Origin of the sequence: Nostoc sp., assembly GCF_036917535.1 — a bacterium.
Lineage (GTDB): Bacteria > Cyanobacteriota > Cyanobacteriia > Cyanobacteriales > Nostocaceae > Nostoc.
Window position 1 is genome coordinate 1 of record NZ_JBALDA010000091.1, and the last position, 57671, is coordinate 57671.

The 57671-nt window shown below is 42.3% G+C and carries 56 protein-coding genes and 4 pseudogenes (1 of these 60 running past the window's edge); 30 read left to right on the forward strand and 30 right to left on the reverse strand.

From position 1 onward, the window contains the following. The 3 genes from V7K56_RS29790 to V7K56_RS29800 form a co-directional block, all read right to left on the reverse strand. Window positions 1-276, reverse strand: a 276-nt coding sequence (locus V7K56_RS29790) for a transposase (protein ID WP_334916526.1), incomplete at its 3' end; no start/stop codon positions are given. Between the two features lie 103 nt (window positions 277-379). Continuing rightward, a complete protein-coding gene (gene dcd, locus V7K56_RS29795; RefSeq protein ID WP_334916838.1) occupies window positions 380-949 on the reverse strand; it encodes a dCTP deaminase in 570 nt (189 codons plus the stop codon). Between the two features lie 86 nt (window positions 950-1035). After that, entirely contained in the window at window positions 1036-1572 is a 537-nt protein-coding gene (locus V7K56_RS29800) for a P-loop NTPase family protein (RefSeq protein WP_334916528.1), read from the reverse strand. Between the two features lie 344 nt (window positions 1573-1916). On the opposite strand from V7K56_RS29800, the gene V7K56_RS29805 reads away from it, so the two are divergent. The 7 genes from V7K56_RS29805 to V7K56_RS29835 all read left to right on the forward strand — a co-directional run bounded on the left by V7K56_RS29805 (window position 1917) and on the right by V7K56_RS29835 (window position 8611). After that, entirely contained in the window at window positions 1917-2540 is a 624-nt protein-coding gene (locus V7K56_RS29805; protein WP_334916530.1) for an adenylate kinase family protein, read from the forward strand. Window positions 2541-2719: 179 nt separating this feature from the next. Continuing rightward, window positions 2720-3463 (forward strand): ribonuclease PH, encoded by a 744-nt coding sequence (gene rph / locus V7K56_RS29810; protein ID WP_334916532.1) that lies wholly within the window; start codon window positions 2720-2722, stop codon window positions 3461-3463. A gap of 273 nt (window positions 3464-3736) precedes the next feature. After that, the gene (gene pgl / locus V7K56_RS29815; RefSeq protein WP_334916534.1) at window positions 3737-4459 is read left to right on the forward strand and encodes a 6-phosphogluconolactonase; all 723 of its coding nucleotides are present in this window, start codon (window positions 3737-3739) and stop codon (window positions 4457-4459) included. A gap of 201 nt (window positions 4460-4660) precedes the next feature. Beyond that, window positions 4661-5500 (forward strand): FHA domain-containing protein, encoded by an 840-nt coding sequence (locus V7K56_RS29820; RefSeq protein ID WP_334916536.1) that lies wholly within the window; start codon window positions 4661-4663, stop codon window positions 5498-5500. A gap of 293 nt (window positions 5501-5793) precedes the next feature. Then, window positions 5794-6666, forward strand: a complete 873-nt coding sequence (locus tag V7K56_RS29825) for a GNAT family N-acetyltransferase (protein ID WP_334916538.1) — start codon at window positions 5794-5796, stop codon at window positions 6664-6666. Window positions 6667-6905: 239 nt separating this feature from the next. Beyond that, a complete protein-coding gene (locus V7K56_RS29830) occupies window positions 6906-7781 on the forward strand; it encodes a GNAT family N-acetyltransferase (RefSeq protein ID WP_334916540.1) in 876 nt (291 codons plus the stop codon). 62 nt (window positions 7782-7843) lie between these two features. After that, window positions 7844-8611: a Uma2 family endonuclease gene (locus tag V7K56_RS29835; protein ID WP_334916841.1), complete on the forward strand. Its 768-nt coding sequence runs from the start codon at window positions 7844-7846 to the stop codon at window positions 8609-8611. Window positions 8612-8624: 13 nt separating this feature from the next. Here the strand turns inward: V7K56_RS29835 and V7K56_RS29840 are convergent. Continuing rightward, window positions 8625-8735, reverse strand: a pseudogene (locus tag V7K56_RS29840) (oxidoreductase); the annotation flags it as partial. Between the two features lie 272 nt (window positions 8736-9007). On the opposite strand from V7K56_RS29840, the gene zwf reads away from it, so the two are divergent. From zwf to V7K56_RS29860, 3 genes are all read left to right on the forward strand, one after another. Next, a complete protein-coding gene (gene zwf / locus V7K56_RS29850; RefSeq protein ID WP_334916542.1) occupies window positions 9008-10546 on the forward strand; it encodes a glucose-6-phosphate dehydrogenase in 1539 nt (512 codons plus the stop codon). Window positions 10547-10612: 66 nt separating this feature from the next. Then, window positions 10613-11014 (forward strand): fasciclin domain-containing protein, encoded by a 402-nt coding sequence (locus V7K56_RS29855; protein ID WP_334916544.1) that lies wholly within the window; start codon window positions 10613-10615, stop codon window positions 11012-11014. An 830-nt stretch (window positions 11015-11844) separates the two neighbouring features. After that, window positions 11845-12489, forward strand: a complete 645-nt coding sequence (locus V7K56_RS29860) for a hypothetical protein (RefSeq protein ID WP_334916546.1) — start codon at window positions 11845-11847, stop codon at window positions 12487-12489. 287 nt (window positions 12490-12776) lie between these two features. Here the strand turns inward: V7K56_RS29860 and V7K56_RS29865 are convergent, their stop codons facing one another. The 5 genes from V7K56_RS29865 to V7K56_RS29885 form a co-directional block, all read right to left on the reverse strand. After that, window positions 12777-13493, reverse strand: a complete 717-nt coding sequence (locus V7K56_RS29865) for a molybdopterin-dependent oxidoreductase (RefSeq protein ID WP_334916548.1) — start codon at window positions 13491-13493, stop codon at window positions 12777-12779. Between the two features lie 7 nt (window positions 13494-13500). Next, on the reverse strand, window positions 13501-14097 hold the full coding sequence (locus V7K56_RS29870; protein ID WP_334916550.1) for a cytochrome b/b6 domain-containing protein: 597 nt from the start codon (window positions 14095-14097) through the stop codon (window positions 13501-13503). Between the two features lie 153 nt (window positions 14098-14250). Beyond that, window positions 14251-14946, reverse strand: a complete 696-nt coding sequence (locus V7K56_RS29875; protein WP_334916552.1) for a cytochrome c biogenesis CcdA family protein — start codon at window positions 14944-14946, stop codon at window positions 14251-14253. 5 nt (window positions 14947-14951) lie between these two features. Further along, the gene (locus tag V7K56_RS29880; RefSeq protein WP_334916555.1) at window positions 14952-15560 is read right to left on the reverse strand and encodes a thioredoxin family protein; all 609 of its coding nucleotides are present in this window, start codon (window positions 15558-15560) and stop codon (window positions 14952-14954) included. A gap of 118 nt (window positions 15561-15678) precedes the next feature. Continuing rightward, on the reverse strand, window positions 15679-16032 hold the full coding sequence (locus V7K56_RS29885) for a hypothetical protein (RefSeq protein WP_334916557.1): 354 nt from the start codon (window positions 16030-16032) through the stop codon (window positions 15679-15681). A 462-nt stretch (window positions 16033-16494) separates the two neighbouring features. Here V7K56_RS29885 and V7K56_RS29890 point away from each other — a divergent pair, with 462 nt between their 5' ends. Together V7K56_RS29890 and V7K56_RS29895 are read left to right on the forward strand one after the other, a co-directional pair. Continuing rightward, window positions 16495-17541, forward strand: a complete 1047-nt coding sequence (locus V7K56_RS29890; RefSeq protein ID WP_334916559.1) for an SGNH/GDSL hydrolase family protein — start codon at window positions 16495-16497, stop codon at window positions 17539-17541. Window positions 17542-18055: 514 nt separating this feature from the next. Beyond that, window positions 18056-19048, forward strand: coding sequence for an NAD-dependent epimerase/dehydratase family protein (locus tag V7K56_RS29895; RefSeq protein WP_334916561.1), 993 nt, complete (start codon window positions 18056-18058; stop codon window positions 19046-19048). A gap of 106 nt (window positions 19049-19154) precedes the next feature. Here V7K56_RS29895 and rpmA read toward each other — a convergent pair whose 3' ends face one another. Both rpmA and rplU read right to left on the reverse strand, forming a co-directional pair. Continuing rightward, window positions 19155-19451, reverse strand: a complete 297-nt coding sequence (gene rpmA / locus V7K56_RS29900) for a 50S ribosomal protein L27 (RefSeq protein ID WP_104906219.1) — start codon at window positions 19449-19451, stop codon at window positions 19155-19157. A 29-nt stretch (window positions 19452-19480) separates the two neighbouring features. Further along, entirely contained in the window at window positions 19481-19888 is a 408-nt protein-coding gene (rplU, locus tag V7K56_RS29905; RefSeq protein ID WP_334916564.1) for a 50S ribosomal protein L21, read from the reverse strand. Between the two features lie 169 nt (window positions 19889-20057). On the opposite strand from rplU, the gene V7K56_RS29910 reads away from it, so the two are divergent. The 3 genes from V7K56_RS29910 to V7K56_RS29920 all read left to right on the forward strand — a co-directional run bounded on the left by V7K56_RS29910 (window position 20058) and on the right by V7K56_RS29920 (window position 22028). Continuing rightward, on the forward strand, window positions 20058-20183 hold the full coding sequence (locus tag V7K56_RS29910) for a hypothetical protein (RefSeq protein WP_334916565.1): 126 nt from the start codon (window positions 20058-20060) through the stop codon (window positions 20181-20183). 286 nt (window positions 20184-20469) lie between these two features. Beyond that, window positions 20470-20703 (forward strand): Nif11-like leader peptide family natural product precursor, encoded by a 234-nt coding sequence (locus V7K56_RS29915; protein WP_334916567.1) that lies wholly within the window; start codon window positions 20470-20472, stop codon window positions 20701-20703. 236 nt (window positions 20704-20939) lie between these two features. Next, a complete protein-coding gene (locus V7K56_RS29920) occupies window positions 20940-22028 on the forward strand; it encodes a nucleotidyltransferase domain-containing protein (protein WP_334916569.1) in 1089 nt (362 codons plus the stop codon). Between the two features lie 66 nt (window positions 22029-22094). On the opposite strand, the gene V7K56_RS29925 is transcribed toward V7K56_RS29920, so the two are convergent. Together V7K56_RS29925 and bchI are read right to left on the reverse strand one after the other, a co-directional pair. Then, window positions 22095-22394, reverse strand: coding sequence for a hypothetical protein (locus V7K56_RS29925; RefSeq protein WP_334916571.1), 300 nt, complete (start codon window positions 22392-22394; stop codon window positions 22095-22097). 168 nt (window positions 22395-22562) lie between these two features. Further along, window positions 22563-23687, reverse strand: coding sequence for a magnesium chelatase ATPase subunit I (gene bchI, locus V7K56_RS29930; RefSeq protein ID WP_334916573.1), 1125 nt, complete (start codon window positions 23685-23687; stop codon window positions 22563-22565). Window positions 23688-24079: 392 nt separating this feature from the next. Between bchI and V7K56_RS29935 the strand changes: the two genes are divergently transcribed. Beyond that, the gene (locus V7K56_RS29935) at window positions 24080-25276 is read left to right on the forward strand and encodes a glycoside hydrolase family 10 protein (RefSeq protein WP_442940251.1); all 1197 of its coding nucleotides are present in this window, start codon (window positions 24080-24082) and stop codon (window positions 25274-25276) included. 208 nt (window positions 25277-25484) lie between these two features. Here V7K56_RS29935 and V7K56_RS29940 read toward each other — a convergent pair whose 3' ends face one another. Both V7K56_RS29940 and V7K56_RS29945 read right to left on the reverse strand, forming a co-directional pair. Further along, window positions 25485-26168: an ATP-dependent Zn protease gene (locus V7K56_RS29940; RefSeq protein WP_334916578.1), complete on the reverse strand. Its 684-nt coding sequence runs from the start codon at window positions 26166-26168 to the stop codon at window positions 25485-25487. Window positions 26169-26369: 201 nt separating this feature from the next. After that, on the reverse strand, window positions 26370-27998 hold the full coding sequence (locus V7K56_RS29945) for a Na/Pi cotransporter family protein (protein ID WP_334916580.1): 1629 nt from the start codon (window positions 27996-27998) through the stop codon (window positions 26370-26372). A gap of 940 nt (window positions 27999-28938) precedes the next feature. Here V7K56_RS29945 and V7K56_RS29950 point away from each other — a divergent pair. The 4 genes from V7K56_RS29950 to V7K56_RS29965 all read left to right on the forward strand — a co-directional run bounded on the left by V7K56_RS29950 (window position 28939) and on the right by V7K56_RS29965 (window position 30675). Continuing rightward, the gene (locus V7K56_RS29950; protein WP_334916582.1) at window positions 28939-29649 is read left to right on the forward strand and encodes a TonB family protein; all 711 of its coding nucleotides are present in this window, start codon (window positions 28939-28941) and stop codon (window positions 29647-29649) included. A 181-nt stretch (window positions 29650-29830) separates the two neighbouring features. Continuing rightward, on the forward strand, window positions 29831-30049 hold the full coding sequence (locus tag V7K56_RS29955; RefSeq protein ID WP_334916584.1) for a hypothetical protein: 219 nt from the start codon (window positions 29831-29833) through the stop codon (window positions 30047-30049). 74 nt (window positions 30050-30123) lie between these two features. Next, window positions 30124-30339 (forward strand): DUF2945 domain-containing protein, encoded by a 216-nt coding sequence (locus V7K56_RS29960; protein WP_334916586.1) that lies wholly within the window; start codon window positions 30124-30126, stop codon window positions 30337-30339. Between the two features lie 9 nt (window positions 30340-30348). Beyond that, window positions 30349-30675 carry a DUF3140 domain-containing protein gene (locus tag V7K56_RS29965; protein ID WP_334916588.1) on the forward strand — a complete coding sequence of 109 codons (327 nt, stop codon included), beginning with the start codon at window positions 30349-30351 and terminating at the stop codon, window positions 30673-30675. Between the two features lie 45 nt (window positions 30676-30720). Here the strand turns inward: V7K56_RS29965 and V7K56_RS29970 are convergent, their stop codons facing one another. The 4 genes from V7K56_RS29970 to V7K56_RS29985 all read right to left on the reverse strand — a co-directional run bounded on the left by V7K56_RS29970 (window position 30721) and on the right by V7K56_RS29985 (window position 35352). Further along, complete coding sequence (locus V7K56_RS29970; protein ID WP_334916590.1) at window positions 30721-30909, reverse strand: hypothetical protein; 189 nt, start codon at window positions 30907-30909, stop codon at window positions 30721-30723. Window positions 30910-31065: 156 nt separating this feature from the next. Beyond that, on the reverse strand, window positions 31066-33354 hold the full coding sequence (locus V7K56_RS29975; RefSeq protein ID WP_334916592.1) for an FUSC family protein: 2289 nt from the start codon (window positions 33352-33354) through the stop codon (window positions 31066-31068). A gap of 108 nt (window positions 33355-33462) precedes the next feature. After that, window positions 33463-33714, reverse strand: coding sequence for a hypothetical protein (locus tag V7K56_RS29980; protein WP_334916594.1), 252 nt, complete (start codon window positions 33712-33714; stop codon window positions 33463-33465). Window positions 33715-33999: 285 nt separating this feature from the next. After that, the gene (locus V7K56_RS29985; protein WP_334916597.1) at window positions 34000-35352 is read right to left on the reverse strand and encodes a hypothetical protein; all 1353 of its coding nucleotides are present in this window, start codon (window positions 35350-35352) and stop codon (window positions 34000-34002) included. A gap of 221 nt (window positions 35353-35573) precedes the next feature. Between V7K56_RS29985 and V7K56_RS29990 the strand changes: the two genes are divergently transcribed. Next, window positions 35574-35927: a hypothetical protein gene (locus V7K56_RS29990; protein ID WP_334916599.1), complete on the forward strand. Its 354-nt coding sequence runs from the start codon at window positions 35574-35576 to the stop codon at window positions 35925-35927. Between the two features lie 180 nt (window positions 35928-36107). Here V7K56_RS29990 and V7K56_RS29995 read toward each other — a convergent pair whose 3' ends face one another. The 4 genes from V7K56_RS29995 to V7K56_RS30010 all read right to left on the reverse strand — a co-directional run bounded on the left by V7K56_RS29995 (window position 36108) and on the right by V7K56_RS30010 (window position 40445). Then, window positions 36108-36953, reverse strand: coding sequence for a GNAT family N-acetyltransferase (locus V7K56_RS29995; RefSeq protein ID WP_334916601.1), 846 nt, complete (start codon window positions 36951-36953; stop codon window positions 36108-36110). A 116-nt stretch (window positions 36954-37069) separates the two neighbouring features. Next, window positions 37070-37924 carry a formyltetrahydrofolate deformylase gene (gene purU / locus V7K56_RS30000; RefSeq protein ID WP_334916603.1) on the reverse strand — a complete coding sequence of 285 codons (855 nt, stop codon included), beginning with the start codon at window positions 37922-37924 and terminating at the stop codon, window positions 37070-37072. Window positions 37925-37950: 26 nt separating this feature from the next. Then, the gene (locus V7K56_RS30005; protein ID WP_334916605.1) at window positions 37951-38577 is read right to left on the reverse strand and encodes a DUF4340 domain-containing protein; all 627 of its coding nucleotides are present in this window, start codon (window positions 38575-38577) and stop codon (window positions 37951-37953) included. A gap of 50 nt (window positions 38578-38627) precedes the next feature. Further along, a complete protein-coding gene (locus tag V7K56_RS30010) occupies window positions 38628-40445 on the reverse strand; it encodes a GldG family protein (RefSeq protein ID WP_334916607.1) in 1818 nt (605 codons plus the stop codon). Window positions 40446-40590: 145 nt separating this feature from the next. Between V7K56_RS30010 and V7K56_RS30015 the strand changes: the two are divergent. After that, a pseudogene (locus V7K56_RS30015) lies at window positions 40591-40964 on the forward strand (four helix bundle protein). Here V7K56_RS30015 and V7K56_RS30020 read toward each other — a convergent pair. The 3 genes and pseudogenes from V7K56_RS30020 to V7K56_RS30030 form a co-directional block, all read right to left on the reverse strand. After that, on the reverse strand, window positions 40965-41777 hold the full coding sequence (locus V7K56_RS30020) for an ABC transporter permease (protein ID WP_334916609.1): 813 nt from the start codon (window positions 41775-41777) through the stop codon (window positions 40965-40967). It lies immediately after the preceding pseudogene. After that, window positions 41778-42788 carry an ABC transporter ATP-binding protein gene (locus V7K56_RS30025; RefSeq protein ID WP_334916611.1) on the reverse strand — a complete coding sequence of 337 codons (1011 nt, stop codon included), beginning with the start codon at window positions 42786-42788 and terminating at the stop codon, window positions 41778-41780. It abuts the gene before it with no gap. 225 nt (window positions 42789-43013) lie between these two features. Beyond that, window positions 43014-43426: pseudogene (locus V7K56_RS30030) on the reverse strand (hypothetical protein); the annotation flags it as partial. 228 nt (window positions 43427-43654) lie between these two features. On the opposite strand from V7K56_RS30030, the gene efeU reads away from it, so the two are divergent. The 4 genes from efeU (at window position 43655) to V7K56_RS30050 (ending at window position 47873) form a co-directional block, all read left to right on the forward strand. Beyond that, a complete protein-coding gene (gene efeU / locus V7K56_RS30035; RefSeq protein WP_334916613.1) occupies window positions 43655-44488 on the forward strand; it encodes an iron uptake transporter permease EfeU in 834 nt (277 codons plus the stop codon). A gap of 31 nt (window positions 44489-44519) precedes the next feature. Further along, window positions 44520-45710 (forward strand): iron uptake system protein EfeO, encoded by a 1191-nt coding sequence (gene efeO / locus V7K56_RS30040; RefSeq protein ID WP_334916615.1) that lies wholly within the window; start codon window positions 44520-44522, stop codon window positions 45708-45710. Window positions 45711-45738: 28 nt separating this feature from the next. Beyond that, window positions 45739-46998 carry an iron uptake transporter deferrochelatase/peroxidase subunit gene (efeB, locus tag V7K56_RS30045; RefSeq protein ID WP_334916618.1) on the forward strand — a complete coding sequence of 420 codons (1260 nt, stop codon included), beginning with the start codon at window positions 45739-45741 and terminating at the stop codon, window positions 46996-46998. 257 nt (window positions 46999-47255) lie between these two features. Continuing rightward, window positions 47256-47873 carry a VOC family protein gene (locus V7K56_RS30050; RefSeq protein ID WP_334916620.1) on the forward strand — a complete coding sequence of 206 codons (618 nt, stop codon included), beginning with the start codon at window positions 47256-47258 and terminating at the stop codon, window positions 47871-47873. Window positions 47874-47942: 69 nt separating this feature from the next. Here the strand turns inward: V7K56_RS30050 and recN are convergent, their stop codons facing one another. After that, window positions 47943-49691, reverse strand: coding sequence for a DNA repair protein RecN (recN, locus tag V7K56_RS30055; protein ID WP_334916843.1), 1749 nt, complete (start codon window positions 49689-49691; stop codon window positions 47943-47945). A 401-nt stretch (window positions 49692-50092) separates the two neighbouring features. Between recN and V7K56_RS30060 the strand changes: the two genes are divergently transcribed. From V7K56_RS30060 to V7K56_RS30070, 3 genes are all read left to right on the forward strand, one after another. Next, entirely contained in the window at window positions 50093-52084 is a 1992-nt protein-coding gene (locus tag V7K56_RS30060) for an ABC1 kinase family protein (RefSeq protein WP_334916622.1), read from the forward strand. A gap of 494 nt (window positions 52085-52578) precedes the next feature. After that, window positions 52579-53979 (forward strand): HlyD family secretion protein, encoded by a 1401-nt coding sequence (locus V7K56_RS30065; protein WP_334916624.1) that lies wholly within the window; start codon window positions 52579-52581, stop codon window positions 53977-53979. A 10-nt stretch (window positions 53980-53989) separates the two neighbouring features. Beyond that, window positions 53990-55591, forward strand: coding sequence for an MDR family MFS transporter (locus tag V7K56_RS30070; RefSeq protein WP_334916626.1), 1602 nt, complete (start codon window positions 53990-53992; stop codon window positions 55589-55591). Window positions 55592-55816: 225 nt separating this feature from the next. On the opposite strand, the pseudogene V7K56_RS30075 reads toward V7K56_RS30070, so the two are convergent. After that, a pseudogene (locus tag V7K56_RS30075) lies at window positions 55817-55943 on the reverse strand (helix-turn-helix domain-containing protein); the annotation flags it as partial. A gap of 328 nt (window positions 55944-56271) precedes the next feature. Further along, on the reverse strand, window positions 56272-56826 hold the full coding sequence (cysC, locus tag V7K56_RS30080) for an adenylyl-sulfate kinase (RefSeq protein ID WP_334916628.1): 555 nt from the start codon (window positions 56824-56826) through the stop codon (window positions 56272-56274). 47 nt (window positions 56827-56873) lie between these two features. Here cysC and V7K56_RS30085 point away from each other — a divergent pair, with 47 nt between their 5' ends. Continuing rightward, window positions 56874-57464 (forward strand): CPBP family glutamic-type intramembrane protease, encoded by a 591-nt coding sequence (locus V7K56_RS30085; protein WP_334916630.1) that lies wholly within the window; start codon window positions 56874-56876, stop codon window positions 57462-57464. Here V7K56_RS30085 and V7K56_RS30090 read toward each other — a convergent pair. Further along, on the reverse strand, window positions 57424-57671 hold the 3' portion of the coding sequence (locus V7K56_RS30090; RefSeq protein WP_334916632.1) for a hypothetical protein. It continues 187 nt past the right edge of the window; 248 of the gene's 435 nt are visible here — the last part of the coding sequence; its start codon lies beyond the right edge, outside the window; its stop codon occupies window positions 57424-57426. The two genes, V7K56_RS30085 and V7K56_RS30090, sit on opposite strands and share 41 nt — an antisense overlap.

The following is a 57671-nucleotide window of genomic DNA, read 5'->3' on the forward strand; positions in this document are numbered from 1 at the left end:
ACGACTATCGTGGATTTTTAGCCAAGTCCCGTCTTTACGCCAATTGCGAAAGTATGTATAGACCGTTTGCCAAGCAGGAAAATCTCCTGGTAGCGTAGGCGTAGCCCGCCGTAGGCATCGCCATCTGACTCCTTCTACCAAAATGTAGAAAATCGCGTTGAGAACCTCCCAAATATCAACTTCACGCTTTCGACCACCCGGTTTTGGCTCTGGAATCATGTCACTGAGAAATTTATATTGTGCCAGGGTTAGGTTGCTCTTGTATGCTTTACTCATACCACTCTCTCGGTGCTGTTTAGTATCTATTCACAGCGTATACTGAGAGAGCTTTTTTACAACATTCCCAACTTTTCAAACAACCTCTTAGATATCATTCAGTCTAAACACGAGCCAAAGTCACAATTTCTAGCTGATCCTGATATTTACCCTGACGTGCTTCGTAACTGATAGCGCAGGGTTCGCCTTCTAAAAAGAGTAATTGCACCACACCTTCATTAGCGTAGATACGACAGTCGGCACTAGAGGAATTAGAAAACTCTAGAGTTAAATGTCCACGCCAAGCAGCCTCCGCAGGAGTTAAATTCGCTATTATACCACACCTAGCATAAGTAGATTTCCCTATGCAAATGACTGTAATATTATTAGGAACTTCCAGTTTTTCTAAAGCGACTCCTAAGCCATAACTATGAGCAGGTAAAATAAAATAACTGCCATTGGCATCTGTGTGCAATGCTGTCGGCTCCAGATTCTGGGGATTAAAGCTTTTGGGGTCAACTACAGTTCCGGGAATGTGACGAAAAATGCGGAACTCAGCTGATGAAAGGCGTATATCGTAGCCATAAGAAGATAAACCGTAGCTGATTACATGTTTAACTGCTACTGATTCATCTTTTTGCACTTTTCGGATTAAACTTGGCTCAAAGGGCGAAATTAGTCCTTGTTGAGCCATTTCAGTAATCCAGATATCGTTTTTAATCACAACTTCACAGCTAGTTCAAACGGAATTACTAGGATATCGTGAATTGAGTATTTTGTTTAGGGTCGATAACTTCGACGGATTTCTGTAATTTGATCTGCTACATCAAGAAGAGATTTTGGCATTTCTGGCCCCGTGAGAATGATATCGACGTGGGGAGGGCGTTTTGCCAAAAACGCTAAAACTTCCATTTCAGAAATTAAACCAAAGTTAATCGCTAAACTTAACTCATCTAACACCACTAGAGAATACTTACTATCACATACTATTTGTTGTGTATACTGCCACAGCTTTTGTAATGCTTGATTTTCTCTATCATCTAAATGTGGTGTATCAATACAACGAGGCAAATCACAGCGAATCCAATCTAAGTTTTGTCCTAATTGTATAGGTCGATCCTGTCCTTGACGAATACCACCTTTGAGGAACTGGACTATTAATACTGGCGTTCCTTGTCCAGCTATTCTCAGTGCTTGCGCCATAACGCTCGTAAAAAAGTTGCGATGTGAGCTAGTGAAAACTTGCACTAGCCCTTCAACTAGATATGGTAAGGTAAGGGGTGAATTTATACTTGGAGTTTCTAGCTGGGCAACCATAGGGTAAAGTTCAAAAAATTACAATAAATTAAAGGTTTGTGCTGGCAGTACTTATTACAAATCTGCCTGTATAATCTATCTGTTTTTCACAGGTGTGGTGAATTTTGCAAATTGCATTCTTAGTCAAACACTACTTTTGTATTGAAGTCAAGAGTTATTTTGATTTAAATTTTCCTCTTTTCTCTGAAATGAGTTGTAAAAATGAAAACATAAAATTTCTAGTTCCAATTATTTAAAAATGCTAGATAGAACGTCTGAAAATCGCTAAATGTTAGATTTGTCGGTTGTTTGGACAAAACAGACTTAGCAAGTAGGGAATTTGACAGGATGAGGAGTAAATTGTTGTGAGATTGGTGATTCTGGGAGGTTCAGGATCGGGGAAAAGCACTCAAGCACAAAGGCTTTGCAGATACTTTGATATTCCTCTGATTTCTACAGGTGAGATTTTACGGTCAGCAATATCTGGCAATCAGCCCCTGCCAGAATTTCGATGCTTGGAAGCCGATTCTCGGACTTCTCTTTCGGTTTACGCTAGCTTGAGTGAACTAGGCTACCACGCACGGCCCTACATGCAAAAAGGGGAGTTAGTTCCAGACGAAATGATCGTTGAATTGATCCAAATTCGCCTCAGACAACCAGATATTAACTGCGATTGGGTGTTAGAAGGCTATCCCCGTACTGCCTTCCAAGCTGAAGAATTAGATTTTTTATTGGATGATTTAGGGCAAAAGCTAGATTGGGCAATTTATCTCCAAGTCCCGGAAGCAGTGATGGTTAGTCGATCTTTGGGGCGATCGCTACCAGATGACCAACCAGAAATCGTACAGCGCCGTGTAGAATTGTTCTACGATCGCACCATTCCCATCCTAGAATATTACGACCGTCGTCGCTGCTTGTTGACCATCAACGGCGACCAGTCACCAGAGATGGTGCAGCAAAATATTTTGACTCTGCTTTCATCTCCTTAGAAGCAGGTAGGAGACAAGGGGGACAAGGGGAAATTATTGAACAAGTCTCTCCCTTGTCTTCCCCCTCTTCTTCGTCTACCTTGTCTCTTTCCCATGCCCAATGCCCAATGCCCCATGCCCAATGCCCAATAACACTAAGGTAATCTTAAGGCAGTATTGTAAAACTTGAGGCAACTCCAATGGCTTGGCAGCGTCCTGACGGTCGTCTTGCTTACGAACTACGTCCGATCAGCTTTCACCCCAGTTTCACCCGCTTTGCCCCCGGTTCTGTTCTTGCAAAATGTGGTGATACTCAGGTACTTTGTACTGTTAGCGTTAATAAGGGAGTTCCGAAATTTCTCGAAGGAAGTGGTAACGGCTGGTTAACTGCTGAGTACCGGATGCTACCATCTGCTACCCAAAAACGTCAAGAAAGGGAATTATTGAAATTATCTGGACGGACGCAAGAAATTCAACGTTTAATTGGACGCAGCTTACGTGCAGCAGTGGATTTTGAGGCACTGGGAGAACGCACGCTGACCGTGGATGCTGATGTATTGCAAGCAGATGCTGGAACTCGGACAACAGCCATTACAGGCTCGTTTGTGGCGTTGGCTCATGCAATTTCTAAATTGTTGCAAGAGGGCGTATTGGAGCGATCGCCTTTGTGTGGACAGGTAGCAGCAGTTTCCGTAGGATTACTGGAAAAAGAGCCATTTTTGGATCTGAATTATATCGAAGACGTAGCTGCAACAGTAGATTTTAACGTGGTGATGAATCAACATTTGGGAATCATAGAAGTCCAAGGAACAGCCGAAGAAGGCAGCTTTAGCCGCACTCAGTTAGATCAACTGCTAGATGTCGCCCAAAAAGGAATTCAGGAATTGTTAATTGCCCAACGTGAAGCGATCGCTAACTGGCAAGCGTTGTTTGTGATTAATTAGTTTTATTAATTTTTAATAAGAATTAATAAACGTATCCTTTGTGGCGTTAATCAACAAGGTATCAAGTAACTGGATGTAAATAAAAATAATCATGAGAGTGGTTAGTAGTTAGTACGACTTACTACTGACAACTTACGGTTAAAGGTGATAAAGAAGGTCTACATTTTTCCAGTCTACTTAATCTACGATGTTAAATGTTTCAAAAGTTAAAAAGGGGGATTGTAATAAGTTCGGTATTGTATTGCCAGAAGCCAGCAATATGATGATGAAGCCATGAACAAAACCGTTGAAGTTTTACCGGATCAGCCAGCGCTGGTTGCACGAGCGCTAGAATTAATCCTGTCCAAGTTAGAAACTGCCATTGAGCAGCGTGGGCGGTTTACCATCGCCTTGTCTGGTGGCAGTACACCTAAACCGTTATACGAAGCGATCGCTACTCAAAAACTGCCTTGGGATAAAATTCATATATTTTGGGGGGATGAGCGTTACGTACCACCAGATCACCCTGATAGCAATGAACTGATGACGCGTCGTGCGTGGCTAGACCGCGTTGACATCCCAGTGGCTAACATTCACCCCGTACCAACTTTAGAAGCCAATCCAGAACTGGCTGCTGTCAAGTATGAACAACAACTCAAAGAATTTTTCAATTCTTCTGGGGTCGAGTTTCCCCCCTTGGATGTAGTATTACTAGGAATGGGTGATGATGCACATACTGCATCTTTGTTTCCCCATACAGAGGCTCTTAAAGTACGCGATCGCCTCGTGACTGTGGGTAACAAAGACGGAAACCTCAGGATAAGTTTCACATACCCCTTCATCAACTCTGCTCATAGCGTGATTTTTCTGGTTGCTGGTGCTAATAAACGACCAGCTTTAGCGCAAGTCTTTGCACCTGTAGCCGATGACTTCACTTACCCATCCCGCTTAATTCAGCCCCAAGGAGAACTTTGGTGGCTGCTAGATGCAGCAGCAGGTTTGGAACTTCAACATTGAACAATGGGGCATTGGGCATTGGGCATTGGGCATTAGTTCTTCTCCCCCTGCTCCCCCTGTCTCCCCTGCTCTCCTTCCCGTGTAAGAGTGTCCAATTCATCGTTCCATTAGCAGTAATTGCTAGAATCTAAATCTAGGGCCGCCTTCTGCTTGCCAGTCCTAAATATATTTATGATGATCTTGAACAAAGGCTAAATATCGATGATCGTCTGCCCTAATTGCAATCATCCCAATCCTGACGGTGCTGTCCAATGTGAAGCTTGTTATACACCATTACCTGCGACTACTAATTGTCCCAGTTGTGGGGCAACTGTGCAGGCAGATGCTGCATTCTGTGGTCAGTGTGGCTATAACCTTCACTCCGCAGGTGTTCCACACGTTCATACCGCAGTAGCGACAACAGTAACTCCCGATACTCCCGTGGAAGTACCAGCGTTAGTTCCACCCGATCCACTATTAGAACTTTTACAACCAGATGCCTTGGGAATAAGCGGTTCTACTAACTCCCATCCTCCCGAATCATCTTTACCACCAACAGAGGTGGCAGTTCCCCCAGAACCAGCGCCACAGATACCTGTTGCAAAAAGCAGCCCTCCAGAACCTGTGTCAACTGTTGTAGCTCAACCCGTAGTCTCTGGACAAAGTAATATTCCGACTCCACCACCTGTGGAACCAGCACCAACTGCAACTGCTGCCAGAACGCAATTACAGCAGGTTACAGCACGGTTAATCCATGTTCAAAGCGATCGCTTAATTGAATTACCGCAAAATTTTTCTGTGATTCATATCGGTAAGCCCAATGACCGGATTCCTCCAGATATAGATGTTTCAGGATTTCCCAATTCCGAAATTGTCTCGCGGATTCATGCAGATATTCGCGTCGAGGGAGATGCTCATTATGTAGAGGATGTGGGAAGTTCTAATGGCACTTACATCAATAATTTGCCACTTTTACCAGGGAACCGTCATCGCTTGCGACCAGGCGATCGCATCAGCTTGGGTAAAGGAGACTTGATGACATTCCTCTTTCAACTTGCTTAACTGATTCTCGATAGATTGTGACATCAGTCTAAGTATTTTCTGCCCATCCTCCGGCATCCATTTTGGAGGAGAAACAAATGAACTGCATCAGACAAGCGACGGAAAACTATGTTGTTTAATGGAGCTTGCCTGCTATCGCCAGTCCTAGCATCTTGAAGTAGCTTTATTTAGGGACACAGTTAGGCTGTGTCCCTTTCAATTACTATTAGGTAGAACCAACTTCACAGATGGCGTTGCTACTATTCCCGAAACAGCCTATTCGGTAAACTGAATTCGACACTCAGGAGTTTTTTGTGCCTACTTTGAGAACGCTGCAACCTGGAGATGAAGTATCACTGGAAACATTTCTCTTGCAACACACTGATACTTCTATGTTTTTGCGCTCTAATTGGCGAGCTGCGGGACTACTTGACCAAGGTGCAAGATTTCAAGGAACTTATATAGCGGCCTATATAGATGAAACTATAGTGGCAGTTGCAGCCCACTTTTGGAATGGGATGATTGTAGTCCAAGCTCCTGTACATCTGCCAGAGGTGGTGCAAGCAGTTGTGGCACAATCTAGACGTGCTATTTCTGGAATTAGTGGACCAGCAGCACAAGTTGAAGCGACAAAAAGCATTTTGGGATTTAGCAACCGACCAACTGAGCTTGATCAGCCGGAGATATTGTTATCTTTAGCACTGCGTAACTTGCAAATACCTCAAGCTTTAGCATCGGCAAAGGTGCAGTGTCGTTTGCCACATTCAGATGAATTGGAATTACTCACTGAATGGTGCGCTGCTTATAATGTGGAAGCTTTAGGAAAAACAGATACTCCCAGTTTAAGACCTACTTGCGATCGCATAATTGAGGCACGTCAAGCTACGGCTATGCATTGGGTTTTGGTAGCAGGAGATACCCCAGTTTCCTACTCTGCTTTCAATGCTAGCCTACCTGATATTGTGCAAATTGGTGGAGTGTGGACACCGCCAGCGCTGCGAGGTAAAGGCTACGCCAAAAGTGTGGTAGCAGGCTCGTTGTTAGATGCGCGATCGCAAGGAGTAAAACGTGCCGTCCTGTTTACAGGTAATAATAACCAAGCAGCCCAAGCAGTTTATCGAGGAATTGGCTTTTTGCCTACTGGTGAGAAGTATGGCTTAGTTTTATTTGAAGAAACTCAAGCTTGATAAATATTGGGTTAAACGTTAGAGGCGCAACACCTTATACCATTTCACGACAAATATGATACAGAATCAAACCCTGAAATATATGCTAGGTTTCACTTTCTTAATTTTGAGTTTTGAATTTTGAATTTTGAATTTTGAATTGGTATTACGTTTTTACTACTCATTCATAATTTCCCTTTTTCTGGATTTGCTGAAATTGATTTTGTAGTCTTTACTGAATTGATTGTAATACTTGAACTATGAGCCAGTATCGTTTCAAACAGTCATTCTCTGATGATCCCAGTTTAAGCGATCAGCTTTTTGACTTGATGGAAGTCACATTTCCCGGACTCAGCAGTTTAGCAGAATGTGCAAGAAAACTAGGTGCATCTTGGGAAACAGCTTCAACTCCGTTTATCCGCTTTCATGATGATATAGCTATTACTCATGTAGGAGTGTTAGAAATTCCCATGCAAATTATGGGACAAAAGCTCATTGTTGGAGGAATTCATGGAGTAGCTACCCGTGCAGAATTTCGCAGAAGAGGATATTACCGTGAAGTGATGGAGGAAGTGCTAAGGTATTGTGATTGCATTTATGAAACACTAGTATTGACGACACCACAACCAGAGTTTTACTTACCTTTTGGATTTCGTGTTATCGATGAACACATCTTTAAAATTAAGTGTAACTCTACAGATAGCACTGATAGCTTCAGAATACTGGATTTTACAGATACCAAAGATTACACATTGTTACACAGACTTTTGGAAACACGCGCCCCTGTCTCTAATATAGTTGGTGTAGTTAAAGAAAAACCTGTGTTCTGTGTCAATGAAGGAAGTCGCCCCTTATATTATGCAGAAGATTTAGATTTAATTACTTGTATGGAGATAGAAAGTACCCGACTTCATCTTTTTGATCTAGTTACAACGCAGATATGCCCTTTAAAGAAAATTCTTAGTAAGATACCTCAACTAATTGAAGAAGTGGTGATTTACTTTAGTCCAGAACTTTTGGATGTCAAAGATGTGCAAGCATTCACCCATACTTTTGATGAAACTGTGCTGATGGTTCGTGGTAAATTTGCAGCTGAGGGCGAGAAATTTATGCTGCCTCGTTCTGCAAGGTGTTGAGTTACTCAAAAACAATTGAATCATAATAGAACTGAAAGTTTCATCATTAGGACTGCTTTATGATGTATCAAACCGACCCGCCGCGATCGCCAAAAGATGTATTGCCGACCATGTATGATCTTCCCAGTGAAGACCCAGAGGAGCCTGGTTTGCCCGATCAGTTTCATTTATTGCAACCTCGTTTATTAGACGAAACCTTTCGTCCACCAAATTATCCTAGTGATGAGATATTTGTTGCTAGTGATCTGAATCTTTATTATGACCCGCGTTATCCACTGTGGTATAAGCGACCAGATTGGTTTGCCGTTTTAGGTGTTTCCCGTCTCTATGAACAACGGGATTTACGCTTAAGTTATGTCATTTGGCAAGAGGGAGTTCATCCTTTTATTGTGGTTGAATTGCTGTCTCCAGGTACTGAAAAAGAAGACTTGGGGCAAACATTGCGAGATATCAAGCAACCACCAGGAAAATGGGAAGTGTATGAGCAGATTCTACGTATTCCTTATTATGTAGTATTTGATCGGTACAAATATGAATTAAGGGTATTTAAGTTAGACGGTGGTCGTTATGCTGAGATAGCACTGTCAGAATCGCGCTTTTGGATACCAGAACTAGAATTAGGCTTGGGTGTGTGGCGGGGACGCTATCAAGATGTAGAACAGCCTTGGTTACGCTGGTATGATTGGACAGGCTGCTGGATATTGACTTCTACAGAACAAGAAAGTCAACGAGCTGAACAAGAAAGACAACGAGCTGAACAAGAAAGACAACGAGCTAAACGGTTGATTGCACAACTGCGATCGCTAGGCGTTGAACCCGATATAGATTAGCTTTTTGCCTGCCTTATAACCCTGCAAACCACTCATAGCCCTGATCCTCCCAATAGCCTTTAGTAGGTAAAAAATTGCTGACGAATGTAATTTGAGTTACCCACTTGCTTTGCTTGTAGCCCAGTTAAACGTGAGTTCGACAGAACTAACAGAAAACGGAAAAACCTTTTTCCCCCTGCCTCCTGCCTTATCCCAACGACAAATATTTACGCCCACCTACTTAGTAGCACTGGAATGATATCAGTGTAAACTAGACGATGCCATACATAATTTTTGTGCTTGTGGTTCTGGCTGACTTGCAATACTTTTAAGTCACCACGATGTTTCCAGATAAACTGCTGTCTGCAATACGCTATAGTTTGGTGGACATCTTGAAGAACATGCGGAGATTTTATCATGACGGCTGCCACCACGCCCCAGGTTCCTGCTGAAGCCTCAATCCGTCCGGTAGAACCCTGTGCGATCGTTATCTTTGGAGCAGCGGGAGATTTAACCAAGCGTCTACTGCTTCCCGCCCTCTACAACCTCAAACAAAGCAATTTGCTGCCGCCGGAATTTGCGATCGTTGGAATCGCACACACTTCAATGAGTCAGGACGATTTTCGTAACAAACTCGCCCAAGACATTCATGAGTTCGCAACGGTTCCCGTAGACGATGAGCTTTGGCAACCGCTTGAGCAGCGACTGTACTATCTTGCTGGTGAGTTTCAGGAGGCTGACACTTACCATCAGTTACAAGACTTACTCACTCAAGTCGATCGAGACTGTGGCACTCAGGGAAACTATTTGTTCTACCTGGCAACTGGCTCTAACTTCTTTTGTGACATCATTACGCAGCTTGGTGCGGCAGGATTAGTACACCAAGAGAGCGATCGCTGGCGGCGAGTTATCATTGAGAAACCCTTTGGGCACGACTTGGACTCAGCTCGTGCCCTGAATAAAACCATTGGTGCTGTCCTTCAGGAAAAACAGATTTACCGTATCGATCACTACCTGGGCAAAGAGACTGTACAAAACATTTTGGTGTTTCGGTTTGGTAATGGCTTGTTTGAACCGATTTGGAATCGCGAACATATTGATCACGTCCAGATTACCGTAGCTGAAACGGTTGGAGTCGAAGGCAGAGGCAATTTCTATGAAGGTACAGGCGCAGTGCGGGACATGGTGCAAAACCATCTGTTTCAACTGCTGGCAATGACGGCGATGGAACCGCCAGTCTCGTTTTCAGCAGATGAGGTGCGTGATGAAAAGTCAAAACTATTGAAGTCGATCATTCCGCTCACTGCTGAAACTGTGCAAACTGATACTGTACGGGGACAGTATGGTGCGGCAACGGTGAAGGATACCCAAGTGCCTGCTTATCGCTCAGAGCCACGAGTTGCGTCAGACTCTACCACTGAAACTTATGCTGCCTTAAAGCTAAATATTGACAACTGGCGCTGGGCAGGGGTGCCGTTTTATCTACGAACGGGCAAGCGTTTAGCTAAACGCGTGACTGAAATTGCAATTCAGTTTAAGCAAGTACCCTCACTATTATTTCGCCAAACCTCAATTGAGCGTCTTACGCCTAATTTCTTGACCATCCGCATTCAACCAGAGGAAGGAATTCACCTCCAATTTGGTGCAAAGGTGCCTGGCCCGGCGATGGCAATGGATGCGGTAGAAATGGAGTTTTGCTACACTGATTACTTTGGCAAGATTCAGAGTACTGGCTATGAAACCTTGCTGTACGACTGCATGATCGGTGATGCAACTTTGTTTCAGCGATCAGATAACGTAGAACTGGGCTGGAGCGTCGTCACCCCCATTTTAGAGGCTTGGGCAACCACGCCACCTGAAAACTTTCCCAACTACGCACCAGGCTCGTGGGGACCATCGGCAGCAGATGATTTGTTGATGCGCGATGATCGGCAGTGGCAGAGGATTGACCTATAGTCTAAGCATACACTTATGTGCTAAATCTCTTTACATCAAGTTTTCACACAATTGAGGTGACATCAGATGCCAGATATTATAGATACTGCAATTAATGCGGGTTCTTTCAACACCTTGGTAACAGCTATTACTACCGCTGGTCTTGATACTGCACTTAAGGGAGATGGGCCATTTACTGTCTTTGCACCAACAGACGAAGCCTTTTCCAAGCTTCCATCAGGAGCCGTAGAAGAGCTCCTAGAGGATGTCATTAAGTTAAGAAAAGTTTTAGAGTACCATGTGGTTTCTGGCAAGATTAATGCAACTGATTTAGTTCAGTCGCAAAAGCTAACAACAACCGAGGGAAAAGATATCAAAGTTAATACTGAGAATAATGTTAAGGTGAATGATGCTTACATTGTGACTCCGGATGTGGAAGCTGACAATGGTGTTATCCATGTTATTGATAATGTGTTATTCCCTGATTAACTTTGTTCAAATACTTGCTTTGATTGAAATTTGTAATTCCAATCAAAGCAAGTATTTAATTTTTTGCCTTTGTTGGTAATCAAAACCACCTAAACCAAATATGCTTATTCAGATTGAGTAGTTAGTGTTATATATTTGTTGCTGATAATTGAATTTAAATAGTTAAATATTTCCAGTGAATCGTCAATAGATATACCAACATATTTATATCACTCGTACCAATTTGCTTTCTCAGTCATAACTTTCACTGTGGGGGAGTAGCCAGTGGGGAGTAGGGAAGAGAAATTTATAAATTACACTTCTAGATGCAAATTGGTATCAGTATTCACCGCCCCTTTTGCTGAACTGTCGGGAGCAAATACTTAAACCCGGATTTCTCACCAGGATTTTCCAAAAGTTTCTGAAACCTAAATTAACAGTAGAATAAGGCGTTCAACACTCTATCAAAATTCTTAATTGATCAAAAACGTCGGAAATATAGTCTAGATAATTGTTGTGAAGAATGCGATCGCTCAACCAATTAACTCCCTCAATATTTTAAACAGTAAATACGTACTAGTGTAAAGAAGCAAATTATCCAGTAATAATAAAAAATTGACAAGTTCATCAAAGGATTATTCATTGCAATCCCGGTTTATATCCTGTAAGGTTTAAAACTGTAGGAAATATTCTCGTTAAGTTTTTAGTTCACAATATTTGAATTGTCTCTTATATAAAAGAACTTATAAAATTCACGCAAATTAAGAGAATTATAGAAGAATAGTATATTTAAGAAAATTGAATCTTAGGCTTTTGTAAAAATAAATAATTTTTGAAGGTGGAGGTTTTCAATGGTATTCCGTTCATTCAACATATGGTTGGTTCCACTAGTTTTCACTTCAATTAATATTTGCCTAGATGCAGCGATAGCAACAGCAAAGACCATATATCCATTTACTGGCAACTATCACACTACTGTTAACATTCAGCCCATCTCAGGCAATATTTCACAGGTATCTGAGATAGGTGTGAGTGATGACGCTCCGTATGATTTAGGACTATACAAGGGTCTGACATACTCAGTGATTGATGCCAAGGGAAATCTTACTTTTAATAACAATCCACAAGTGTTTGGTGTCCAAGGTTTTCCATTAGGCAACATCGTTTTTGGTAGTGGTACTAACAAGTTGTTTGGAACTAGTGATGCTAGTGCTGAAGTTAATTTTGATAATCTGACAGCGAAAGGTTCTGGCATTGTGAATATCACTGGTGGTGAAGGCATATTCAAAAACGCCACAAGCACACTATTGTTCTCCGAAGAGGACACAGTTAATCTGGGATCAATTATTACCTTGAATGGTCTGGCTTCAGTAAAAGGTTCTATCGAGGTGGGCCAGGAAGTCCCAGAACCAACAACTATGACGCCACTGGTTGGTATAAGTTTAGCTGGAATTGGTTTTTTTGTGCATCGCTCCCGGATTTCTCACAAAGCCTGAAAAAATCGGAATCAAAAACTGCCAAAATGTATATTGCACAAATGTTCCGACAGTTTAAAGCATAACCTTGATAGCATCAGATTGTATACGGAACAGTTCAAATTTGAACCAGTAAATTCAGCTAAATTCATAGTTAATTTCATTTGTGAACCAGTAATATAAGATAAGGAAATTGCAAATAAAAAATATCCCATTACACAGGGACAAGGAAGACAAGGAGGACAAGGTAAAATTTTCTCTCTTATCTCCCCCATCTTCCCCTTCTCCCCCTGCCTCTTCTGCTTGCCTCATAGCCCTGCAAACCACTCATAGCCCTGATCCTCCCAATAGCCTTTAATAGGTAACAAATTACTGACAAAGGTAATTTGAGTTACCCACTTGCTTTGCTTATAGCCCAGTTTAATTGGGGATGCTAGACGCATGGGCGCACCATTATCAGCTGATAAAGGTTGTCCATTCTTTTGATAAGCCATGAGAGTTTGGGGATGCACAGCAGAGGCAATATCCCAGCTTTCATAGTAGCCATCAGCAGATTTGAAGTAGACATAGCGGACGTTTGATTTCGGCTGTACCAGCGCTACTAAGTCTCGTAATCGCACGCCTCCCCATTGAACGATCGCAGCCCAGCCTTCAACACAGACATGGCGAATTATCATTGAAGTCAAGGGAAGTTTTTGAATATCTGCCATGCTAAATTGCATCGCATTATTGACCTCACCATCAATTATTAAGCGAAACTGTGCCGGATCAATTTGCGGGGTGAAGTCAAAGGTATTAATCAGCAATTTATCTGCTTCTATGGCACTGACAGGAAATTCAGGTATAGGTTTTTGAGTTAATAGGAGTGCTTCTAGACGTTCATTCAGTGGCTCAGATATTTGCCGCAGATTATCTGAGAACAAATTTGTCCCACAGCCACCAAGAAGAAAGCCTACCCCTGAAAGTCCAGATACTTGCAGTAACCGACGACGGGATAAGGTACGTTTGGGAAGAATCAGACTCATAAAACCTCTACAAAAACATAGATTTCACTAAACGGATGCTTCCTACCTTCAGAGCAAGTAAAGAATGAGCAACTGTAAACAGTATGACAGTGGGAACAGTGATAAAGTGAACAGTGCGTAGAGTTTGCCAACTACCAAACAGCCCAGAAAGCCAATGCAATTGGGCAGGTTTATACATCGCCAGACCGCTCAAAATTGCCAGCAGTAGCACTGGAATGATAGCAGTATAAACTAACCGATGCCATGCGTAGTTTTTGCGCTTTGGGTTCTGGCTGACTTGCAATGCTTTTAAGTCACCGTGATCGGCAAACCGACGTTGCCAACGACGAGTTATAAAGATATAAAGTCCATACCAAAGTAAATTTAGCGAAAATAGCCACATAGCAGCAAAATGCCAGTTTCTGCCACCTGCTAGCCAGCCTCCTAGCAACAGAAAGTCAGGAAAATGCCAACCTTCACGTCCTCCAAATACCGGATTAGCATTATAGATTTGTAGTCCACTAGCAATCATCAAAATAAGACTGATGATATTAATCCAGTGAAAGGTCTTTGATAGAAAAGTCTGACTTGGTGTTGAGCGAACTTTACGTTTAGATGAGGTCATACCAATTTAGGATTTTGGATTTTCAGATTGTTCCCAGTTAGACTTGTGGATTATGTCTTCAATCCAAAATCGTTCGACTGAGTGATCGCCGTACTTCTCCGGGGAAGCAAGCTACGCGTAGTGTTCCGCAGGAAAGTCTAAAATTGGCACGTTTCACAAAGATTGAGTGGGAAAGAACGGAGCCAGCCAAAGTTGTATCTGGACATCCCAACCCAGAAGAATCGCAATTGCTGTAGCCGCGATCGCTACGCCACCAATCCGTTGCAAAGCTGCACTATGGAAGCGGAGATTGAGGATTCGTTGGCTAAATACTCGCCCACCGTAGGCGATCGCCAACAAAGGCAAACCGACTCCGATTCCATAGGCAACTAGTAGCCAAAATGCACCTACGACTTGATGATTAACTGCTGCTAGAACTAAAATTCCACCCAAAACTGGCCCAGCACAGGGAGTCCACAAAAGCCCCAACTGAGTCCCTAGCCAAAACTCTCCCATAAGTCCCATTTCTACAGGTTTTTTAGCCCACTTGCCAACTGGAATATAACTAAATATTCGGTAACTCCAAGTCGGGAAAATTGCCAGTAATCCCAAAAATAAGAGGAATGCGATCGCTCCGTTGCGTAATAAATTAACCAAGCCTGTAAACCAGCTTGCTGTTATACCTAGTAAACTACCTGCTAGTGCAAAACCAGTGATTAATCCCCCTAACAGTGCTACTGGGCCATAAGTATGGGATTGGAGCGATCGCCCCAATAGCACGGGCAAAATCGGTAAAACACAGGGTGAAAGCACATTCAAAACTCCTCCGAATAAAGCCAGACTGATTGATAAAGTAGAAGTCATCATCATTCCTTCTAACCCAATAGTTGGCGGATAGTTTGCTCTATTTTTTCGTATGCCCCTTCACCAATATGGTCATATTGCAACAAACCCTGACGGTCAGCTAAAAACAGATGAGGCCAATACTGATTTTCGTAAGCGTTCCAAGTTTTATATTCGTTATCAACTGGAACCGGATAGGTAATTTGGTGTTGTTGTAACGCCTTTTTAATGTTGTTCGTATCTCGCTCAAAAGCAAACTCTGGTGCGTGGATGCCAATCACCTTGAGTCCCTGCGACTCATACTGCCGATGCCATCTTGTGATGTAGGGCAGTGTACGCTGGCAGTTAATACAAGCAAAAGTCCAAAACTGTATTAGAACAACACTACCTTTGAGGTCAGCTATTGATAAAGGTGTAGAATTAAGCCACTGACTTATCCCTTGAAACTCTGGCAAACTCTTGCCTGCGGGAGTTTTCACAGCAATAGCTTCCGAGTTTTGCGTATTATTACTTTTTGCAGGAGAGATAGAAGGGGCATTCACTTTTCTGAAGTTGGAAAATTTTGTAGCTGCACCGATTCCAACAACCCCTAACCCAAGATAAAAAAGTAACTGACGCCGATGGAGCAGGTTGTGATTCATCAGAATTTCTCTTGTTGATGTCAAAGCACCAAAGTATAGGGATTGGAACTAGGATTTTCTTGGTTTACCAGTCCCTAGTACCCAGTAGAAGAAAAGTGAGATGCAAAGCTAGTTGTGGCTAAGGCTTGGTGGGAGCAGGCGATTGCTTCATCGCATCACCCGCTTTATCTTTGCTCATCGCATTGCCAGCTTTATCTTTACCCATCGCATCTTTGCTCATCGCATTGCCAGCTTTATCTTTACCCATTGCATCTTTGCCCATAGCATCACCAGCTTTGTCTTTGCCCATAGCATCGCCGGCTTTGTCTTTACCCATCGCATCTTTGCCCATAGCATCGCCGGCTTTGTCTTTGCTCATAGCAGGAGAGGCTTCAGGAGCAATTTGATTTTTGGTTGCAGGACTGCTAGAGCAAGCAGTGAGACTGGTAGTTAAAATCAAACCAGCAATTAAAGAAAGTGTTTTCCAGTTCATAGTCTTGGTTTTTTCCTTTGGATAGTTCTTTTTGTATTGATTGCTCAGAGAAAACTAAACTACAAGCAGATTCATAAAGGCTATTGGGGTAAAGAAGATGCTTTCTTGTAGAGAACTCTATCAGATTCTTGCTACTGCGTAGCTTGCCGCCGTAGGCATCGCATCTATATTGAAATCAAATAAAACCTTCGGTTCTAACACTACTGATGTTTGAGTTATCCGGAACATCCAAAGTATCTCTGTTAGGACTGAAGCCTATCTGAAACGAAGCCATGATTTTCATAAATTTATCCCTTGAGAAAACTTAATTAATTCTCAGCATTTTCTCAGGTATTTATGGTATCTCCAAGCCACAACCAATTATAGATTATAATATTTCAGTGCTGTAAATTCGTAATTTTTAATACTTACTTAATTGAAAGATGGTACTCATGCTAAATATTTGTAAACGAACTTGTTGATATGCTCAAAAGTAATACTTTGAAGACTTTCGCTACTGCCGCAGTAAGTAGTGCGGCTTTATTATGTGTAGTTGTTAATAACGCTTATGCAGCTTCTTTCAACTCTATTTCTCGTATTTATGCCTTTGGTGATAGCTATTCAGATAATGGGGCAGCACTTCAGATTACAAAAGCAGCAGTTCAAGCTGGGGTGCCTGGAGCATTTATATTCCCGCGATTGGATGTGTATGACTCTGATGGTCGATTTACAAATAATCCCGGATTAACATCAGTTGAGGTACTAGCAAAACAAGAAAATTTACAGTTAACAGATTATGCTGTAGGTGGTGCAAAAAGCGGCAATGGCAATTTAAGTAGCTGGCTCGACCGATATCAAGATACGGGTTTATTTGGTCAAATCAAACAATATAAAACAGAAGTTAATCGCGTGGCAGATTCTAATGGATTATACTTCATTTTTATATCTACAAATGATTTATTAGAAAGGTTTTTTTCTAATCAGACTGGTTCGGTCGATGCACTAGCTTCTACTGCTGTTAACAACATTACTTCTGGAGTATCACAACTTACAGCACTAGGGGCAAAACAGTTTTTTGTCGTAAATTCTATAGATTTAGCTGCATTACCGCTTTTTGAGCAAAACTCTGAAGATGCACTTAAGTTTAGAGATGTTATCAATGAAAGTCTTCCCGGTCAACTCGATACCCTGAATAAGCAATTAGGTGTTGAAGTTGCATTGTATGACTACGTTGCAATTAGCAGAAAAATTCGCTCTAGCCCAGCGGTCTATGGTCTTACCAATATAAATGATGCCTGCAAACTTTTATACACTACTAGTGGGTTGGAGCCTGGTTGTTCAACACCTGATAATTATTATTACTACGACGAGATTCATCCCACTCGTCATGTAAATCAGATCATTGGTGAAGACATGGCCAATTTCTTAGAGACACAAACAACACCTGTTCCTGAACCATCAACTGTTATAGCTCTGATATCTTGTATGGGTATGATAAGTTTACTACGGCATAAAGTTCATGGTAGGTAATACCAATTCTGTATGAAGATGCGCTAAACCCTGTTTAAGGATGAGAAAGAAAAATGAACCGCATAGACGCAAAGCGGTGAAGCAGCGCGATCTTGGGGGTTTCCACGCCAGTTGCTTCAAGTCGGCAGAGCCGCCCAACGCACTGGCTCACCATGAGCGACTGCTGTTAGCGTAGCGTTAGCGACGTTAGGAGCGTCACCTGGAGGGCTGACCGCAGGGTAGGAAGTATTCGTGCAGCGTCTCGTAGAGAAGGACACCAAGAAAGAAGAAGTTAAAAGAGTTTAGCGCAACCTCACACAAAAATGGTATAAGTAGCATTTATCTGCCTTGCGATCGCAAACCTTAGAGGATGTTTGAAAAGTCCTATTGTCGGTAGCAAAACGTTCTAACTTTTCAAATAACCTTTATCTTTACACATTTCTATAGACATAGACTCCAGAACAGATATTTAATTTGTCTTAACCGCTATTTTACAAATATTGAAAAGCTTGATGAGCAAAAACTTTCAAAAAATATGTCAAACAACAAAGAATTTTTATCCGAAAAAAGCTCTTCCGTTAAAAATGTCTTGATTGTAGGTGCAGCTGGCTATATTGGCGGAGCGCTATGCCGTAAATTTTCTCAAACACAAGATTTTGCCGTATTGGCACTTGTGCGTCCGAGTAGTGATGTTGAGGGTATAAAGCCTTTTTGCAAGGAAATAATCCACTCTCAAGAGGTAGAAATTTCCAGTAATGATGTTGCACAAGCAATTAGCAATCATGATATTACAACGGTAATTAATGTAGCGTGGCACATGCCTCCAGAATCAACTAAAGAAGCTCAATTCGCCAAAGACCGTATAGCATTAGAAGCCGCTTTACACGGCGCTAAGGCAGTCTCACCAGATATTCATGTAATTACAACCAGTGGGAATTTCTCTTTGATTACTGCTGATGGCGGACGAATCACCGAAACACCTCCACCAAAAGGTTATACACAACCTGAATATTTAGTATGTTTTGACTTACTATCAGGTGTAAATGTATTGAAAGATATGCTCATAGAAGAATATATCAGCAATGGAGGTAACGCTTCGATTGTCTATCCTTCATCAGTATATGGTTCAGCACCAACTCGTGGTAGTTTCTGGGATTTTGCAATTCAGCAGTTCATTACAGGGAAACCACACCAAGGCTATCAGCCATTTCCACCAGATTTTATGACGGCGTGGATTCATGTTGAAGATTTAGCAGACTGCTACATTGCCGTAGCGCGATTTAACTCCAAAGGAGGACATTACCTTGCTGCACCTGAAAATTTGAGTGTTAGCCAAGTGTCAACTTTGTTTGCCCAGGCTGCTCAGGTAGAATTCGTTGCGCCAGTCTTTGAAAACAAAGACAAAGTTATATTTGATGATTCTTATACTAGAGAAGTACTTCAACTTCAATGGAAGTATAAAGTTGCTGATCAGATGAAAGGTTGGGTAGAGAGAATAAAAGAGTTAGGAACTTATTTTTTAGAGTAAATAAGGGTTAAAAGTTAAGTAAATGCTGTGAATATTTTTGCAAATCTGATTATCACATCAGCACTAACTAACGATTAGGGTGGGCACTGTTACCCACCCTAACACTTTAACTTGCTACTGCTTCAGCAGGGGCTGCCTCAGCAGCGGCTACGGGTGAATAAACACTAACTTTTTTACGAGTTTTACCCTTTCTCTCAAACGTTACAACACCGTCGATTAAGGCAAACAAAGTGTCATCGCTACCAATACCGACATTGTTACCAGGGTGAAATTTAGTACCACGCTGACGCACGAGAATGTTTCCTGCACGTACAACTTGACCACCATAACGCTTGACACCCAGACGTTGGGCATTAGAATCACGACCGTTGCGTGTACTACCTGTTCCTTTCTTATGAGCCATGATTTCCTTTTGTGTATCTACTTCTTTTATTATTCAGCAGCGGTTTCAACTTCTTCAGCAGCAGTGTCATTTACAACGGGAGTTTCCTTCTCCGTTTCTCCTTGAGCAGCAAACACTGCACCGTTAAGGGTAATGGAGTCAATCATAAGTCTGGTAATTTCCTGACGATGCCCCCGCTTTTTGCGGGTTTTCTTTTTCGGCTTCATTTTATATACCAGAACTTTACGACCTCGGAAATGCCGCATTACAGTCCCTTCTACAGTCGCACCTGTTACTAATGGCTGTCCAATGGTGACTTCGCCATCGTGCTGCACGAGTAATACGGAATCTATTGTAACTTTTTCATCTGGTTCGATCGCAAGCAGTTCAATGTCGTAAAACCGCCCTGGCTCTACTCGTATCTGTTTGCCACCAGTTTCAATAATCGCGTAGGTCATGGAATTGTCCTTGAAGTTGCCGTACAGGTAGCTGGTTTTTATCTTCTATAAAGATGCTTTTGCCAGCCTTTGTAATATGTCTACCTGATCCGAGCAGGAATTAGACAGACAATCTAACATAGTATTTTATTAACATACGTCAAGTCAAGATTTAAAAGGATTTTTGGGTTTGGCATTGCTGTCTGGTCAGCCTGAAAATGAAAAATCAGCTAATTACTCTGTGCGATCGCTCATTTTCCAAGATGGGCAGGAATTAGCCAACAGTCGTCATGAGTATAGGCGTAGCCCGTCGTAGACATCGCTCACTCACACGATATGTAAATTGTATTTACAAGAAATCAGAACAAATACTTTTTAAATAAAAATTGCTACTATCTTAGGGCTGAATCTACCAAAAATTAACATTAATTAGTATTAGCTGAAAAGTTATATTTTTTTATCAAAATCAACACATTTTTCTTCTTTGTTTTAATATTAAATATAAGGTGTCTCATCTAGAAATTCTTTACAAAAGTTAGTGAATCCTCAAGAGTTTAACTATCACATTCAAACCTGATATTTTAAACAGGAGATTGATTGTCATGACACAGCAAAATGCCGCCCGACTTTTTCAAGCTATAAAACAAGATCAAGCGTTACAGGAAAGACTCAAAGCAACAGCCGATCCAGAAGCCTTCATCAAAATTGCTCAAGAGCGTGGCTATAATTTCACAGTTAAAGAACTGGACAGTGAAATCAGCAAATTATCTGAGGAAGATTTAGCTGCTATTGTTAATCCAGGATGGGGGAATAGACGCCACATTAATCCTAGATAATTCCTGTTCATAGGAAATCGAAAGTATAGGAACAACTGAATTGCCAAGTTTTGTTCCTCAAGAAGATACCGTTGTATCATCTCCTTTAAGGAAATTCCTGTTATACCAAGGCTCAGATCCCTAATTTCTTAGAGAAGTTGGGGATTTTTTTGTTCGTAAATGATTCCTTTCTCTACTCTCCGTCTCGCCACCTGCTTAACTGATGAGTTAGGATGACTATATTTTAATCAGGTGATATGAAAAGAATAGAAGTTGAGCAAAGAACTATTTTAATTGGTTTGGCAGGTAGCCACGGTTATGGTTTAAATCGTCCTGATTCCGACTTTGATTATCGGGGAGTATTTATTGCACCCAAAAGGTACTATTTAGGATTTGATCGCATAGAACAAAAAGATAGTGGTTGGGATGAACCAGGAATATTTCCGTTCATAGATGGTAACAAAGACACAGTTATATATGAATTAAGGAAAATCCTCCAGTTATTAGCTGGCGCGAATCCCAATGTTTTAGAATTGCTTTGGTTGAATAACTATCCTTTTTTAAGCGCAGTTGGACAGCATTTAATCGATTGTAAACAGTTATTTTTGAGCAAGAAGGTAAAACATACTTACACTGGTTATGCCTTTGCCCAAATCAAAAAGATGGAAACTCATCGTAAGTGGTTGTTAAAGCCACCGCAAAAAAAACCAATACCATCTGACTTCGCTATAGAAAACGAAGCACCTCTGAGCAAAGATGAGTTAAATGCCTTTCTGGAGTATCTTTATAACTTAATTAGAGGACGGATTGAATTTTTGGAAGAAGCAGAACAATTATATCAATTGCTGACAGCAGATATTGATTTTAAAGGAGTTTTAAAACAATATACTTTACCCGATGAAACTTTGGAATATACCCAAAAGTTAACCAATAGCCGTAAAGATTTTATCCGCCTGCTTCAGAAAAGTCAAAGCTATCAAATAGCTTTAAGAGAATGGAAGGCTTACTTATCTTGGCAGGAGAATAGAAATCCGGCTAGAGCAGAAATGGAAAGAAAGTCGGGTTTTGACCTGAAACATGGAATGCACTGCATTAGATTGTTACGCAGTGGAGTAGAAATATTGCAGCAAGGTGAAGTGATTGTAGATCGAAGAACAGCTGGTGATGTTGAAGATTTAAAAGCTATTTTAAAAGGTGAATATTCTTATGAATATGTGATGAAAATGGCAGAAGATTTAGTCGCAAAAATGGAAATTGTTTGCGAACAATCTGCCCTACCTTATAAACCTGATTTGGAGCAAATTAATGAGTTGTGTATGGAATTGGTGGAAATGCAGAATTGGTAATTGGGCATGGGGCATTGTTAATTAAGTTTCTTCCCCCATTCCCTATTCTCTATTCCCTACTCGCCATTAAATACTGTACATTAAGTCAGCAAAGCCATAGAGGCTGATGATCAGTAATAGGGATGCTGTTAGTTGGGTAATTCGTCTCTGGGGTGAAGGGGCGATCGCTTCCCGCACCAAGATAGAAATAGATGCCCCAACTATTAAGCTCAAGCCTAAGATTAAATAGGGTATCTCATTGGGTAAAATACTGGCTATTGCCAACATAGCGATCGCTAATAAGAGCATCAATAATTCTACAAACCTGGGCGGGTTGTATTGGCTAGATAGAACAAAGCTGTTGAACCAAAAAGACCAAATTCTCATAGTTAGTGTTGAATTTTGAGTGAGGAATTAAAGTTGTTAGTTGTGAGTTATATACTTAGTGCTGAGTGAGGAATTAAAGTTGTCAGTTATAAAGCAGCTTTTCATTCAAAACTCTTAACTCTTAACTCTTCACCGGAGACGGAGTGTCTCCGGCTTTGCTCCTAACTTTTAACCCCTAGCCCCTAACTTTTGACCTGTGCCGTTTTTTTGTGCAGTATCACTTTCTGGTAGTTCGACGCCAAAGACACGGCTAAAAACTTTGGCGACTTTGTAGCCAGAATCAATCGATTCTAAAGGGTCTTTCCGCAGTCTGTGACGCAAGCATAGCGTAATTACGCGATGAATATCATCAACTGTAACTTCCGTGCGTCCTTCATAAGCTGTTAAGGCTTTGGCGGCGCGGTTACTAACAATGTCACCCCGCAAACCATCCACATCCAATTCTGAACAGACTTCAGAAATTTTCACCCGCAGATCGTAGTCAATTTTCACTTCTGGCAAAAGCTGTTGAGCAGTGATAATTTGCTCTTGCAATGCTTCTTGCTGGGGTTTGTAGTTTTCGAGAAATACTGGGGGATTTTGGTCAAAATCCGCACGTTGTTCCACGATTTGCACCCTTAAGGCTGGTTCTTTGACTGTGTGAATTTCTGCGTGCATCCCAAAGCGATCGAGTAATTGGGGGCGTAGTTCGCCTTCTTCGGGGTTTCCAGAACCGACAAGCACAAAACGTGCAGGGTGACGGATAGAAATACCTTCCCGTTCTACAGTGTTCCAGCCACTGGCAGCGGAGTCGAGTAACACGTCTACAAGGTGGTCGTCTAGTAAGTTGACTTCATCCACATAGAGAATGCCGCGATTAGCCTTTGCCAACAGTCCCGGTTCAAAAGCTTTGACACCTTCAGATAAAGCTTTCTCGATGTCGATTGTGCCACAAACTCGGTCTTCTGTAGCTCCTAGCGGCAGGTCTACCATTTGGACTTTTTTGTGAGTTATGGAAATTTCCGCCCCTTGTTCTAAAAGTTGGCGGACTTCATCGCTCATCAAGTCGGGGTCGCTAGGATCGCTATTAAAGGGATCATTAGCAACCATAGAAATTTCTGGTAGCAGATCCGCCAGCGCCCGGATAGTTGTGGATTTCCCGGTGCCGCGATCGCCCATAATCATTACACCACCAATTTTGGGGTCAATCACGTTCAATAGCAGCGCCAGTTTCATTTCTTCCTGGCCGACAATTGCCGTAAAAGGAAATACTACGCGACGCGCACTTGCCGTGGATTGAGCAGTTGGACTCACTAAATTACCTTAACAATATTTTTTTTATTACAGTTCTTTATTGTGACACAGGTGGGGTGTGGGGGAATGTGAAGATCAGGGGGCAGGGGAGCAGAGGAGCAGGGGAGCAGGGGACAAGTTTCTTCCTTATCTCTTCTCAATGCCCTGTTTGGCCCATTCCCCATACCAAAAATATCTATTGGGCACAAATGCTTACTAACTGCGTCAACTATCTTAATTTGTTTGCTTTAGTTTTTTTTGGTGCAAAAGTTCCTTCCATAAGCAAGGAACGAACAACTACTAACTCATCAATTCTGTACTAAGCATAAATACTTATAAACTATATGGTTAGTAGATTCAATCGTAAAAGTGAGCAGTGGCTTGTGTGGGTAGCTAATGCATCATTCAAATCCATGAAATCATCATTTATTGTTCAAAGTTGGCGGCGACTACTCAAGTCTTTTTTTCCGATTCTTATTTTAATATCGTTTGTTACTGTGTTGCTGTTGGACAGTTTCACCCCTGCGATTGCACAGATACCCCGTCAGGAAATTCGCGGGGTTTGGATGACCACTAATGATTTTGACACCCTCAAGAATCGGGACAAGGTGCAGGATGCAGTGAGTCAACTGCGACGAATGAACTTCAACACAATCTATCCTGTGGTATGGAATTCTGGCTATGTGATGTATCCTAGTGCCCTAGCACAACGTGCAGGTATTCAGCCTTTTGTCTACAAAGGTTCAGATGGACATGATATTCTCGCAGACCTAATTAACCAAGCCCATCACCAAGGATTGCTAGTGATTCCCTGGTTTGAGTTTGGCTTCATGGCTCCCCCAACGTCAGAACTAGCAATGAATTACCCGGATTGGTTCACACAAAAGCAGGATGGTAGCCAAACTTCAATCAGTGCGGCTGGTGAGGTGATGTGGCTCAATCCGTTCCTTCCACAAGTGCAACAGTTCATCACTAATCTTGTGCTGGAAACTGTTACTCAATATGATGCCGATGGCATTCAGTTTGACGATCACATGAGTTTGCCTCACGAGTTTGGCTACGATCAATATACAGTTGCTTTGTACACCAAAGAAACCAAGAATCCTCCCCCAAAAAATCCTCAAGATGCGGCATGGGTAAAGTGGCGCGCAGACAAGATTACAGCGTTCATGGTAAAACTTAATCAAGCTGTGAAACAGAGAAAACCCCAGGCGATTTTCTCTGTTTCTCCTAATTACTATGATTTTGCTTACAAGTTTCACTTGCAAGATTGGCTGAGTTGGATGCGACAAAATATTGTGGACGAGTTAATTGTGCAAAATTATCGTCCCGATCTGAAAAGTTTTGTGGCAAATATTTCCCGTGCAGAAATTCAAGAAGCGCAACAAAGAATTCCAACTGGAGTTGGGATTATGACAGGGTTACGAAATAATCCAGTTCCCATGCAGCAAATTAAGTCTCAGGTGCAGGCTGCCCAAGAACGGGGTCTAGGCGTAATTTTCTTTTATTATGAAAGTCTTTGGAACGATGCTCTAGAATCTTTAAATGAGCGACAAGCTGGATTTAAAAATCTTTTTCCATCTCCTGCACTCCGCGCCAGAGTTGAATAATTTTTCTGTTTAAGATGATGTTAATCAGTTCGTAGTAAAGACTTTAGTCCTTATTTTCTAAGCACTAAAGTGCTTGCTACAAACTCTTCATTACTAATACCAATTTTAAAAAAGAATGCGACAGATACATACTACCAAACCTTTGTTCTATCTGGCTTTCTTAATTTTGAATTTTGAATTTTGAATTGGTATAACTTGATATAACTTCTTACTTCCCACTCCCTCCTCCTAACTCAGTATGGCAATCTTCTACAGAAGTGCGTTGTCGCATGGCACTAACTAAAGTCTCGTAGCTAGACCAATTTTCTTCTAGTAGAGTTTTTGCCTGGAGGGTATGAAAACGCAGTTTTTGCTGATAAACTGATTCAGAAAAGCCTAAAATTGTCAAGACTCCTATCAGTTTGCTTTTGTCATCAGTTCCACCCTCAGTATTATTAAAAACCAGGGTTTCAGCAGCAATACCCGCCATCCAAACAGTGCAGTAGCGGTCTAGCATTTGGGCGCTGATTTTACCTACTTCTAGTTGAGATGCTAATTCGCCATCATCAAAGCTAACGCCGCCTTGGCCTGATTGCCCCTGTTTCCAGGCTTCCCAAGCGCTGAGTGTGTAGCCGGTAACGGGAATACCCAATAGGTAAGCAACCAAGAAATGTCCTGCTTCGTGGTGGACGATGCGATCGCGGTGTTCACTTGAAAAACCAGCAATCCAATCTAAAAAGATAGTACCACCCTTGCCTTGCAAGCTGAAACTATCTAATGTCGCTATGCCTAAGATGGTGAAGGTAGCAAGTGCTGGTACTGCTGGTGATAAGTTTAAGAATGGCCCCAGCAGTACCGATAGGGTCATGAGAAAGATAGATATTGCAACTAAATTTAGGCTAGTTTGGCTCATTGAGAGTTTTCTGAATGCAACTTAATATTTCTTCATTATGTAAGAATTAATGTACATTATAGAGAGACTTCGACATCACTTTACTTTATTTATTGGCATATCTGGGTTTAGTCTATTTTTGGTCATTTGGTCTATTTACCTTACTATGCATGGGTTTGAGGCTTATTTTTCTCTCAAAAATCTTTAAATCCCGTTAATAAATCACAACTCTCCCTGAATAGCACGGGCAATGCTACTGATATGAGAAAGAATACGGCTCATTGCATTAACCATCTCTAAGAGAATGGAACTAGCATTAAGACTGACAGGATCTCCTGAACTCAGATGCTGGAGATGCCGGAGATAAATTTCCCGCTTAAATTGATTGAGCCACTGCCGCTGGGATAATACTTCATCTGCAATAGTTACGTCTTGTGCAGCTAGCCCTGTTAGTGTTCGTTGTAGCAGTCCTAACACCTCACCGTGGTAAGCAACAATGTCGTTCCACTCTGGCTCAGAAAAAGCAATTTGTTTGCGCCGTTTGCGTCGGGCTAATCGCATAAGTTGTCGGTCGATGATGTCGCCAATTGCCTCTAATTCCGTACTGATAGAAAGCAATGTTAACTCCCGTTGCGACTGTTCTGTCGTTAGCAATTCATCATTTATTTGAATCAGATAATGTTTAATAGCAGTTTCCATGTCGTCAAGCTGGTTATCGAGTGCCCCAATCTGTTTAGGTAAATCTTTCACCCCGTCTTCAAACGCTTGAATACTAAGCTGTAACATCTCTGCGGACAAATCTGCCATCCGCATAACCTCACGCATTGCTTGACCGAGTGCAACGGCAGGCAACGTCAATGCATTAGGATCAAGGTAGCGTGCACTTAGTTTTTTTTCTGTCTCAGGTTCTGGAAGGAGTCTGGTAGCTAAGTCTGCAAGTAGACTTGCTAGTGGCACAAAAACGATCGCTAATATTAAGTTAAATCCCAGGTGTGCTAATGCTACTTGTGTTGAAGGATTGGGGAGCAGACGAGTCAATAACACTGTCAAGGGATTGAGCAATGCCAGCACCAATACTCCCCCAACGAGCCTAGTGCCAACATAAATAAATCCTAGTCGGCGTCCAACAACGCTGCCTCGGTTCAATGCAGTGAGTAAGGGCATGAGTGTTGTGCCAATATTGGCACCTAGCATTACTGCCAAAGCCGCTTCTAGTGGCAGGGCACCTCCTCCAGCCAAAGCCATAACAATTCCGATTGCAGCGATGCTAGAGACAAATGCTGCTGCCAGCAAGATACCCAGTAATATCAGTACTAAAGGAGACTGGGAGAGTGCCTGCATAATTTCATTCGTAATCGGATTATCGGCAATGGGGGCGCTACTAGCGTCAATCATTGCTAAACCCTGCAACACCAATCCAAAACTGAATACACCACGACCAACATCCCGCAGTGCCTGATGTCGAGTCAACAGCGCAAACGCTGCCGCTAAACCCAGGAACTCTTGTGCATATTCAGTAATGTGGAACGCCAGCAGTTGCACGACCAATGTAGAGCCTACGGCAGCTCCTAGTAGCATGATTACTGCTGCTGCTAAGGGTACTAACTGAGCGCTAACCAGTCCTACCATCACCGAGGCAGTTGCTGTGGAGCTTTGGGTCAGCATAGTTACGATAATCCCTGATATAAAAGCTGCCAGAGGATATCTCGCCAGCCTCATCATCACCACCCGCAGACGCGAACCTAATGCCCGCTCCATTGCATCAGTAACTAGTCTCACTCCGTACAGAAGCAGCGTTGAACCTCCAATTAACAGTATCAACACTTGTGTGGGATCTTGAGTCTTCAGCATCAGCACACCTAACTTTGCTAACTTACAAAAAATACAGTAAGTTGGTATGCATACTGTATTTAAGGATAAGTTAACTATAGGTTAAGTTAACATAGTATAGGTTTTTATTAAGTGCTAAAAATACAGGAGTTAAATAAAAACAATATTCTTTGAAAAGGATTAAAACCTATACCCTGTATGCTTTGCAGGATTTTTTGCTTGCACAGCCAATAATTTAGTACTGGACAGCTTTTTCATAATGCGAAATATACACCCCTAGAATGAATACCATAGTGGGGACAATATTTATTACTACCTATCTACCATTGGACAGATGTATCTCTTTAAACGATCGCATTCCTCAAGTTGAGAATATGCTAAGGAACTTGAGAATTAAAATCCAAGACTATAAAATCGCGTTTCTCTAAGAGCAACGTCTATGGTTATACTCTGTTTTTAAACTAAACTGATTAGTTTGCAATTCGTGATAGCTTCGCCAGTTCAATATAAGCAAAGTAAAATTTAATTGTTTAAGTGTGGATTTTTGATTTTGGTTGATTAATTTGTTCTTTGAAAGTTCCTTAGTTCTCAAGGCGAAAACATATCAACTGCTTTATTGCTGTTAGAGGTTGTTTGAAAAGTCATAGCTGATGTATAAAATATTTTTTACCCCACCCTAACCCTCCCGATGTATTGGGGAGGGAATTAGATTTTCCGGTTTCCCCCTTTTACAAGGGGGGATTAAGGGGGGTGATTAAAATCACAGTCAACCACTTTTCAAACATCCTCTTATTGGTAATCTTAAAGCTTGAGCGATCGCTGCATTAACTTGAGCAAATTCAGTCACAGTAAACTCAAATGCCATTTACTTTATACGAATCAGCTCATAGCAATCCTAAATTATTCTTGAGAATTTGAGATGATTAAATTGGTACTACTATATTGTTTTAGGTAAACAATTATGAAATATTATCTATTTTCTTTGCTTTCTCTGAGTACTAGTTTCTTAGTATTGATTGCTCAACCTGTATTAGCGCAAGTTACACAAATTACTGAAATTAAATATAAATTAACTGAAAAAGGTCTGGAAGTTATCTTAGTTACTCCTACGCTGACAAATTTGCTAAGTTTTCCTAGAATACAAGATAACACACGTATATTTAGTATATCTAAAGCTCAATTGTCTTTACCTTGTGGTAGTAAATTCAGTCGAGATAATCCAGTAATAGGAATTCAATCTATTAGTGTGAGTTCTGAGAATAGCGATCACGTTATTATTGTAGTAACAGGTAACAAAAGCTTACCAAAAGTTTTTGTAACTGTAAGTCAAGCTAAAGTTGATTGTATAAAATGCAATTTTCAATATACAGACGAGTTAAGACATCAAGGCATTGAAGGACGAGCAATAGTAGCTTTAGATATTGATGAGCAAGGTAATGTTATTAAAGCAAACTTGAATAGTTCTAGCGGTAATGCCCAACTAGATAATACTGTTCTAGCTCAAGTAAGAAACATGAAATTTATCAATAATGCTTGTGGACAGAAAAATATTACACTTAGTGCCAATTTTATTATCCAGGGTTCAGCTCTTTATCAACAAGCGGTTGAAGAATATAAACTAAGAATACGTCAAGATAAGCTAAGACAAAATTTAAGAAATGAACAAAAGTAAATCAGAGATCATTTATAAAGTAAAAATAAAATTATTGTAGGGTGTGTTAGGCACATATTTTGATATAAGTTTCACGAGAAACATGACATGAGCGCCTAACGCACCAAGTTATGAGCGGTACGTTAGCCTACGGCATAACACATCCTACTTAAGATTTACTTTATAAATGGTCTCTTAACAAATGAATTTCAATCTTATATCCAGCATCGTCCTAACTAGCTTGTTTGTGTTGCTAATTTCTTTTGAGGTGGAAGCGCAGAAAGCACCAAACCAAATTGACAATTTGCCAAACGCTCGTGTTACTACTATCTCCGGTCAAGTTACTAAGCTTTTAAATGATGAGTTCATTCTTAACGCTGATAAGGGACAAATCGTTAGCGGATATTTTCTCTATCACTAGAATGATGGTTACTTTTCAAGTCGCAGACATAATGTGACCTTAGTAGGTATAAAACATCAAATTAGGAGATGAATGTGACTGAACAATTCAAAAAAGGCGATCGGGTTGAATGGAACACTTCACAAGGCAAGACAACTGGCAAAGTAGTAAAGAAGCTTACTTCACCTACAGATATTAAAGAACATCATGTTGCTGCAAGCGAAGATAACCCTGAGTATTTAGTTGAAAGCGATCAAACAGGAAAACAAGCTGTTCACAAGCCTGATGCTCTTAAGAAAGTAGAGGAATAATGCTTAGTCATGAGTAAAGATGTGAAAGCGGTGATTGACGAGTTTCATCAAGTTGTCAATATGACACCCAAGGAACTAGAGTCTTGGTTAGATACGGATGAGTCACAAACTGTCGGGCAAAAGGATGGCGACGATGAGTCAATTGGTCATAAATCTGGACGGCGTATCATCCAGCTATTGCAGAGAAAGGATGATTATACCAACGACGATCTTTCGCACATGAAGAAAGTTATTAGTTACGTCCACCGTCATCTTGCACAGCAGCCATCGGGTGATTTGGAACACACACGCTGGTGCTATTCTTTGAAAAATTGGGGACACGACCCACTCAAGTAAAGTATCTCATAGCCTGGCATTTAGTTTGGCAAAAATAATAAACGGCTACCCAAATTCAATAAACGGCTGCCCGAATTCAATAAACGGCTGCCCGAATTCAATAAACGACACCCCGAATTCAATAAACGACACCCCGAATTCAATAAACGGCTGCCCGAATTCAATAAACGGCTGCCCGAATTCAATAAACGGCTGCCCGAATTCAATAAACGAAACCCCGAATTCGATGAACATACCTTTGACATTTGGGCTTCTGCCTTAACTTGACACCAATGGCAAGATGCCCATCCCACAAAACTAGTAAAATCATCCCGCAATTATGCAACGCCAAAAATCAAGAGGTTAACACCCGCGTGATGCACAAAGCGCAACGCCAGCGCGAAAAGAAAATTATTCTTGCAGACGAGCAATTACACAGTGCATAACTTTAATTTCATTAACAATTCGATCCAATTCTGTGGAGAGCAGAGTTTGTTCTCGAACGGCTTGTAATGTGGGAGTTAAAGTGTTGGAATTGGTGGCAATCTCTGATAATCGAGCAGTATGTAGCTGTTGGATTTGGTTGTGAATTGCTTCGAGATAGCTATCCAGCGCTGGTAATGGTTGGGGTGGCTGTCCCTGCCCAAGGGCATCTGCTAAGTTTTCCAAAACTTGGACAATGGTATCGGCAAGTCGCTTAAGTTCAGTAAATTGGTACTCGCCGCTAAATTCCCGCAGATGTTCTGCCAAAGTTGTTACCGAACTGAAAAAGCCACGAATGTATGCCATCAGCGTCATTACAGGTTCGATTTCTCCCTGAATGTGACGAGGTTCGCTGAACAATCGTTGAGCAGCAGCGTTAGCGTTGACGTTTTCTAGGGCTGCTTGGTGGCGTAGCATGTTGATAGAATCACCAAATGCATTATGTTCTGGATGGAGGTAGTTAGCAATCACCTGTTGAAAGTAAGCAAGATTAGCTCGAATTGTCTTTTCCAATTGTGCAGGAAGTTGCTGTCGTTCCCAACGAGGAAAAAGCAAATAGCTACCAAGCAGCGCTAAGACACCCCCAGCCAAGCTATCAAAGATCCGCAATACTCCAACCTTCCAGCCACCTGCACTAATAATGTTGAGTAGCAATATAATGGCAGGAGTGAGCAGTATGATGAATATGCTGTAGCTTAACGATCGCACCGACATCGCCACAAACACTAACAGCAGGAAACAAACTGCACTCGCCAATTGATTCTTAACTAGTAAAATCAGAGCAATGCCAATAATTCCACCTAAAATAGTGCCAACGACTCTTTGGACTGTTGTCTGTGACGTTCCACCAAAGTTGGGTTTAAGTGCAACTAAAGCTGTTAGCGTTATCCAGTAACCTCTAGGTAGTTGGAATAGCGAGGCAAGTAATTCTGCAAGCGTTGTTATTAGTGCCAGACGCAACGCATGACGAAAAAGGACTGAATCAAAAGTGAAATTATTTCGCAGTGTATCAATAATTGTAGAAGGCTCTGGTTGGGCTGGGGGGGAAATATCTCGCTGGGCAATGCTGTTACGCAGTTTTCCTTGACTTAAATCTGTAGCAATCTCTGCATCAGTATGAATTTGCTCTGCTATCTTTGCCAGACTGGCTGTAATCTTCCTAAGGTTAACTAGATCGAAATAGTCATCTGTCTGAGCAGTAATGGTTTGATTGAGGACTTGAGAACGCAGAACTTGCCTTTGGTGTTCTAGTGCTTCAACACTCCGATCCAGATCCCCTAAGTGAGGTGAGTTTTTTCCTTTGGCGATCGCTTGTGATAACATTTGCAGAGCAATTGCCAACTGTTGTATCACTTGCTGAATTTCTGGCTGTAACTGAGAAAATAGATGATGTTCAGATGCGATCGCCATTAGTTCGTTCAGTGCGACAACAGAATTGACAATTTGATTTACATCCTCGATTAATACGAGTAACTGATTTCCTTGTAGGTTAGCTCCTTTTTGCCTAGTCCAGATAGTTGTCCAGACACTACGGGCAGATGTCAAGTTCTGAATAACTGTATCCTGAGCTTGCAAAAATCGCTGTTCCCACTCCTGACGATCCTTTAAATTTAATGCTCTGTGACCTACCAAGTCCACAAAATTGCTTAATGAGAAATAACAGTTAGCGACTATCTGCATTGCAGGTACATAAGGACGCACCACCCACAGTCCTAATGACAAGACAGTTGTCCATGTTCCACCAGCCAGACATAGCCCACAGTGTTGAATAAGAGTAGGCAAATTAGAAAATGCAGCGAATCTAGCCAGCGCAATCACAAACATAATCGAAGTAATCAAGCTGACAGATGCAGCCACGTTGCCATAGAGATTTGCTAAACCTGTGATAAATATTACTAAGAATGTGGTCGGGACAGCTAACCAGAGATGACTGCTAACCAGACTTGCGATTAGGAACATCACAGTTACTCCAATCGTAGCTGCGATCATCGCAATCGCTCGCTGACGGTAGGCTCCGTCAACATTTACCATCCCAACGAACCAAGCTGCCATAGTGGCGATGGCACTTTCAGCAGCATGACCTGTAATGATGCCAATTCCAATTGGAACACCCAGTATAAAAAGGCTACGCAATCCAGAGGAAAGGGCGGGCTTACCTGGCTGGAGTTGAAACTGCTGCAACAACCAACCCAGAGGACGTTTATCTGTAAATGACATTATGAGACCGGCGACTATAACAAAGCACGATCGCTTCTTACAGCATTTTAGCCAGATATAACAGTGTGCAAGATGTCTGTAATATGTCTTTTGAAGTCATTGAGTTGCTTAATTTTTGCGTTGGCGAAGCCCGCCGAAGGCATCGCTGGTGTATTTACTGAGAATGACTTCCAGCCCATTCTGTACTTGCTCAAGTTCTTGGCGCTTTTGGTAAATCCACATCTTTTGTGCCTCACGTTGTTCCAGGGTTTCATTGTGAGCTTTTTCCTGCTGTTCGAGGAGATTTTCGTAAAGTGCGATCGCTTGTACGATCACAGCGGAAAACGATTGAATTTTGCTTTCAAAATAGGAATTATGCAAAAAAACTTTCAAACTCTTATTTCTCAGTGTTCTCTGTGTCGCGCCAGTTGCTTCAAGTCGGGAAACCCGACGACACTTGCTTCAACGCGGGGAACCCGCGCAACGCAGTGTCTCCCCAACACACTGGCTTCTCTGTGGTTCGATTTTTCGTTGCTTGTGCGTAAATGCTGCAAAAATTGAACTAATATATTGGTTTATTTCCTTTGTTATTTTATATTGTGATTCTGCAAATTTTGCTAACCCTGATTCAATAGTTTTTCGCTTTATTTCTGTATCTTGTAGGCTTCAACGAACAATCTTCATTGTGTGCACCCCGCGCGTGACCGGAACGGAGTAATTTGTCTTAACCAGTTCGACGCGCTGCGGCTCGGTGCGGCTTTCAACGAGCCGCCAAAAATCTATCGAACCACCCTTTTGCTGCTGGTCGAAATCGGTGAAGTTAGTGACGGCAAGATAGCGACTGGAGTTGTCGAACACCGCTGTTTCTGGCAATACGCCGTCGAACGCGAAATCACCGACGCGGTTTAAGAAACCGTTTTCGGAATCGAGCCGCAGCAGCGTCAGCGACGAGAAGAATTCTTGACGCGGATCGTTTGGGGCAAACGCGCTGTTTTCAAGATTGGTCGTCACGATCCATCGTCCGTCGGGACTGATGTTTAAGCCTTCAGGGATAAAACCCGTGCTGGCTCGCGCAATCATCCGGTGAATAGGCGTACCGTCCGCTGCTGTATCCGCCGCGAGCCGGATGCTCTGCACCGAGCCACGCGGTGAAAAGAAATACGAGCCGGGACCGGTGATGGCAGCTCCAGTGTAAGCCGAGTTGATGATGGCGCAGCGTCCGTTCGGAGTAAAACGCATCTGAAACGGATTAAATTCTATCTGAATCGTATTGCCCCAAGACGCGAGCGTGATGCCACTTCCGTTATCACTTACTCGAACGAATGAGAGAGTCGGCTTTGTCTCGTTGACCAGCGCGAGAATGTTCTCTGTCGGGTGAAACTCGACGTGGGATAGCGAATCGCCCGCTGTCCAGCCAGGAATTTGCGGCACAAGCGGCGCACTCAGTTTGCCATTTTGGAAACGGTAAACGGCGAGCGGTGTCGTTTTGCCGTCGCCGCCCGGTCTGTATGAAACGGCGACGAGCGTACCGTTGTGGTTGATCGCCACCGCTACCGGCTGCCGAAAGCCTTCGATTTGCTGACTGACGCGCGGACGGTCGGGGTTGGACAAGTCAACGACTGTGATTGTGCGTCCTAAAGGAAGGTCTTTGAGCTTTTGATCTGACCTGCCTGCCGTGCGCTGTCCAAGTGTTTCGATGACGACGGCGTATTTGCCGTTGGGCGTGACGGCGAGAGCCGAGGGAGGACCCGTGACCGAATTGCTGGCAGGAATTTCAATCGCTTTCTGTTCGCGTAGCGCTCTGTCCAAGCGAATGACCGAAAGCGCGTCCGTCCCGTCCACCGCACCGAGGTTGCCGTCAATATACGCCGAAGGAACCATATCTGCGTCCGACACTGAGACGAGCAGGCGACCTTTAAAATCGAATCCTGGATCGGCGGCGCTTTTTTGATCGACAACTGCAAAGGCCATAGCAAAGAGCAGCCAAGCAGCGCAATTCATCAAATTCACCAGTTTCATATTTTCCTCATCGTCTAATCTCATCCTACAAAAGCTGCACCGAAATTTTTGCGGAATTTTTCTCCCACCAGTCCAGCATTGTTGTCACCTTTAGCACCGAATTTTAATTACTGTACCATATATATATGCTGTACTTTCTCCTAAATCTATTGTGAGTAAGCCTTTGAAGACTTAACAGGAAAAGTCAGGTACAGAATGAGGTTTCAGCAGCGAGCGATCGCTTGTCTCACCTTCAAGACAAAATCTGTCAAGATGCTCTCACTGTAATTAATCGCTGTGAATCACATGATGAGCTTAATTTTATCTTTCCCGAAATTATCCGCATTAAAAATTATGATTTAGCAGTATTGGATTCGTGGCAAAATCATGTTGATTGGATGGCATCGCTTCCTTCATCAGAATTAAAACTTTTAAGTAGCGCTGATTTTAATAACTCAAATACTCACTACTCCACAAACAATTTAGCAGAACCGCCAGAACAATTAGTATATGAGAGTTTAGCCGGAAAATCTCATTTTTCTTCGCTTCGTAACCAGTTGTTATTTCTATTTAAGTTTGAATTACATCGAGAGTAAGAATTTTATATTAGTGAACAAGCTGGAATTACTGGTTATAAAACATTAGTTACATCTAATTTACAACAGGTATCAGACTTAACTGTTGGTAATCTTTATTACTATTTTAAAGTGAGAGATGAATCGAAAGATGAGACATTAGTTTTAGCTAACTAATCTAAATACATTGTTTGTCGGTTTCTAACCTAGTTCCACACTTGTCACAGCAAAGACGCGATTAATAGATAAATTAGGAATTTCTTTAGTGTACATCCGAGCAGTTTGAGAGACTGGCTGCAATTGGTAACGTTGAACTAGGTTAATCGCTTGTACATTTGCATCCGGCACATCAATAAACACTGGAGCATGAGGATTTTCTGCAAGCAATGCTTGAAATAATGCTTCAGCAATCTCTTCGTCATTAGCAAACAGTGGCCCAATCCGAAAACCTGTATGAGCAGACCGGATAACTCCGTAACCAACAAGATCCCCATTTTTGAGAAACCCGAAAGCAGTACTTTCTGGCTGTTCAATCCAATGTCGCAGAAACACTGAACGCTTAGAAGGAAAAAGTTGGCAATCGTAAGCTAACAATTCTTCAAAAGGCACTGTTTTGAGTTCGACAATACCAGCAGGCACAACACCGCCACCCACCCCTTGATGACGAATATGGTTATAAGCGATTTGGAAGCCAGACTTTTTGTAGTTATCTTGTTGAGCTAGTACACCATCCAAACCAATGTTACGGTCAGTACCTAGATAGTCAATTGCTGTCTTCCAAATTTTCATACCGAACCCCTGCCCACGAAATTGGGGTTTCACAACGTAAAAACCTAGAATACTGAAGTGTTGATCGTAAGCAATAGCAGAAATGCACCCCACTGGCTCACCATTCAACTCGCCCAATAAAAAACCGTTGTTGTCAGTTTGATAAAAAGATTCAGCATCATACTTTCCTGGATTCCAACCTTCGCTTACTGCCCAAGTAATCGCCAAATCAATTTCCGACCTGTTCATTTTGCGGACGATGAAGTTGTCAGAGATCATAATATCTTCTTACTATCAGGCTGTTAACTATTTAACTTCACTTTTGTAAACCCAGCGATAACTCTTAATATTTTTATACTCATCTCTCGTACAATTACATTCCTTCGGATATAAAATCACTCAAAGACTACTGTTCTATTGCCATATACCAATACACGATTTTGTAAGTGCGATCGCACCGCTCTTGCTAATACAACTCTCTCCAAATCTTTACCTTTTCTCACCAAATCATCAACTTCATCACGGTGGGTAACTCGCACTACATCTTGTTCAATAATTGGGCCTGCATCTAAATCAGGAGTGGCATAATGGGCTGTTGCACCAATAATTTTCACACCACGTTCAAAAGCTCGGTGATAAGGGTTTGCTCCGATAAAAGCTGGTAAAAATGAATGATGTATATTAATAATTTGCGGAAATTGACTAATAAAATTTGCACTAACAATTTGCATATATTTTGCCAATACAACTAAATCTATTTTGTACTGACGTAGTAATTCTAGTTGTTGGGCTTCTTGTTCTGATTTATTATCTTTATTGATGGGAATGTGCTGAAATTCGATATTAAATTGCTCTGCCACTACTTTGAGATTAGTATGATTACTAATAATTAAAGGAATTTCAGCAACAAATTCTTTAGCGCGTTGTCGCCAAATTAAATCAAACAGACAATGGTCTTGCCGACTTACCCAAATAGCAATGCGTGGTACTGTATCAGAAAAACGTATTTCCCATTTAGCACCTAAAGGTTGTGCGATCGCATTAAAAGCCGGGGCAATAAATTCTCGTGGCAAATTGAACCCCTCCAACTGCCATTCAATGCGCGTAAGGAATAACCCAGCAGCAAAATCTGTGTGCTGGTCTGCATGGATAATATTACCACCGTTAGAATAGATGAAATTGGCAAATTTTGCCACCAATCCCCGTCGATCGGGGCAGGAAATCAGCAATGTTGCTGTCGGATTTGTCATGGTAATAACGCCAGATTTTGAATTAATTATTTGCTGTTTGTCGGAGTCGGATTGGGAATGGTGAGCGGAGGAAGTTTCTGACTATTATCTACAGGTTGTTTCCACTCTGATAATTCCCGATTCACGGCATTTGCAAAATCCGTAGATACCAACAGCACATTTATATTACCATCGGGTTTAGCAGTAGGGTCAGCTTGAGCATACAATAAACGACCGTTAAAGTTAGATTTACCTAAAATTAACTGATGGATTTGTCGGTTTTTCAGGGTGATATTAATAGTTGCTTGGGGTGGATCTAAAGCAAATTCTCCAAGCTGTTTTGCGGGAGTTGATAAAGTGCGATCGCTATTACCTTTGACCAATAAATCCATTAAATAAGAAACAATAGCGTCATTTGCTGGGCCTGATATAGGAGATTTGATTAACCACTTGGGCTGACTAGAAGATTCAGGGTTACGTTCCAGATTTAGGGTGAGTTTTTTTGTATTGACTGTTAAAGACTGCACATCATCTTCTCCAAAAGAGAAAATTTTCTGCTTTTGCTCCTTGATTTCTTTTTGCACAGTTGCACCCCGAATTTCATGGAAGTAAACAAAACCACCTAAACCCAGCGCTAGCAGTATCAAAATTAAAGTTGTTCGCGGCAATTTCATTTTTTAGTCATTTGTCATTTGTCATTGGAATTGAAGGAGAATTCTTCACTCTACCGTCGTTTCCACCAAATAATAACTGCGATCGCAAACCCAATTAAGGGTAAAACCAACAGAGATGACAATATTAAAAGATTACCTTGTGTGGTTGTCAGGGTTATCCGCCGATTTTTCGGTTCTTTGGGACGAATGGAAAGGGGCTGCTCATCTTGTTGACTCAGCCAAGTAACTGAGTTGAGAAATACATCTCCATTTAATTGCTGTTGAAATAAACCATCAGTGGCGAAATCGGAATTTCCTAAAACTACTAACCGTGACTCGGTAGCTGTTTGAGATGAAACAGCAGGGGAAGGAGGGGCAGGGGAGGCAGGGGGAGCAGGGGGAGTGGGGGAAGCTTTGCTTTGAGTGGTTGGTGATGTTAGGGGTAACGCTTGCGGAGTCTTGACGGAAGGAGTCGGGCTAGTCTTGCTTTGAGTATTTGGCGATGGTAAAGGTAAGGCTTGCGGAGTCTTAGCGGAAGGGGAAGGAGTAGGGCTAGTCTTGCTTTGAGTGGTTGGTGATGGTAGGGGTGAAGGTGTAGGTGCAGCTTGGGGAGTAGAAGTAGATTTAGATGTTTGTTTTCTTGTTAAAGCAACGCCTAAGGTTAAAGGGCCTTTGAGATCTTTATCTGCATTAAACTCCAATTTTTCGCTTTGGAGATCGCTTTCTGCCCAACTGCTGGGGTAGGGTTTGGTTCGTAGTAGTGGAGTAGCCTGAACACCAGGCACAGAGGTAATTTCCAGTGGTCGGGCAATCGGGTAAAAAGAATTGCCGTTACCGAAATCTTTGGTAATTGGATGTTTTCCATATTCTGTTACTAAGGGCGCAGCAGGGCCAAGTCCCACAACACTTTCGCCAGAGACATCGACTGCTAAACGATTATCCAAACGAACACCCCACTCTTGTAACAAGCTGTTAAGTTTGGGATCGGTGTTAGGATCGATCATCAGCAGTAAGTTACCGCCGCGATTAAGGTAATCTTGCAAAGCTTTGACTTCTCCTTCAAACAGTCCTCGTTTGGGGCCAGCTACTATTACTACAGCCGCATCTTGAGGAACTTTAGAAGTTTCTCCTAAATTCAGGGGTGATGTTGTGAAATTTTTGTCGCCTAATTCCTGAACTGCTTGTGATATTGCATCTTTACCAGGCGAAAGTTGGCGTTCGCCATGACCTTGCAGTAAGTAAACTTTGGCTGTGGTTGAATTTGTTAGTTGTTGTAGGCGACTAGTTAATCTAATTTCTGACAATCGCTCATTTTCATTTATTGTTTGTACTAATTGCCGTTTATCGCCAGATTCTAAATAAACTTCTCCATAATCTTTAACGCCAAACTTTTCTGCAAGTCCTGGTCTAGCTTGGGGATCGATATACTCGTATTTAAATTTTGAGCTTTGGCGTTGATAATTTTCTAGTAGTTCTCGGTCTTGGGGATTTTGGTTAACATCAAACACCCACACTTTGACAGGCTGTGGCAAAACTCTTACTAATTCACGTGATTGGGGTGCAAGGGTAAATAATTGAGTTTCTGTTAAGTCTGCCCGCAAGTGATAGCGAGTCCCCAAAAAGTTAATCAGTCCCAAAATTGCTAGTACTGCTATAGTCGCTACTAGGGCATTAGTCCCAGCTTGGGTAGAACGACGGTTCCACCAGTTACTCTGGTAGCTTTGCCATATTATCCCCAACCCACTGATAACAATTCCCGCAATTAAAAATACTAATGGAATTAATCCCCACTGTTCAGAGACTAACCCAACTGTTAAGCCGACAGTAATTAGGAACGGGCCCAACCAAAACAGATATTTCCACAGTTTCTTTTTTGCAATTATTTTCATATTTGTCATTTGTCATTGGTCGTTGATCGTTGGTCATTGGTCATTTATTATTTGTCGTTGGTCATATATCACAAATTAGTGACAATTAAAAATATATGCACGAAAATTGATTGATTAAATAAAAATTAGCAAGACAACTGAATCAATGGCAACAAAGCAGTTTCAAGAATTACAGGTGTATCAATTATCAGAACAATTAGCAGATAACATTTGGAAAATTGTTGAAGGATGAAAATTTTTTGCAAAAGATACGATTGGTAAACAAATTGTCCGTTCGGCAGATAGTATCGGTATCAATATAGCGGAAGGTGTAGGAAGAGGTAGTTTTCAAAAAAATAGACGTTTTATCAAAATAGCGAGAGGTTCTTTGAATGAAACTCAACATTGGTTAAAACGGGCTTACCTCGTAATCTTTTAATTAACGAACAGATAAATGTAATTAAAACAATCATTAACAAACTAGCACCAAAATTAAACTCCTACTTAAACTCAATTGGCAATGTACCAGATGACAAATGACTACTGCCTTTGAAAGCGCAGTGCATCAATTGATTGAGCTGTGAGAAAGATTCCCAAAAAAATGTAACTGGCAAATAAAATTAAAGCGCTAGTATCAAAAATGCCTTGGATTAAAGTGTTGTAATGTTTCAGTAACGACAGATAACCTAAAGCTTCGCCTACAGGACCAGGGACAATTTTGGCGATTAAATCAATCAATAACAATAATAAAATTACTGCAAAAGTAAGAACGGCAGACAAAATTGTGCTGTCTGTTAATGAGGAAATAAACATTCCTACAGATAAAATTGCCGCTGCTAGTAAGATTAATCCAAAATGACCGAGTAAGGGAATTGCGGGTGTCATTGGTGGATTTGAGCCGCTGATAGCGATCGCTTCCAACACTAGCATGGGTACAACCATTGTGATAAAAAATGTGATCACGCCTAATAATTTACCTACAGCTACCGCCCAATTGGTGATTGGTGAGGTGGCTAATAGTTCTAAAGTGCCCCGCTTCCGTTCTTCGGCATAGAGTCCCATCGACAGTATGGGCAGAATAAACAACAATAGCCATCCCATGCGATCTAAAAATGCCCGGATAAATTCGTAGGGAACATCTATCGGTGGTACTGGCACTCCCAGTTGTTGCCCTTGTGCATCTATTGCCGCGACTCCTACCAAAATGCCGTCTGGCCCTAGCAAAATCATCACGAAGAATAACCCGGCAATGAACCAAAATATGCCTGCGATCGCATAAGCTAAAGGTGATACAAAATAACTCTGTAACTCTCGGCGATAAATGGCAATAATATTACTCAGCACTATACCCATTTACGCTGCTTCTCCTTCGTTGTCTGCTGCTAAGTCTACCTCAGGATCGAAATTCTTTTCTTCTGTGGTTAGTTGCAAGAATACATCTTCTAAGGTGGCGTTAACTCGCCGCAGTTCATGTAAACCAAATCCTGCACGCACTAATATTGTGGCAATATCCTTTCCTGGTTCTTTTCCGGGTTGCGATATTACTCGCAGGTAAGCGCGATTTTCCTGGGGTTGATGACCGTGCATTCCGGCTGTGGGAATTGATTCTACCAAACTCACACCCGCAACTTTTTGCAATACCTGTTTCGCTAGAGCGGCTTCTCCTTCTATTTCCAATTCATACCCTGAGCCACCTGTCAACTGAGTCATCAGATTTTCTGGTGTATTAGTTGCTACAACTTTACCGCGATTGATGATGGCGACGCGGCTACAAGTCATGCTCACTTCTGGCAGAATGTGCGTGGAAAGAATAATTGTGTGAGTACCAGCGAGACTTTTAATTAAATTCCGCACCTCAATTATTTGTCGGGGATCGAGTCCAACGGTGGGTTCATCCAAAATGATCGCTGGTGGATCGTGGACGATCGCTTGAGCAATTCCTACCCTTTGGCGATATCCTTTAGAGAGTTTGCGAATAATCACCCGCCGCTTATCTTCTAAGTTACAGCGTTCAATAGCGGCTGTTACCTTGTTGGGGCGATCGCCTCCTGGAACTCCCTTAATTCGGGCGACAAAATGCAAAAATCCCTCTACCGTCATATCTGGATATAACGGCGGTGTTTCCGGTAAATAACCAATCCGTTGGCGCACAGCCAGAGAATTTTCATGGACATCATAACCAGCAATCCGGGCATTCCCATTGGTTGCCGGTAAATAACCAGCCAGAATCCGCATGGTTGTGGTTTTTCCAGCGCCATTGGGGCCCAACAATCCTAAAATCTCCCCAGGCTCGACGCTAAATGTGACATCAGTAATCGCTGGGGTGGAACCGTATATTTTACTCAGATGTTCAACTTCAATCATCCGTATAGTGGCGATCGCAAATTTATAAAATACCCAACAATTTTAGATCACGATATTGGGTATCGGGGATTGGCACTAATGATTCGCCGACAATGGGTAAAGTTCCTGAAAATTGAGCTTCATCTCAGGAAAATAGGAATTTAATTCTTTTTGGGAGCTTCTGCTTCCGTGAGAATACCATGTTATTTCAGGGATCAACGCGAAGAAAATATCAGGTGTTAAAACTCAAAACGGAAATAAGCTATTTCGGGATGCGTAGGCGCAGCCCGCCGTAGGCATCGCACTTTGCACTAGAGGCAGGAATGCGATCATTATTTGTATATATAGAGACTCTGCAAACGCGATCGCATCACTTGCAGATTTACCACCAGCTAACTGCGCTAGTTCTTCTCGGAGAGTGGTTAAATTATCCAAGATAGTAACTCTGACAACGGTACGCTACTCGGTATTGCTATTGTTAGCTTTTTACTTTTGCTTTGATTGATAGTTTGCTTATTTACGCAAAAATAACGATCAGCTATTGCTGTAACTAAAGGCTGGTGGGTAACACATAATACTTAGTTGCGTTGACTTAACTGGTGTAATTTTTCCGCGAGCGTTTGGGCTACTCTTCCTGAAACCCCGACATGAATTTGATCAATAGAGTCTTAGCAATGCGTTGCAGGAGTTATTTAATTAATTTACTTAGTTCAATTGAGTAATAATTTATAGTTTGCAATATTTGTTTGACAGACTGTAAATTCAACGGAAAATTTATTATTTTAGAATTTTAAAGATTTCTTGACTGACGTTTATATACAAATGTTCTCAAGTAAGTTATTATTCTCATGATGATTTGATAGTAATTATAACTAATAAGGTTATCCATGCTTTTTCCCTTCTTGATCATGTTCAGAGAGGGCGTTGAAGCTGCGCTTGTCGTGGGAATCATCGCCAGTTATCTCAAGCAAACTGGACGTACCCATTTGATGAAGTCAGTCTGGATTGGCATCGCACTAGCGACTTTTCTTTGTCTGGGTGCTGGAATTGTTTTGCAAATAACCAGTCAGGAGTTTCCGCAGAAAGAACAGGAACTATTTGAAGCGGTGATTTCCATCGTCGCAGTTGGAGTTCTCACCTGGATGGTTTTCTGGATGCGCCGTGCTGCTCGTTCTATCAAAGGCGAGTTACATTCTCAAATTGAAACTGCCATACAGTCAGGGGATAAATGGGGTATAGCACTAGTATGGATGGCATTCTTTGCAGTATTGCGGGAAGGTCTGGAAACAGTAGTGTTTTTGCTGGCTACGTTTCAGCAAAATTTGGGAATTCAAGCTCCTGTGGGGGCATTGTTTGGATATGCAGCCGCACTAGCCGTCGGTGTAGGCATCTATCAGGGTGGTATCCGCATCAACTTGAAACGATTTTTTAAATGGACAGGAGCCTTCATTATCGTGGTTGCTGCTGGACTCTTAGCAAGTGGGGTAAGAGCTTTCCATGAAGCCGGAGTGTGGAATTCACTGCAAACAGTGGTATTCGATGCTAGCGGGGTACTTCCTAAAAACGGGTTTCTCGGTTCACTTTTGGCGGGATTTTTTGGATATAACGATACCCCGACTGTCAGCGAGACGATCGCCTACTTTGCCTATCTAATTCCTACTATGTTGTTGTTCTTCTTAGGGAATAACGCTGAACAGAAGACTACAGCAAGGCATTCCTAGCTACTTCAATAATTTTTAGGAAAATACAACAATGAAAAATGTTTTAAAGTATTCAACAATTATCTGTCTAATTGCCTTGACAGTAGCTGCCTGTGAATCCAATAAATCAAGCGATACTTCTACGAATAATTCTCCAGAAGCTAAAGTAGCTAGCGATACTTCTACTAACAATTCTACAGAAACTGCTTTGACTGTGACAGATAAAGGTTGCGAACCTAATCAGTTGACGGTGGCATCTGGGGAAAACAACTTTGTAGTGACCAATAAAAGCAGCCAACCTTTAGAGTGGGAGATTTTGTCTGGGGTAAAAGTCATTGAGGAAAAGGAAAATATTGCTCCTGGCTTCGTTCAAAAACTCAAAACCAATTTACAACCGGGTGAATATGATATGGCTTGCGGTTTACGCAGCAATCCCAAAGGGAAACTCACTGTAAAAGCAGGAGCAGGAAATTCTCAAGCCAAGACAACCGTAGATCAAGGTCAATTAACAGGTGCGATTGCAGAATATAAAGCCTACGTCACTAAAGAAACTGACCAACTAGTGGCAGACAACAAGACCTTCACAGATGCCGTGATTGCAGGAGACGTTGCTAAAGCTCAGAAACTCTATCCCTCTACCCATGTCCACTGGGAACGTGCAGAACCGATAGCTGAACTGTTCTCCGATCTCGACAAAACGATGGATTCCCGTGCTGATGACTTTGCCAAAAAAGAAGCCGATCCAGAATTCACTGGATACCATCGCATAGAGAAAGCTTTATTTCAGGACAAAACTACAAAAGGCATGAAACCTTTTGCCGAAAAGCTACAGAAAGATGGACTAGACCTACAAAAGCGCATTGCCACCTTGACCATTGAACCAAAAAATATGGTTGGCGGTGCTGCTGACTTGATTGAAGAAGTAGCTGCTACCAAAATTTCTGGGGAAGAAGACCGTTACAGCCATACTGACCTCTGGGATTTCAGCGCTAATGTAGAGGGTTCCCAAAAGATTGTGGAGTTATTAAGCCCCGTTATCCAAAAAGCCAACCCAGATTTGCTCAAGCGTGTAGATAGCAATTTCACCAAAGTTAACCAAAAACTTGCTAAATACAAAACCCCTGATGGAGGTTTTGCTACCTACGACAAGGTGAGTGAAGCAGACAAAAAAGACATGAAAACAGCAATAGCCTCCCTTTCTGAAGATTTATCTCAGTTGCGCGGCACTCTGGGCGTTAACTAATTGATCAAGATTCCTAGAGGAGTAAATTATGTCTATCACAAAGCAACCAAGTTTACGCATTACTCCCAAGCTTGGCCGTCGTGACTTGTTAATCGGCATGGCAGCAGCAGGTGGAATAGCAGCCTTGACGACTTTGGGCTATCGTACTCTTCTGGGATCGCCTCTTGACCCATCTGAAGAGGTCGTGCCCTTCTTTGGGCCTCACCAAGCAGGTATTCTGACTCCTACTCCGGCTGCTGGGTTGATGGTCGCATTTGATACAACTGCTACAAATAAAGCAGATTTAGTGCGGTTGTTCAAAACTTTAACTGAGCGCATTCAGTTTCTCATGGCAGGAGGAACACCCAAGCCGCGCGACCCCAAATTTCCACCTAGTGATTCGGGGATTATGGGCCCGAACATTGCTCCCAATAATCTGACAATCACCCTAGCTGTGGGTAACTCACTGTTTGATAACCGCTTTGGACTCGGCAACTTGAAACCCAAGCGGTTAGATACGATGCCCAATTTTCCCAATGACCAGCTTGACCCAGATTTATGTCATGGGGATATACTATTACAATTCTGTGCGAATACTGAGGAATCGAATCTCCACGCTTTACGCGACATTATTAAGAATTTGCCTGACTTGATAACTTTGCGTTGGCAAATAACGGGATTTCTGCCGCCAAATACTCACAAAAAACAAGGCAAATCTACGGTGCGTAACCTGCTTGGTTTTAAAGATGGAACGGCAAATTTAAATGCTAGTGACGACAAATTGATGAACCGAATTGTCTGGGTACAGCCAAATGATGGTGAACCAGCTTGGACATTAGGAGGAAGCTATCAAGTGGTGCGAGTGATCCGCAACTTAGTCGAACGCTGGGATCGCACACCACTACAGGAACAAGAGACAATTATTGGACGCATTAAGGACTCTGGCGCACCTTTGGGAATGAAGTACGAGAAAGATATTCCCAATTACGATCAAGATCCTAAAGGTAAACAAATTCCTCTCGATGCTCATATCCGCCTTGCTAATCCTCGCAAATCAGAGTCGAGTTTAATTCTGCGGCGTGGTTTCAACTATTCACGCGGGTTTGACAAATCTGGACATTTAGATATGGGTTTGTTGTTTGTCTGTTTTCAGGCTGATTTAGAGAAGGGGTTTGTGACAGTACAAAATCGTTTGATTGGAGAACCTTTGGAGGAGTATATTCGCCCCATTGGTGGTGGGTATTTCTTCGCCTTACCTGGTGTCAAGGCTAAAGGAGGTTATCTCGGTCAGTCATTACTAGAAGCGTAGATTTATCTTTAATTTTTTGACGATGGTTAGCAGCTTACAATAACAGAGATTCGGCAAAAGCGATCGCGTCAGTTGCAAATTTACCATCTGCGATCGCAGGTATTTGAAATTGGCTCAAAATAATTTTAGTTATGATGGTAGATATCAGCCTTGTTTCTGAGCCACAATATTGAATACTAGATCGTTTTGATAGGTGAGCATGATGAGCAATAACCTTGCACTAGAAACTGCAAAAGGTTTTAACTTAGGAGACTTCAATGAATAAAAAGTCGCCTTTTGTAGAAATTGACGGATTGCTCTTGTATAAGCAAGAGTGCAAGACTCCAGAATTTTTAAACTCATCTTTTTGCATACATCTATTTGGTGAACGAGTGATCGTAGATCACTATGTACTGTTATTTCCTGATTCAGAAACTCTCACAGACTACGCTAACACTCTGGTCAACTATGATGCCAAAATCACCGAAGGGCCAGGAAAATGGCCCGATGATTTTTGTCCAGAGCAAAACTTACTACCAGAAGATGCTGGTATGTACTTTCTCTCAGCCTTAATGCCGTCAGGTATGATTTTGGTACTGCTTGCGCCTAACGCACCAGGTGAACAGATTGCTAGCTTATTCCAAGAGCAAAGTTTTAATACTGTCCATCACGTTGCCATTATCGTTGATGATATTTATGCAGCAGCAGAGGTGTGGCAGAACAAAGGCTTTATTCCTCTATCTATGACTCCTCAAGAAGATGGCTCCCTATGCCAATGGTTTTTCCGCAACTGGGCAGGACAAATTATAGAGCTAATTTGCCGCCGATGGATGGGTAAAGAGACTTTTTCCTGCGAGAATATCGCTGGTTTACGCCTTTCAGAATTGGCAGCCTAAATTTATAATTCGTAATACTCGTCAAAGGTAAGAAGCAAGCTACGTAATTCGTAATTTATAATTATTTGATCAAGTATGCTTACCGCGACGGTGGTTAGCAGCTTGTAATAATAGAGACTCTGCAAACGCGATCGCATCAGTTGCAGATTTACCACCAGCCAATTGTGCTAGTTCTTCCCGACGAGTGTTTAAATTATCTAAGGTAGTAACTCTGACAACGGTACGCTGTTCGGCGTTGTCATTGTTGGCTTTTTTACCTTTACCTTGATTGACAGTGAGCTTATCTACGCGAAAATGCCGATCGGCCATTGCTGCAACTAAAGGTTGATGCGTCACACATAACACTTGGTTGTGTTGACTTAGCTGGTATAATTTTTCCGCGATCGCTTGGGCTACCCTTCCCGAAACCCCGACATCAATTTCATCAAATACCAATGTCCCAGCCGCATCAACCTGAGAAAAACAAGCTTTCAGCGCCAGTAAAAAACGGCTCATTTCGCCACCAGAGGCAACTTCTGTTAAAGGTTGCAGTGGTTCTCCGGGGTTAGAACTAAATGTAAAGGTAATTTTATCTGCTCCCATCGCAGTTGGGAAAGCTGGTAATATTTCAACCAAAAATTTCACTTTTTCCATCGCTAGGGGCTTGAGTTCAGCTATTAAACGTGATTCTAAATTAGCAGCCGCCTGACTCCGCAATTGAGTTAACTGATTACTTGCTTGGGTAAGTTTTTCAAAACACGCTTTTTCTTGCTGTTCTAAGTTTTCAATAGATTGTTCGCTGTCATTAAGTTGGGCTAATTCTGCTTGGATACGTTGGTAATAAGCGATCGCTTCTTTTAGTGTCGGCCCATACTTACGACAAATTTGCTTTAACTCTCGAATTCGTTCTTCTACCTCCTCCAACCGTTGCGGATCGGCTTCCAAATCATCCCCATAAGCATTAATCTGCCTTCCTACTTCCATTACCGCAGCTTGCGCGTCCCTTACCAATTCCAACAGATGCTGTAGTTGGGTATCGTATTCCACCATGTCATTTAATGTAGCCTCGCTGTCTCCCAATAAATCTGCGGCGGCGGGAGTTTCATTATCGTTTTGATACAAAGCCTGATAAACTTTGTAACTCATTTGTTGCAAATCAACGACATGATTTAGGCGTTCTTGTTCTTGTCCCAACTGTTCCAATTCATCAGGTTCGCTGAGATTGGCTGTTCCCAATTCTTGCACTTGATAAGTGAGCAAATCGAGTTGTTGTAAGCGTTCCCGTTCTGATGTCCGGCGTTTTTCTAATGCTAAATGCGCCTGTTGGTAAGCACTGAAACTCGTGGCGACTTTATGGCGCTGCTGCATCAACGAGTCGCCGCCATACAAATCTAACCAGTCCCGAACTTGGGCAGATTGTCCCACTTGCACAGTTTGACCTTGGGCGGTGATTTCCACCAAGCGATCGCGCATTCCTACCATGATCTGCCGATTTACCAACACGCCATTCACCCGCGATCGGCTGCGGACATTACTAGCAGTGGCTGTGATTTCTCGGCTAATGATTACAGAATTTTCATCAAGCAAATCTATTTCTTGTTCGGTCAACCAAGCCGCTAGGGGGGCGTTTGAGGTGAAAGTAGCTTCTACTAATGCCCGACTTGTCCCCGTGCGAATGACTCGACTAGAAACTTTACCGCCCAAAGCGGCATCAATGGCATCCAAGATAATAGATTTTCCAGCGCCGGTTTCACCTGTTAACACATTTAGTCCCGCGCCAAATTCCAATTCCAGTTGGTCAATTAGGGCAAAGTTTTCGATTCGCAGGCAAAGCAACATCAAGCCAAATTCTCCATGAGGGCAGATGCCAGATACTTCTAACTTACAAGACAATAGATACGATCTTTCAGCAATTAGCAATACCTACTACTATTGAACTAGTATGCCCGTTTAAGTGTAGCAGACCTACTAGTACTAAGGAGTAGGTGGAGCAGGGGGAGAAATCAATTCAAAATTCAAAATTCAAAATTCAAAATTAAAGATTCAATCCCCATGCCCAATGACGCCAGTTGCTACCCTTCTCCTGACGGAGACGCTGCGCGAACGGGAACGCTAAGAGCGAACAAGTCGGGCATTGCCCGCCCAACGTACTGGCTCCCCAATGCCCCATTCCAAATTTCTAATTTCTAAACGTATTGTTACAATACTTAATGTGATCGTTCTGACTGGTGGCCTTCTTCATGATTGTTAAGACACTTCCCCCTAATTCCCGACCGATTCAGGAGGACAGTCGCAACGGCACAAATCGCCGAGGCGACGAACCGGATGTTATTGATATAGTGCCAGAAGATGGTACATCAAGCCTAGTTGTGCGCTCGCCAAGACTTTTAGCAGCTCAAAAAGTGAGGACAACAGCCCAACCTGAAACGCTTTACGATCCCGTTGGCATAGCGGCGCATTACCAAAAAAGAAAAGTGCAAGTTTTACGGCGGATTTTTGCCGTATTGGGGCCGACTCTATCCTTTGTTTTGGGATTGTGGTCGGATAGTAAACGGGGAATTGTCGTCAAAAATGACCGTCGCCGAGCCACTCAGCTACGAGTATTGCTCACCCAATTAGGGCCTGCTTACATCAAAATTGGACAAGCTTTATCCACCAGACCGGATCTGGTTCCTCCTGTATACCTAGAAGAATTAACTAAGCTACAAGATCAATTACCGCCTTTTGCTAACGAAATTGCTTACCAGTTTATCAAAGAAGAACTAGGCGCACCTCCAGAAGAGGTTTACGCCGAACTTTCAGCCCAGCCAATTGCTGCGGCTTCATTGGGGCAAGTCTATAAAGGTAAGCTAAAAACTGGCGAAGAAGTCGCCATTAAAGTTCAACGCCCCGATTTAAGAGAGGGAATTACGATTGACTTGTATATCTTGCGTAACCTCGCTGCTTGGGTGCAGAAAAAAGTCAAACGAGTAAGAAGTGACTTAGTTGGGATTCTTGATGAATTAGGCGATCGCATCTTTGAAGAGATGGACTACATCCATGAGGGCGAAAATGCCGAACGATTTTTTGAATTATACGGTCACATAAAAGACGTATATATACCGAAAATTTACTGGGAATACACCAATCGTCGCGTCTTGACGATGGAGTGGATTAACGGCACCAAATTAACCCAGACAGAAGAAATTAGCGCCCAAGGGATAGATGCTCGTTATCTAATTGAAGTGGGTGTGCAGTGTTCCCTGCGCCAGCTGCTAGAACATGGATTTTTCCATGCAGATCCGCACCCTGGTAATTTGTTAGCGACAACCGATGGCAAATTAGCTTATCTCGACTTTGGGATGATGAGCGAGATTAAGCCACCTCAGCGTTATGGTTTGATTGAAGCGATCGTCCACGTTGTCAACCGCGACTTTGAAGGATTAGCAAAAGACTACGTGAAGTTAGATTTCTTATCACCAGAAACTGATTTAACACCAATTATCCCAGCTTTTGCGAGAGTTTTTGCTGATGCCCAAGGAGCCAGCGTTGCCGAGCTCAACATTAAAAGCATCACAGATGAACTATCAGCTTTGATGTATGAGTATCCTTTCCGCGTACCGCCTTACTACGCCTTAATTATTCGCTCCCTTGTGACGCTTGAAGGTATTGCAATATACATAGATCCAAACTTTAAAGTTCTCAGCGAAGCATATCCCTACGTTTCTAAACGCCTCTTAACAGATCCAGCACCGCAATTAAGAGCATCATTGCAAGATTTATTATTTAAAGATGGCAGATTTCGCTGGAATCGCTTAGAAAACTTGTTAAAAAATGCGCGTAATAGTCAAGACTACGACTTTAGTTTAGTGCTAAATCAAGGGATAGAATTTCTGTCATCTGAACGCGGTGCTTTTATTCGTGACAAACTAGTAGATGAATCTGTTAACGGACTTGATGCTTTAGGTAAAAATGTTTTGCATAACTTTACCTCCTTGTTGCGAGAACGGGTAGGATTGACAGCAGTGAATAAAACTCCAGCGGCCACAGTTGAACAACAACAAACCTTAGAGCATATCAAACGTATATTAGGTATTCTCCGAGAAACAAGAGGCTTTGATCCAGTGCAACTTGCATCCCAAATTGCCCAGTTATTGGTAAATTCTGATGTACAACGTTTAGGTCAACAAATTGCCAACCGCTTCACGCAAAAGGCTGTAGCCAGGTTAATTCGGCAATTGTTGGCATCGTAGTAAGAGTTAGGAGTCAATACGGTTCAGTTAAGAAGAATAAGGTAATAACATTCAAATTGTATTCTTGCGTCTTTCTGAGGCTAAAGATTACGCAACTTCAAGGCGGATTAGTTTAGTAAGTTAGGTTTCGTTTTTCAACCCAACCTACGCCTACTTTACTATTACAGCGATCGTAAAACTTTTAGGCAGGTCTACTGACTTTAGTTAGAATTCAAATCTAACTAAAGTTGGAGTCAACCTTATTATATGAACCGATTGCTTGCTCTATGAAATAAAAGTATCAACTTTAAGTAGAAGACAAGGCAGGGACAACTCTATATATTGAATTCATACAAACACTGAACAGTAATTGAGTTGCAAGTTTTAAGCTTGTTTGATATGGATCGCACAAAGATGAGCTATGACTGTGACCATAGTTTATTACTCATTTCACCTTCAACACGATTCCAACCTCTGTAGTGTCTTTACCATAGTGTTCTTGACTTGACATCGTAATGGAAGCTGATAACTCAACTCACGAAAACCAAACTGTTGACGGACACAAAACGCCCGTACTAGACAAAAAAGGATCTTCTGTCAGTTCAACGCCTGAACCAGCACCGAGTTCTCCTAGTCCCCATCGACATCCTCGTCGAAAGTGGATATTGTTTAGCTTACTGGGCGTAGGATTATTTGTTGGCGCTATTTTTGGCTACCGCTGGTGGCGTTTTGCTTCAGTTCATCAGTCAACTGACGATGCCTATATTACTACTAATATTTATCCCGTCAACGCTCGCATCAATGGAACAGTCGTCGAGGTGGGGGTAAATGATAACCAATCGGTATCGCAGGGTTATGTCCTGGTGAAGTTAGACCCGCGTGATTATGAAGTAACGCAACAGCAGTCAAAAGCAGCTCTAGAATCAGCAAAACAGCAAGCAGCAGTGGCTCAAGCAAATATTGGCGTGACGGCAGCGACTACCGCAGGTCAGACGACAGAAGCGAAAGGAAATGTTGATGCGGCGGCAGCAACCGTCTCTACTTCAGAAGCGGCTTTGGCAGAAGCACGGGCAGGAGTACCCGCAGCGCAGGCCCAGCTTGCCCAAGTCAATGCAAATTTAATCAAAGCCAAGCGTGATTATCAGCGTTATACTGCGCTCTATGCTGAAGGTGCGGTGCCTCAACAAGACCTGGATACAAACAGAGCAACATACGAGGCAGCATTAGCGCAATATGATGCGACTGCCGAGCAGATTAAGCAGGCACAAGCTAAAGTTGTGCAGGCACAAAAAAATCTCTCCAATGCCCAAGGTAAACTTAGTTCTACTAGAGGAAACTTGCAACAAGCAAATGCAGCTAGTAAACAAACGGGGGTGAATCGACGGCAGTACCAAGCAGCATTAGCAACGGTTGCTCAGTCACAAGCCGAGCTGAAAAATACAGAACTGCAACTGTCGTATACTTCGATTGTCGCTCCAATAGCAGGGCGGATTGGCAATAAAACAGTCCAGATTGGACAACGGGTTCAGCCCGGACAAACTTTGATGTCTTTAGTACAAAAGACTCCCTGGATTGTTGCCAATTTCAAGGAGACACAGTTGGAAAATATGCGACCCGGACAGCCTGTTGAAATCAAGATTGATGCCTTTCGCCATCATCGGTTTACAGGCATAGTCGATAGTGTATCTCCAGCTTCGGGAGCCGATTTTGCTTTGCTGCCGCCTGACAATGCCACTGGTAATTTCACTAAAATTGTGCAGCGCGTTCCAGTCAAAATCATCTTTGATGCAAACAGCATCCGAGGATACGAAACGCTGATTACATCGGGAATGTCGGTGATTCCAACTGTTGATACAAGTGAATTAGAAATGACCCATCGTAGGTCTAATAACCGCTCGCAAATCGTTAACCACTAAATGCCACCCAATGGTCAACACCAGCGCCAGTTCACAAAAATCGTCCTCTCGCGCCCAACCTTCCTCAGAACAGACTGTTTCGTTTAGAGACTGGGTTGGGGTCATGGCAACCTTATTGGGTGCATTCATGGCAGTGCTAGATATCCAGGTGACAAATGCCTCTCTTAATGACATCACGGGCGCGTTGAGTGCCACGATTGATGAAGGTTCTTGGATCTCTACAGGCTACTTGGTCGCTGAAATTGTGGTAATTCCTCTCACTGGGTGGTTGTCGCAGGTGTTTTCAGTGCGGCGATATTTGCTGGTCAATGCTGTATTGTTCTTAATTTTTTCGATCGCCTGTGCCTTTGCTGTCAACCTCCCAATGATGATTTTTTTCCGGGCAGGGCAGGGATTTACCGGGGGAGTGTTGATCCCGATGTCGTTTACCGTAATTTTGATGACTCTGCCACCCTCTAAGCAGCCGATTGGCTTGGCATTATTCTCAATCACGGCAACCTTCGCCCCCTCAATTGGCCCGACGATTGGCGGCTGGCTCACCGATAACTATAGTTGGCAATATATCTTTTACATCAACGTCATTCCAGGTCTATTGCTGATTGCGGGGGTCTGGTATGGACTCAAGTCTCAGCCAATGCAGCTCAACCTCTTACGAAATGGGGATTGGTGGGGCATTATTACAATGGCGATCGGGTTCGCTTCTTTTGAGTTTTTTGCAGATGAAGGAAATCGCAAAGACTGGTTCGGCTCTGAGGAAATTCAGCGAGCCGCAATTATTGCGGCAATCTCTTTGCCGTTGTTTGTGATCATTCAGTTCACGCGCCAGCAACCGTTGTTGAATCTGCGACTGTTAGTGCGGCGTAACTTCGGCTTCTCGACTGTGATTACCCTGGCGCTGGGATTGGGTTTATATGGATCGACCTTCATCCTACCGCTCTACCTGGCGCAGGTGCAGAGATACAACGCTCTGAAAATTGGGGAAACCATTATGTGGTCAGGCATTCCTCAGCTTTTCATCACGCCGTTTGTGCCCAAGCTAATGCAACGAGTTGACCTCCGGCTGCTAGTCGCAATTGGGCTGGCGCTGTTTGGAGTCAGTTGTTTTATGAACTCTCACATGACTCACGATACGGGCATAGATCAATTGATCCCGGCTCAAGTCGTGCGGGCGTTGGGGCAACCTCTAATCATCACGCCACTTTCGAGTATCTCAACTGCTGGCATTGAACCAAAGCAAATTGGCTCTGCCTCGGCAATTTACAACATGGCACGAAATCTAGGCGGCTCCGTAGGCATAGCCATTCTGGGGACGCTGCAATCGCGGCGGGAACGATTCCACTCTAATCGATTGGTAGATGCTGTATCGCTCTCAAATCCGATTACTCGCGATCGCATTGATCAACTGACACAGTTCTTCACAAATCAAGGTGCCGATCCTGTCACTGCACAGAATCAGGCAATTGGCCAGATTGGTAACATTGTTCGTCGGGAGGCAAATGTTATGGCCTTCAACGATTGCTTCCTGTTTATGGGCTATGCTCTGTTTGCGGGTGCGCTCCTAGTGCTACTACTTAAAAAAGCCAAGCCTACGAGCGGGGCAGCGAGTCACTAAGATTGGCTAGACGAGTACATTCTGGGCAGTCGTGGAATGCGGGTGAGCGCTCCATCGGCGGAATTTGATAGCCGCAAGTTTGACAAGTCTGATTAAATAGAACCAGCGATGAGCGTGAATTTGTCAAAACAACCGCTTGTGTCAAGACTCCGAGAGCAATGAGAGTAATTGCAATAATCATCGGCGTGATTAATTAGAGCTAATTTGTTAACTAAAGTAAAGTCTATAGGCTTGTTTCCATGTTGTTATCGAATCAAGTGAGACATCTAAAATTGTTTGAGTTTCCTCATATTTGTAGTTTTGATAAACCAGTTTTACAGAATAGCGCTTTTCTCACTTCACGGGCATCTGGACGTAGCCAAGGGCGGACAAGATGTTCACCCCACAAGACTAGATAATTTATTTGTTGGAAGTCCTTAGTCCAAGCCAGACTACCATATTTATTAATGCAAAATCAAGCTGTTATGGACTTGTGCTTTCCCTGTTTGCACCTAGATTGCGCTTTACAAGCATTGCAGATTACTTGCAGTGGTCAAGCGTTTGCTGTGGAAAGAATGATTATTATTATTGAGTAACTGCCTAGAGATTAATTTTTTGGGACAATTTATTCTTTAGAAGTCCCTTAATTCAGCAATTATTGGCATCCTAGTAAAAGTTATGAGTTAAAAACTTTCTTTAACTTATAAATCATTCATTCTAGCAACTATATAACCCAACTCTTCCAGCTTTTTTAAGACCTTAGTTGCACTTTGGGCAACACTTTCTTCATTCGTTTTGCATTCGACTTCTGGACGGAGTGGTATTTCATAAGGATCATCAATACCAGTGAAGTGCTTAATCTCTCCGGATCTGGCTTTTTTATATAACCCTTTTACGTCTCGCTGTTCACAAACTTCTAATGATGCATTGACGTAAACTTCAATGAAATGTGGAATACTTTGGCGCACTTGTTCCCGAATTTTACGGTATGGTGAAATGGCCGAAACTAATACAATTACATTATTTCTGGCAAGAAGATGAGCCACAAAGCCGATGCGCCGAATATTCTCTTCTCGATCCTCTTTACTGAAACCCAATCCTTTGCAGATGTTTTGACGTACCGCATCACCATCTAGAACTTCTACTCTGTATCCCTGTATCCGCAGTTCCTTCTCCACGAATTTACAGATAGTAGTTTTCCCTGCACCACTTAGACCAGTAAACCATACTGTCACACCACACTCTTGTTGTCTCATCCTACCTCAGTAGTATATTTGAGAAATTAACTTAAAAATGAGATTGTATGATTAATTTGATTATCAGACGTCTGACTACTGCACTATCTATATTCCCTACTATTACCAATTTACTAGAGCTAATATTACCTCTGACAGGATTAACAATTTTATTATTATTTATAGGATTTCAATCAGATTTTCTCAAGTTACATATCTTAGAAAAATCTTGGCAAGAAATTGTAAAAATTATTATGTTTTCCTTTTTTATACCAGGCTTAAGTGAAGAGATAGTTTTTCGCGTTTTGTTTTTGCCTCACCCTACTGAAAATCCCTTACTCAAGACACAAATTATATGGATGATTATCTCTTTAGTCGCCTTCATCATATATCACCCATTTCAGGGACTAACCTGGAATCCTGGTGCCCGTGAAGTTTTTATAAATCCAAATTTTTTAATCCTGGCAGCTTTGTTAGGAGTTATCTGTACGATCGCTTACTTAATATCTGGCTCTATTTGGCTTTCAGTTATCATTCACTGGCTGGCTGTTGTCATTTGGATAGTTTTATTAGACGGATTTGCTAAGTTTAACCCACCTTTTGCACTTCATTTTGTATTTAACTTTCTTCTTGGGGATAACCATTTTTCTCGCGTTTGAGGCTTTCTTCTAAGGCTTGAATTTGTTCACGACGAGCTTCCAATTCTAAGGAACGCCGCGCTAAGTCTTGGTTTTGCAACGTCAGGGATTGTCGCCAATGTTCTGCTCGTTCAGCTTCGTGCTGCAAAAATTCCGGGGTGATGCCGATGGTGAGGTAGCTTTGTACCAAATGGAGTACCCAGTTGGTGGCATCTTCTAATTTTTCAA

Excerpts from the sequence above, each read along its gene's own strand:
- V7K56_RS30070 (WP_334916626.1), top strand. The coding sequence starts at position 53,990 with ATGGTCAACACCAGCGCCAGTTCACAAAAATCGTCCTCTCGCGCCCAA.
- V7K56_RS29915 (WP_334916567.1), top strand. The coding sequence starts at position 20,470 with ATGACACAGCAAAATGCCGCCCGACTTTTTCAAGCTATAAAACAAGAT.
- V7K56_RS29975 (WP_334916592.1), bottom strand. The coding sequence starts at position 33,354 with ATGTCATTTACAGATAAACGTCCTCTGGGTTGGTTGTTGCAGCAGTTT.
- V7K56_RS30065 (WP_334916624.1), top strand. The coding sequence starts at position 52,579 with ATGGAAGCTGATAACTCAACTCACGAAAACCAAACTGTTGACGGACAC.
- V7K56_RS29890 (WP_334916559.1), top strand. The coding sequence starts at position 16,495 with ATGCTCAAAAGTAATACTTTGAAGACTTTCGCTACTGCCGCAGTAAGT.
- V7K56_RS29945 (WP_334916580.1), bottom strand. The coding sequence starts at position 27,998 with ATGCTGAAGACTCAAGATCCCACACAAGTGTTGATACTGTTAATTGGA.
- V7K56_RS29865 (WP_334916548.1), bottom strand. The coding sequence starts at position 13,493 with ATGAGTCTGATTCTTCCCAAACGTACCTTATCCCGTCGTCGGTTACTG.
- V7K56_RS29880 (WP_334916555.1), bottom strand. The coding sequence starts at position 15,560 with ATGAATCACAACCTGCTCCATCGGCGTCAGTTACTTTTTTATCTTGGG.
- rplU (WP_334916564.1), bottom strand. The coding sequence starts at position 19,888 with ATGACCTACGCGATTATTGAAACTGGTGGCAAACAGATACGAGTAGAG.
- V7K56_RS29955 (WP_334916584.1), top strand. The coding sequence starts at position 29,831 with ATGAATTTCAATCTTATATCCAGCATCGTCCTAACTAGCTTGTTTGTG.
- V7K56_RS29935 (WP_442940251.1), top strand. The coding sequence starts at position 24,080 with ATGAAATCATCATTTATTGTTCAAAGTTGGCGGCGACTACTCAAGTCT.
- V7K56_RS29970 (WP_334916590.1), bottom strand. The coding sequence starts at position 30,909 with ATGTTCATCGAATTCGGGGTTTCGTTTATTGAATTCGGGCAGCCGTTT.
- V7K56_RS29800 (WP_334916528.1), bottom strand. The coding sequence starts at position 1,572 with ATGGTTGCCCAGCTAGAAACTCCAAGTATAAATTCACCCCTTACCTTA.
- V7K56_RS30025 (WP_334916611.1), bottom strand. The coding sequence starts at position 42,788 with ATGATTGAAGTTGAACATCTGAGTAAAATATACGGTTCCACCCCAGCG.
- V7K56_RS29830 (WP_334916540.1), top strand. The coding sequence starts at position 6,906 with ATGAGCCAGTATCGTTTCAAACAGTCATTCTCTGATGATCCCAGTTTA.
- dcd (WP_334916838.1), bottom strand. The coding sequence starts at position 949 with ATGGCTCAACAAGGACTAATTTCGCCCTTTGAGCCAAGTTTAATCCGA.
- purU (WP_334916603.1), bottom strand. The coding sequence starts at position 37,924 with ATGACAAATCCGACAGCAACATTGCTGATTTCCTGCCCCGATCGACGG.
- efeU (WP_334916613.1), top strand. The coding sequence starts at position 43,655 with ATGCTTTTTCCCTTCTTGATCATGTTCAGAGAGGGCGTTGAAGCTGCG.
- V7K56_RS30085 (WP_334916630.1), top strand. The coding sequence starts at position 56,874 with ATGATTAATTTGATTATCAGACGTCTGACTACTGCACTATCTATATTC.
- V7K56_RS29995 (WP_334916601.1), bottom strand. The coding sequence starts at position 36,953 with ATGATCTCTGACAACTTCATCGTCCGCAAAATGAACAGGTCGGAAATT.
- V7K56_RS29835 (WP_334916841.1), top strand. The coding sequence starts at position 7,844 with ATGTATCAAACCGACCCGCCGCGATCGCCAAAAGATGTATTGCCGACC.
- V7K56_RS29965 (WP_334916588.1), top strand. The coding sequence starts at position 30,349 with ATGAGTAAAGATGTGAAAGCGGTGATTGACGAGTTTCATCAAGTTGTC.
- V7K56_RS30050 (WP_334916620.1), top strand. The coding sequence starts at position 47,256 with ATGAATAAAAAGTCGCCTTTTGTAGAAATTGACGGATTGCTCTTGTAT.
- V7K56_RS29925 (WP_334916571.1), bottom strand. The coding sequence starts at position 22,394 with ATGAGAATTTGGTCTTTTTGGTTCAACAGCTTTGTTCTATCTAGCCAA.
- recN (WP_334916843.1), bottom strand. The coding sequence starts at position 49,691 with ATGTTGCTTTGCCTGCGAATCGAAAACTTTGCCCTAATTGACCAACTG.
- V7K56_RS29870 (WP_334916550.1), bottom strand. The coding sequence starts at position 14,097 with ATGACCTCATCTAAACGTAAAGTTCGCTCAACACCAAGTCAGACTTTT.
- V7K56_RS29920 (WP_334916569.1), top strand. The coding sequence starts at position 20,940 with ATGAAAAGAATAGAAGTTGAGCAAAGAACTATTTTAATTGGTTTGGCA.
- V7K56_RS29940 (WP_334916578.1), bottom strand. The coding sequence starts at position 26,168 with ATGAGCCAAACTAGCCTAAATTTAGTTGCAATATCTATCTTTCTCATG.
- rpmA (WP_104906219.1), bottom strand. The coding sequence starts at position 19,451 with ATGGCTCATAAGAAAGGAACAGGTAGTACACGCAACGGTCGTGATTCT.
- V7K56_RS29875 (WP_334916552.1), bottom strand. The coding sequence starts at position 14,946 with ATGATGATGACTTCTACTTTATCAATCAGTCTGGCTTTATTCGGAGGA.
- rph (WP_334916532.1), top strand. The coding sequence starts at position 2,720 with ATGGCTTGGCAGCGTCCTGACGGTCGTCTTGCTTACGAACTACGTCCG.
- V7K56_RS29820 (WP_334916536.1), top strand. The coding sequence starts at position 4,661 with ATGATCGTCTGCCCTAATTGCAATCATCCCAATCCTGACGGTGCTGTC.
- V7K56_RS30060 (WP_334916622.1), top strand. The coding sequence starts at position 50,093 with ATGATTGTTAAGACACTTCCCCCTAATTCCCGACCGATTCAGGAGGAC.
- V7K56_RS30020 (WP_334916609.1), bottom strand. The coding sequence starts at position 41,777 with ATGGGTATAGTGCTGAGTAATATTATTGCCATTTATCGCCGAGAGTTA.
- V7K56_RS29885 (WP_334916557.1), bottom strand. The coding sequence starts at position 16,032 with ATGAACTGGAAAACACTTTCTTTAATTGCTGGTTTGATTTTAACTACC.
- V7K56_RS29950 (WP_334916582.1), top strand. The coding sequence starts at position 28,939 with ATGAAATATTATCTATTTTCTTTGCTTTCTCTGAGTACTAGTTTCTTA.
- V7K56_RS30010 (WP_334916607.1), bottom strand. The coding sequence starts at position 40,445 with ATGAAAATAATTGCAAAAAAGAAACTGTGGAAATATCTGTTTTGGTTG.
- efeO (WP_334916615.1), top strand. The coding sequence starts at position 44,520 with ATGAAAAATGTTTTAAAGTATTCAACAATTATCTGTCTAATTGCCTTG.
- cysC (WP_334916628.1), bottom strand. The coding sequence starts at position 56,826 with ATGAGACAACAAGAGTGTGGTGTGACAGTATGGTTTACTGGTCTAAGT.
- zwf (WP_334916542.1), top strand. The coding sequence starts at position 9,008 with ATGACGGCTGCCACCACGCCCCAGGTTCCTGCTGAAGCCTCAATCCGT.
- V7K56_RS29855 (WP_334916544.1), top strand. The coding sequence starts at position 10,613 with ATGCCAGATATTATAGATACTGCAATTAATGCGGGTTCTTTCAACACC.
- V7K56_RS29985 (WP_334916597.1), bottom strand. The coding sequence starts at position 35,352 with ATGAAACTGGTGAATTTGATGAATTGCGCTGCTTGGCTGCTCTTTGCT.
- V7K56_RS29860 (WP_334916546.1), top strand. The coding sequence starts at position 11,845 with ATGGTATTCCGTTCATTCAACATATGGTTGGTTCCACTAGTTTTCACT.
- pgl (WP_334916534.1), top strand. The coding sequence starts at position 3,737 with ATGAACAAAACCGTTGAAGTTTTACCGGATCAGCCAGCGCTGGTTGCA.
- V7K56_RS30005 (WP_334916605.1), bottom strand. The coding sequence starts at position 38,577 with ATGAAATTGCCGCGAACAACTTTAATTTTGATACTGCTAGCGCTGGGT.
- efeB (WP_334916618.1), top strand. The coding sequence starts at position 45,739 with ATGTCTATCACAAAGCAACCAAGTTTACGCATTACTCCCAAGCTTGGC.
- V7K56_RS29895 (WP_334916561.1), top strand. The coding sequence starts at position 18,056 with ATGTCAAACAACAAAGAATTTTTATCCGAAAAAAGCTCTTCCGTTAAA.